The organism is Helicobacter bilis (genome assembly GCF_900198365.1).
GTDB lineage: Bacteria > Campylobacterota > Campylobacteria > Campylobacterales > Helicobacteraceae > Helicobacter_A > Helicobacter_A bilis_B.
The window spans coordinates 1-57,671 of sequence record NZ_FZMS01000038.1 but is presented as its reverse complement, the minus strand read 5'-3'; the positions used below and the strand labels follow the sequence as shown (position 1 = coordinate 57,671).

At 35.1% G+C, this 57,671-nt stretch carries 55 protein-coding genes and 1 other RNA gene (1 of these 56 running past the window's edge); 25 read left to right on the top strand and 31 right to left on the bottom strand.

Going from position 1 to position 57,671, the window contains the following annotated elements; genetic code table 11:
- From C6H08_RS05890 to C6H08_RS05875, 5 genes are all read right to left on the bottom strand, one after another.
- Positions 1 to 40 carry the 5' end (the start) of an HAD family hydrolase gene (locus C6H08_RS05890; RefSeq protein ID WP_034564228.1) on the bottom strand. Its footprint begins 599 nt before the window's first position, so only the first 40 of its 639 coding nucleotides appear in the window; its start codon is at positions 38 to 40; its stop codon lies off the left edge, out of view.
- On the bottom strand, positions 33 to 797 hold the full coding sequence (locus tag C6H08_RS05885) for a PI-PLC domain-containing protein (RefSeq protein WP_034564226.1): 765 nt from the start codon (positions 795 to 797) through the stop codon (positions 33 to 35). The genes C6H08_RS05890 and C6H08_RS05885 overlap by 8 nt, the downstream gene beginning before the upstream one ends.
- Positions 798 to 1,315: 518 nt before the next feature.
- Complete coding sequence (locus tag C6H08_RS05880) at positions 1,316 to 3,067, bottom strand: AAA family ATPase (RefSeq protein ID WP_104686135.1); 1,752 nt, start codon at positions 3,065 to 3,067, stop codon at positions 1,316 to 1,318.
- Between the two features lie 42 nt (positions 3,068 to 3,109).
- Positions 3,110 to 3,280: a hypothetical protein gene (locus C6H08_RS11275; RefSeq protein ID WP_158656818.1), complete on the bottom strand. Its 171-nt coding sequence runs from the start codon at positions 3,278 to 3,280 to the stop codon at positions 3,110 to 3,112.
- A gap of 113 nt (positions 3,281 to 3,393) precedes the next feature.
- Positions 3,394 to 4,803, bottom strand: coding sequence for a sodium-dependent transporter (locus tag C6H08_RS05875; RefSeq protein WP_034579085.1), 1,410 nt, complete (start codon positions 4,801 to 4,803; stop codon positions 3,394 to 3,396).
- A 252-nt stretch (positions 4,804 to 5,055) separates the two neighbouring features.
- On the opposite strand from C6H08_RS05875, the gene C6H08_RS05870 reads away from it, so the two are divergent.
- The 8 genes from C6H08_RS05870 (at position 5,056) to C6H08_RS05835 (ending at position 11,497) form a co-directional block, all read left to right on the top strand.
- Positions 5,056 to 5,427: a flagellar protein FlaG gene (locus C6H08_RS05870; protein ID WP_104686134.1), complete on the top strand. Its 372-nt coding sequence runs from the start codon at positions 5,056 to 5,058 to the stop codon at positions 5,425 to 5,427.
- 433 nt (positions 5,428 to 5,860) lie between these two features.
- The gene (locus C6H08_RS11940) at positions 5,861 to 6,100 is read left to right on the top strand and encodes a toxin-antitoxin system YwqK family antitoxin (protein WP_233708500.1); all 240 of its coding nucleotides are present in this window, start codon (positions 5,861 to 5,863) and stop codon (positions 6,098 to 6,100) included.
- Positions 6,101 to 6,105: 5 nt separating this feature from the next.
- Positions 6,106 to 6,462 (top strand): toxin-antitoxin system YwqK family antitoxin, encoded by a 357-nt coding sequence (locus tag C6H08_RS11935; RefSeq protein WP_368494322.1) that lies wholly within the window; start codon positions 6,106 to 6,108, stop codon positions 6,460 to 6,462.
- Positions 6,463 to 7,008: 546 nt separating this feature from the next.
- Positions 7,009 to 8,934, top strand: coding sequence for an HsdM family class I SAM-dependent methyltransferase (locus tag C6H08_RS05855; protein WP_034579083.1), 1,926 nt, complete (start codon positions 7,009 to 7,011; stop codon positions 8,932 to 8,934).
- Positions 8,921 to 9,580: a hypothetical protein gene (locus C6H08_RS05850; protein WP_080745649.1), complete on the top strand. Its 660-nt coding sequence runs from the start codon at positions 8,921 to 8,923 to the stop codon at positions 9,578 to 9,580. Before C6H08_RS05855 ends, C6H08_RS05850 begins: the two co-directional genes overlap by 14 nt.
- Before the next feature lie 9 nt (positions 9,581 to 9,589).
- Positions 9,590 to 10,129, top strand: a complete 540-nt coding sequence (locus tag C6H08_RS05845) for a restriction endonuclease subunit S (protein WP_104686133.1) — start codon at positions 9,590 to 9,592, stop codon at positions 10,127 to 10,129.
- Positions 10,113 to 10,886 carry a restriction endonuclease subunit S gene (locus C6H08_RS05840; RefSeq protein WP_138196170.1) on the top strand — a complete coding sequence of 258 codons (774 nt, stop codon included), beginning with the start codon at positions 10,113 to 10,115 and terminating at the stop codon, positions 10,884 to 10,886. Before C6H08_RS05845 ends, C6H08_RS05840 begins: the two co-directional genes overlap by 17 nt.
- 86 nt (positions 10,887 to 10,972) lie before the next feature.
- On the top strand, positions 10,973 to 11,497 hold the full coding sequence (locus tag C6H08_RS05835; RefSeq protein WP_052099961.1) for a restriction endonuclease subunit S: 525 nt from the start codon (positions 10,973 to 10,975) through the stop codon (positions 11,495 to 11,497).
- Between the two features lie 54 nt (positions 11,498 to 11,551).
- Here C6H08_RS05835 and C6H08_RS05830 read toward each other — a convergent pair whose 3' ends face one another.
- The 3 genes from C6H08_RS05830 to C6H08_RS05820 form a co-directional block, all read right to left on the bottom strand.
- Positions 11,552 to 12,133, bottom strand: coding sequence for an NAD(P)H-dependent oxidoreductase (locus C6H08_RS05830; RefSeq protein WP_034563621.1), 582 nt, complete (start codon positions 12,131 to 12,133; stop codon positions 11,552 to 11,554).
- 88 nt (positions 12,134 to 12,221) lie between these two features.
- Complete coding sequence (locus C6H08_RS05825; protein WP_034579147.1) at positions 12,222 to 13,379, bottom strand: MFS transporter; 1,158 nt, start codon at positions 13,377 to 13,379, stop codon at positions 12,222 to 12,224.
- 246 nt (positions 13,380 to 13,625) lie between these two features.
- On the bottom strand, positions 13,626 to 13,967 hold the full coding sequence (locus C6H08_RS05820; RefSeq protein WP_034579144.1) for a TIGR04076 family protein: 342 nt from the start codon (positions 13,965 to 13,967) through the stop codon (positions 13,626 to 13,628).
- Between the two features lie 155 nt (positions 13,968 to 14,122).
- Between C6H08_RS05820 and C6H08_RS05815 the strand changes: the two genes are divergently transcribed.
- On the top strand, positions 14,123 to 14,521 hold the full coding sequence (locus C6H08_RS05815) for a winged helix-turn-helix transcriptional regulator (protein ID WP_052099959.1): 399 nt from the start codon (positions 14,123 to 14,125) through the stop codon (positions 14,519 to 14,521).
- Between the two features lie 68 nt (positions 14,522 to 14,589).
- On the opposite strand, the gene rrpB is transcribed toward C6H08_RS05815, so the two are convergent.
- On the bottom strand, positions 14,590 to 14,919 hold the full coding sequence (gene rrpB / locus C6H08_RS05810; protein ID WP_034579142.1) for a MarR family transcription factor RrpB: 330 nt from the start codon (positions 14,917 to 14,919) through the stop codon (positions 14,590 to 14,592).
- Between the two features lie 202 nt (positions 14,920 to 15,121).
- On the opposite strand from rrpB, the gene C6H08_RS05805 reads away from it, so the two are divergent.
- Positions 15,122 to 15,811, top strand: coding sequence for an NAD(P)H-binding protein (locus tag C6H08_RS05805; RefSeq protein WP_034579140.1), 690 nt, complete (start codon positions 15,122 to 15,124; stop codon positions 15,809 to 15,811).
- Positions 15,812 to 15,861: 50 nt separating this feature from the next.
- On the opposite strand, the gene C6H08_RS05800 is transcribed toward C6H08_RS05805, so the two are convergent.
- The 13 genes from C6H08_RS05800 to C6H08_RS05735 all read right to left on the bottom strand — a co-directional run bounded on the left by C6H08_RS05800 (position 15,862) and on the right by C6H08_RS05735 (position 31,244).
- A complete protein-coding gene (locus C6H08_RS05800; RefSeq protein ID WP_034579138.1) occupies positions 15,862 to 16,470 on the bottom strand; it encodes a sugar O-acetyltransferase in 609 nt (202 codons plus the stop codon).
- A 494-nt stretch (positions 16,471 to 16,964) separates the two neighbouring features.
- On the bottom strand, positions 16,965 to 18,023 hold the full coding sequence (locus C6H08_RS05790) for a DNA adenine methylase (RefSeq protein WP_034563634.1): 1,059 nt from the start codon (positions 18,021 to 18,023) through the stop codon (positions 16,965 to 16,967).
- Positions 18,004 to 18,924, bottom strand: coding sequence for a Dam family site-specific DNA-(adenine-N6)-methyltransferase (locus C6H08_RS05785; protein ID WP_034579134.1), 921 nt, complete (start codon positions 18,922 to 18,924; stop codon positions 18,004 to 18,006). Before C6H08_RS05785 ends, C6H08_RS05790 begins: the two co-directional genes overlap by 20 nt.
- Positions 18,921 to 20,312: a hypothetical protein gene (locus C6H08_RS05780; RefSeq protein WP_034563638.1), complete on the bottom strand. Its 1,392-nt coding sequence runs from the start codon at positions 20,310 to 20,312 to the stop codon at positions 18,921 to 18,923. The genes C6H08_RS05785 and C6H08_RS05780 overlap by 4 nt, the downstream gene beginning before the upstream one ends.
- Positions 20,313 to 20,337: 25 nt before the next feature.
- On the bottom strand, positions 20,338 to 20,592 hold the full coding sequence (locus tag C6H08_RS05775) for a DNA adenine methylase (protein ID WP_034563640.1): 255 nt from the start codon (positions 20,590 to 20,592) through the stop codon (positions 20,338 to 20,340).
- 162 nt (positions 20,593 to 20,754) lie between these two features.
- The gene (locus C6H08_RS11930; protein ID WP_233708498.1) at positions 20,755 to 20,979 is read right to left on the bottom strand and encodes a cupin domain-containing protein; all 225 of its coding nucleotides are present in this window, start codon (positions 20,977 to 20,979) and stop codon (positions 20,755 to 20,757) included.
- 21 nt (positions 20,980 to 21,000) lie between these two features.
- Entirely contained in the window at positions 21,001 to 21,237 is a 237-nt protein-coding gene (locus C6H08_RS11925) for a cupin domain-containing protein (protein ID WP_233708497.1), read from the bottom strand.
- Between the two features lie 21 nt (positions 21,238 to 21,258).
- Positions 21,259 to 22,365: an alpha/beta hydrolase gene (locus C6H08_RS05765; protein ID WP_080745650.1), complete on the bottom strand. Its 1,107-nt coding sequence runs from the start codon at positions 22,363 to 22,365 to the stop codon at positions 21,259 to 21,261.
- Positions 22,366 to 22,575: 210 nt separating this feature from the next.
- Positions 22,576 to 22,995 (bottom strand): MerR family transcriptional regulator, encoded by a 420-nt coding sequence (locus C6H08_RS05760; RefSeq protein ID WP_034579132.1) that lies wholly within the window; start codon positions 22,993 to 22,995, stop codon positions 22,576 to 22,578.
- Positions 22,996 to 23,069: 74 nt separating this feature from the next.
- Entirely contained in the window at positions 23,070 to 25,643 is a 2,574-nt protein-coding gene (locus tag C6H08_RS05755) for a DEAD/DEAH box helicase family protein (protein WP_034579130.1), read from the bottom strand.
- Positions 25,636 to 27,888, bottom strand: coding sequence for a DNA methyltransferase (locus C6H08_RS05745; RefSeq protein ID WP_233708496.1), 2,253 nt, complete (start codon positions 27,886 to 27,888; stop codon positions 25,636 to 25,638). Before C6H08_RS05745 ends, C6H08_RS05755 begins: the two co-directional genes overlap by 8 nt.
- A gap of 404 nt (positions 27,889 to 28,292) precedes the next feature.
- Positions 28,293 to 29,267 (bottom strand): aldo/keto reductase, encoded by a 975-nt coding sequence (locus tag C6H08_RS05740; RefSeq protein WP_104686131.1) that lies wholly within the window; start codon positions 29,265 to 29,267, stop codon positions 28,293 to 28,295.
- 195 nt (positions 29,268 to 29,462) lie between these two features.
- A complete protein-coding gene (locus C6H08_RS05735) occupies positions 29,463 to 31,244 on the bottom strand; it encodes a hydrogenase small subunit (protein ID WP_104686130.1) in 1,782 nt (593 codons plus the stop codon).
- 204 nt (positions 31,245 to 31,448) lie between these two features.
- Here C6H08_RS05735 and C6H08_RS05730 point away from each other — a divergent pair, with 204 nt between their 5' ends.
- A complete protein-coding gene (locus tag C6H08_RS05730; protein WP_034580576.1) occupies positions 31,449 to 33,464 on the top strand; it encodes a nitrilase-related carbon-nitrogen hydrolase in 2,016 nt (671 codons plus the stop codon).
- 236 nt (positions 33,465 to 33,700) lie between these two features.
- Here C6H08_RS05730 and lon read toward each other — a convergent pair whose 3' ends face one another.
- Positions 33,701 to 36,220 (bottom strand): endopeptidase La, encoded by a 2,520-nt coding sequence (lon, locus tag C6H08_RS05725; RefSeq protein ID WP_194145882.1) that lies wholly within the window; start codon positions 36,218 to 36,220, stop codon positions 33,701 to 33,703.
- Positions 36,221 to 36,250: 30 nt separating this feature from the next.
- Positions 36,251 to 36,883 (bottom strand): outer membrane protein assembly factor BamD, encoded by a 633-nt coding sequence (locus C6H08_RS05720; protein WP_052092887.1) that lies wholly within the window; start codon positions 36,881 to 36,883, stop codon positions 36,251 to 36,253.
- A gap of 222 nt (positions 36,884 to 37,105) precedes the next feature.
- Here C6H08_RS05720 and fliW point away from each other — a divergent pair, with 222 nt between their 5' ends.
- Positions 37,106 to 37,519, top strand: a complete 414-nt coding sequence (fliW, locus tag C6H08_RS05715) for a flagellar assembly protein FliW (protein ID WP_004086083.1) — start codon at positions 37,106 to 37,108, stop codon at positions 37,517 to 37,519.
- A gap of 475 nt (positions 37,520 to 37,994) precedes the next feature.
- Here the strand turns inward: fliW and C6H08_RS05710 are convergent, their stop codons facing one another.
- Positions 37,995 to 38,624, bottom strand: coding sequence for an NUDIX domain-containing protein (locus tag C6H08_RS05710; RefSeq protein WP_080745713.1), 630 nt, complete (start codon positions 38,622 to 38,624; stop codon positions 37,995 to 37,997).
- Positions 38,625 to 38,633: 9 nt separating this feature from the next.
- Positions 38,634 to 39,998 (bottom strand): peptidoglycan DD-metalloendopeptidase family protein, encoded by a 1,365-nt coding sequence (locus C6H08_RS05705; RefSeq protein WP_034563081.1) that lies wholly within the window; start codon positions 39,996 to 39,998, stop codon positions 38,634 to 38,636.
- Between the two features lie 187 nt (positions 39,999 to 40,185).
- Between C6H08_RS05705 and C6H08_RS11270 the strand changes: the two genes are divergently transcribed.
- The 6 genes from C6H08_RS11270 to C6H08_RS05680 all read left to right on the top strand — a co-directional run bounded on the left by C6H08_RS11270 (position 40,186) and on the right by C6H08_RS05680 (position 45,747).
- Positions 40,186 to 40,356 (top strand): hypothetical protein, encoded by a 171-nt coding sequence (locus tag C6H08_RS11270; RefSeq protein ID WP_155116633.1) that lies wholly within the window; start codon positions 40,186 to 40,188, stop codon positions 40,354 to 40,356.
- Between the two features lie 86 nt (positions 40,357 to 40,442).
- Positions 40,443 to 40,691, top strand: coding sequence for a flagellar biosynthesis anti-sigma factor FlgM (locus tag C6H08_RS05700; protein ID WP_005216841.1), 249 nt, complete (start codon positions 40,443 to 40,445; stop codon positions 40,689 to 40,691).
- 242 nt (positions 40,692 to 40,933) lie between these two features.
- Complete coding sequence (locus tag C6H08_RS05695; protein WP_052092684.1) at positions 40,934 to 41,374, top strand: hypothetical protein; 441 nt, start codon at positions 40,934 to 40,936, stop codon at positions 41,372 to 41,374.
- Positions 41,375 to 41,384: 10 nt separating this feature from the next.
- Positions 41,385 to 43,205 carry a flagellar hook-associated protein FlgK gene (gene flgK, locus C6H08_RS05690; protein ID WP_034580580.1) on the top strand — a complete coding sequence of 607 codons (1,821 nt, stop codon included), beginning with the start codon at positions 41,385 to 41,387 and terminating at the stop codon, positions 43,203 to 43,205.
- Between the two features lie 34 nt (positions 43,206 to 43,239).
- On the top strand, positions 43,240 to 44,505 hold the full coding sequence (locus tag C6H08_RS05685; RefSeq protein ID WP_034563078.1) for a glycosyltransferase: 1,266 nt from the start codon (positions 43,240 to 43,242) through the stop codon (positions 44,503 to 44,505).
- 9 nt (positions 44,506 to 44,514) lie between these two features.
- Positions 44,515 to 45,747 (top strand): glycosyltransferase, encoded by a 1,233-nt coding sequence (locus C6H08_RS05680; RefSeq protein ID WP_034580583.1) that lies wholly within the window; start codon positions 44,515 to 44,517, stop codon positions 45,745 to 45,747.
- 103 nt (positions 45,748 to 45,850) lie between these two features.
- Here the strand turns inward: C6H08_RS05680 and ssrA are convergent.
- Both ssrA and C6H08_RS05670 read right to left on the bottom strand, forming a co-directional pair.
- Positions 45,851 to 46,217, bottom strand: a transfer-messenger RNA (tmRNA) gene (gene ssrA / locus C6H08_RS05675).
- A 201-nt stretch (positions 46,218 to 46,418) separates the two neighbouring features.
- Positions 46,419 to 47,426 carry a radical SAM/SPASM domain-containing protein gene (locus tag C6H08_RS05670; RefSeq protein ID WP_034563074.1) on the bottom strand — a complete coding sequence of 336 codons (1,008 nt, stop codon included), beginning with the start codon at positions 47,424 to 47,426 and terminating at the stop codon, positions 46,419 to 46,421.
- Between the two features lie 250 nt (positions 47,427 to 47,676).
- On the opposite strand from C6H08_RS05670, the gene C6H08_RS05665 reads away from it, so the two are divergent.
- Positions 47,677 to 49,044, top strand: a complete 1,368-nt coding sequence (locus C6H08_RS05665; RefSeq protein WP_034563072.1) for a TolC family protein — start codon at positions 47,677 to 47,679, stop codon at positions 49,042 to 49,044.
- 302 nt (positions 49,045 to 49,346) lie between these two features.
- On the opposite strand, the gene C6H08_RS05660 is transcribed toward C6H08_RS05665, so the two are convergent.
- Together C6H08_RS05660 and thiC are read right to left on the bottom strand one after the other, a co-directional pair.
- On the bottom strand, positions 49,347 to 49,934 hold the full coding sequence (locus tag C6H08_RS05660) for a toxin-antitoxin system YwqK family antitoxin (protein WP_034563070.1): 588 nt from the start codon (positions 49,932 to 49,934) through the stop codon (positions 49,347 to 49,349).
- Between the two features lie 131 nt (positions 49,935 to 50,065).
- Positions 50,066 to 51,427, bottom strand: a complete 1,362-nt coding sequence (gene thiC, locus C6H08_RS05655) for a phosphomethylpyrimidine synthase ThiC (protein ID WP_034563068.1) — start codon at positions 51,425 to 51,427, stop codon at positions 50,066 to 50,068.
- A 264-nt stretch (positions 51,428 to 51,691) separates the two neighbouring features.
- On the opposite strand from thiC, the gene ispF reads away from it, so the two are divergent.
- The 6 genes from ispF to C6H08_RS05630 all read left to right on the top strand — a co-directional run bounded on the left by ispF (position 51,692) and on the right by C6H08_RS05630 (position 56,949).
- A complete protein-coding gene (gene ispF, locus C6H08_RS05650; RefSeq protein WP_034580585.1) occupies positions 51,692 to 53,146 on the top strand; it encodes a 2-C-methyl-D-erythritol 2,4-cyclodiphosphate synthase in 1,455 nt (484 codons plus the stop codon).
- 4 nt (positions 53,147 to 53,150) lie between these two features.
- Positions 53,151 to 53,279, top strand: coding sequence for a hypothetical protein (locus tag C6H08_RS12290; RefSeq protein ID WP_267892884.1), 129 nt, complete (start codon positions 53,151 to 53,153; stop codon positions 53,277 to 53,279).
- Entirely contained in the window at positions 53,276 to 54,151 is an 876-nt protein-coding gene (locus C6H08_RS05645) for a DNA-binding transcriptional response regulator (RefSeq protein ID WP_034563063.1), read from the top strand. The genes C6H08_RS12290 and C6H08_RS05645 overlap by 4 nt, the downstream gene beginning before the upstream one ends.
- Positions 54,129 to 55,316, top strand: a complete 1,188-nt coding sequence (locus C6H08_RS05640; protein WP_034580586.1) for a sulfate adenylyltransferase — start codon at positions 54,129 to 54,131, stop codon at positions 55,314 to 55,316. The genes C6H08_RS05645 and C6H08_RS05640 overlap by 23 nt, the downstream gene beginning before the upstream one ends.
- Positions 55,317 to 55,338: 22 nt before the next feature.
- Positions 55,339 to 56,022, top strand: a complete 684-nt coding sequence (locus C6H08_RS05635) for a hypothetical protein (RefSeq protein ID WP_034563059.1) — start codon at positions 55,339 to 55,341, stop codon at positions 56,020 to 56,022.
- Positions 56,023 to 56,244: 222 nt separating this feature from the next.
- Positions 56,245 to 56,949, top strand: coding sequence for an outer membrane beta-barrel protein (locus C6H08_RS05630; RefSeq protein ID WP_034580588.1), 705 nt, complete (start codon positions 56,245 to 56,247; stop codon positions 56,947 to 56,949).
- A gap of 280 nt (positions 56,950 to 57,229) precedes the next feature.
- Here the strand turns inward: C6H08_RS05630 and C6H08_RS05625 are convergent, their stop codons facing one another.
- The gene (locus tag C6H08_RS05625) at positions 57,230 to 57,526 is read right to left on the bottom strand and encodes a hypothetical protein (protein WP_138196166.1); all 297 of its coding nucleotides are present in this window, start codon (positions 57,524 to 57,526) and stop codon (positions 57,230 to 57,232) included.
- Positions 57,527 to 57,671: the final 145 nt, after the last annotated feature.

Genomic DNA, 57,671 nt, shown 5'->3' with positions numbered 1-57,671 from the left:
CTCCGTCCATATCAAAAATAACCGCTTTTATCTTAGCCATGAAAAAACTCCCTTGCTGCTTGTGTATAATCCGTGCAAAGCATGATTTTATTATGCAATTTATGCTTATTTATAATGTATCTATACTCTTCCCATTCACGCCAAAAATCTCGCTTATGTAAATCTGGTGATACAATGCAAATTTGCTTATTTTTATCCAAATGTTTAAGAATTATTTCTTCACTAATCCAATGATTACAAAACTCATCAAGCCATACACCCTTTGCTTTATCATACAATGCAGGTATTTTTTCATATTCACTCTGCCTTGTAAAGACATTCATATCATGTTTTACATAGTGAAGCATATCTGGCAAGGACATATCAAAGACAAAGTAATTATTAATGCAATATTGTTGCAATAGCTTTTTTAGTGGCACACAAAGTCCATCTGCTTTGATATTTAGGGCAAGTGTGAGATTATTACCATGTTTTTGATATGTTTGCAAAAAAGTCTCAAAAGATTCTGCATTAGAATCTGCCATATCATGCGAAATCACTAAATCCAAACAATAATCTCTAATATCTGTCTCAACACCATAACCCAAACCAAAACTCTCACAAAAATTTTGCAAACTATTTCCAGATTTATGTGCCTTTGTGTTGGATTCTATGTTTCTTTTTATTGCGTTATTTTCATTATGAGAAAATGCGTTTTTTCTTTCTATGTCTGTTTTTATGTTAGATTTCACATTAGATTCTATAACTGCATTTGCCTTTATATAATGGTTCAAACCCCTATGTGCTAAGATAATCATCGCCTCTATTCTCTCTTTATAAACTCATGTCGCAATTTACAAAAAAAAAAAAAACGATTTGCAAATATTTTGATTTTTTTATGTGATTATCATCTTTTGTAAGATTAGAAAAACAATCTATTTTGTTTTCTCTGACAATTTTTTACTCCATAAAATTGATGGGGTGTTAATTTTATTTTTCTTATTTACTTTGCAATAACCTGATGAAAATTTAGCAAATGATACACATAATGTTTCATTAAATAGTGCCCTCAGGTGCCTGGACATACTTGCATCATTAGACATAATCCAGTTATCACTTTGAAACCTAGTGCCACAAACATTATAATCCCAATCGTCCCAACCAAACTTTACCTTGTTTGTCCTCTACAATGAAATACCGCTTACCATTATTCTTAAAATAGTCTTTAATGTATTGCTTTTGCAAACCCACATCATTGTAGTTGGATTGAATTCATATTTTAGACTACAGCACAATTTTATGATAAATGCCATACTTGTTATGCTAAATACAATATCTAAGAATCTAGAATCTTCTGTATATCTTCTTTTGTGATTTTTTCGTGTTCTATAAGCGTAGTGGCAATGCGTTCGATATAATGTTTATTTGCAATGATAAATTCTTTATGCTCTTGCTTTGTAGATTCTAGGATCTCTAAAATATCTTCATAGTCAGTAAGCAACCTTTCACCCATGCCATAATCTTCACACATTTTTTTTGCAATGAGTTTTGCCCTCTCAATATCATGTTGTGCGATTGTGGCAATACCTATGTTATGGACTTCAAGGGCTAGATTACCACTCAAGGCGATTTTTATTTCTGCGATGAGATTGTCCCTTGTGTAGTAATCATAGTTAGTATTTTGCGGTTGAGATTCTATCGCGGTATCAATCAGCATGATTTTTTGAAAATCTGGTAAAAGCCAATATTGCGATAAACCTTTTGCGGCATTATAGATAGCAAGCATTTGCTTTTCTTGTTTGCTTAGGGCATTTTGTCGCCTTTTGCCAAATAGGACTTTATGACTTGTGTCTGTTATGTCTTGCATAGTGATTGTATTGCGATTATGACGCAGGGCATTGATAGCAGCTTCATTTACAAGTGATGCAATATTTGCCCCGCTAAAGCCCACACAAAGCTTTGCTACTTCATGCAAATCAAGCGTATAAGCACGATTGCGTAAATGCACTTTTAGAATCTCTGTGCGTTCATTTAAGTCTGGCAAATCAACATAAATGCGTCTATCAAATCGCCCACTACGCAAAAGTGCGTGGTCCATAACATCAACTTGATTAGTCGCACCGATGACAATAACACCGCTTTGATCGCTAAAGCCATCAAGCTCGATTAATAGCTCATTTAGTGTGCTTTCCCACTCTTGATGATTATCCACACCCCTTGCTTTACCGATGGCATCTATCTCATCAATAAAAATTATGGCAGGCGCACAAGCCCTAGCCCTAGCAAATAGCTCTCTTACTCTCTGTGCGCCAACTCCTACATACACTTGCACAAAAGATGAGCCGCTATGATAGAAAAAAGGCACACCACTCTCCCCTGCAATCGCCTTTGCAATCATAGTTTTACCCACACCGGGCGGTCCCACAAGTAAAACCCCTTTTGGCAAATATATCCCTAAATCTTGATATTTTTTTGGATTCTTTAGATAATCAATGATTTCTAATAAATCATCTTTTGCTTCTTTAATCCCGGCGACATCGCGGAATCTTACCGAGCTTTTCATAGGCTCTAGTGTAAGCGACATTTCAGTTGTATCATCACTATATGAGTTTGTATCTGTATTTGTAGAATCTTTATGCCATATTTTTGGCTCAATCTCTTCATAGAGTATATAGAGTATAACCCAGCCTATTAAAAACACAACTATTGCATAACATATCTTCATTATAAGCGAAGTTTTAGGGGCAATAACAGGCAGTCCATTGTCTATAAAAGAGAGATAAAGACCACAAGTTTTTTTAATATTTGTCATCTTCTCTCTATCTGTTTTAGAAACAATTCTTGCATTTAAGCAGCCATATAGCTTTGTTGTTAGAATCTTATAAATCTTTTCATCTGCCATATAGAAATATGTGTTTTTCTCACTGACTAGTATTTGCTCGACTTCTTCTTGTTGTAATGTCTTAACTAGTGTGTTAAAATCAATTGAAGTTGCATTCTCTTTTATAAGAATATAACTAGTGATACTAACGCATAACGCCCAGATACACAAAATAATTGTAAAAAGCCACTCTTTTAACCACGCCATTTTATCCCCATGATATAGTGTGTCGTATAAATTGTATTTTCCTTACGAATCTAGATTCTTGTCATATTTGCAAGTGTAGGCAAGAGTTTCGCTTGTGCGAACATGACGAAAAAGGCGAAATATCTTTGCTTGAATCTTCTTTACATTTTCCATACCAGATGTTTCGCTCCGCTCAACATGACAATATAGAATCAAAAAGAATCTAATTTCCATTCACTTGCACCCTAAACCCTGCACCACCTATAAAAGTATAGATTCTAAAATTGCACCTTAAAAACCAAGTAGCTAAATCTAAAGCATTAAAGATTCTAAATTATAGAATCTAGCTACTCTTTAGCTTCAGAATCTATGCTTTGTTCTATTTGCTGTGGTTCTGGCATAGGTTCGGCTAACTTTGGATTCAGTAAATGATAAATATTATAAATAAAAATAGCACTTACCATAAGTGGTGCTAAGATTCTAATCGCAAAAAGCCAAAAGTAAAACATAAAGGGTGTAAAGTAATGGCTAGTCCATTCTCTTAAATGCTCTGTTTTAATCGCATAGCCCACAAAGATTGTCGCTAAAAGCCCACCAAGTGTCATAATGATATTCGCACTAAGCCAATCCATCCAGTCAAATAAGCTTTTTCCAGCAATAGTCAATTCCTTATGCCCTTCATTAAGCGAGAGAATAAGCACAGAGCCGATTAAAAACACTACAAGGCTAACAACCCATGATAGCATAACTTTATTTTTCCCTGTTTTATCTTCAAGCCATTTTACTGCTGGTTCAAGCAATGAAATCGTGCTTGAAAGCCCTGCAAAGCCTAATCCAATCATAAATAACACACAAATCACGCTACCTACTGATCCCATCTTCCCAAATAAAACAGGAAGCGTGATAAACACGAGTCCAGCCCCTGCACCAACATCATCTTTAGTCCCATACTCAAACACAAAAGTAAATATCATAAGCCCTGCAACAATGGAGATAATAATCCCGGGGATAAGCACCCACATAGCCGCACTGAAAAGATTCTGCTTTTTCTCTGTGAAAGCTGCGTAAGTAACTATGATACCAATACCTAGAGAGAGTGAGAAAAAGAGCTGTCCCATAGCTTCTATCAATACTTTTGGTGTGATTTTGCTAAAATCTGGGGCAAACATAAAAGCTACACTCTCACCAAATGAATCTAGCGTCATAGCATAGATAAGCAAACCAAAGAAAATCACAAATAATAAAGGCATAAGTGTGAAATTCAGCTTTTCAATCCCGCTTTTTACACCCTTTGCGACAAAATATGCGGTTAGAATCATAACGATTGCAAAACTCATAATTTGTGCTTCAAAGTTTTGAGTGAGATTCCCAAATAATGTTTTAGAATCATCTATATTTGTAGGTAAATGAAAGCTTACCATACCAAAATAATACACCACCCAGCCAAGCACGATACAATAAAAGGTGAGAATAACGGGACCGCCAATAATAGTAAATCCAACCCAATGCCATTTTTTATGATTACTCTCATCAAGCTCATAAAAGGCATCTTGTGCGTTTTTCTGTGTGCGATTCCCAACAAGCATTTCAGCAATCAGCATAGACACACCAACCGCCACAGAGATAATGAGAAATAAGAGGATAAAAGCAGCACCGCCATTTTGCCCAGCCATAGTAGGAAAACGCCAAATATGCCCCAAGCCTATGGAGCTTCCAAGTGTCGCCATGATAAAGCCAATTTTAGAAAAATTTGTCATCTTTAACCTTTATTGAATCTTAAAAATCTAGTGTCCTTGTGTTTTTAACAAATCACAGATTATAGCAAAGTTATGGCAATATGCAATAATGCGATGCAAAAATAATGTTTTTGTGGAAATAATGTTATAAAATCAGTAGAAAATCTTTAGAATCTTTGTTTAGAAAATGTTGTAGTTTGTCGATAGTTTGCTATAATTACCGCTAGTTTTCTATAGAAATAGAGGTAAGTATTTTGTTTCAAGGAGGCTATGATGGAGACACAAGGAAGTTCATTATCATCATTGCAACACCAAATTATGGCTTTTATAAGCAGCGGAGGATTCGAGCAAGGAAGATCAAATACTCCAGCAAAAGCACATGAAGAAAAACAGGTAGCTAACACCTATGATGATTCTCAATTGCGAGAGCAAATGACGGAGTTATCGCGTAAATTGCAAGAAGAAATGAGTAAAGCAAATACAAATATTGACTTTTCTTACAACGATGAGATTAAAGCGCTTGTAGTAACCGTGCGTGAAGCGACAGGACGGCGAGTTATACGAGAGATTCCATCGCCAGAAGCCATTGAGCTTATGATGAAAATGCGTGATATGGTCGGCAATATCTTTGATGAAAGAGTTTAGATTCTACGCCTTTATGGGTTGGTGCAGGGTCTAGGGTGCAAAAATGGAATTTAGATTCTATAACAAATTGTCATATTGAGCGTAACGAAATATCCAATATAAAAGAGATATTTCGTGCTTACGCACTCAATATGACAAGGATTAGAATCTAACATGATAGTTTATTATGTTGATAGTAAAGCTACTTATTTTTTTGATTCTAGATTCTAAGATTGTTGTATTCTAAGTAATTATCATATACTAATGCTTGTCATGTTGAGTGTAGCAAAACATCTAACACTAGAGAATCTAAATTTAAGCGACTTGGAATCTAAGTTGCGTAAAATCTAAAAATCTAATAAAATTTAGATTCTAAACTTTTAATTTCTATATGCTTTGCTTGATATTTGTTTTTTTTTTTTTGTAGAATTTAATTTTAGCTTAAAGGATAGTTATGGGATTTAAAAAGTTTAATGGTAAAAATGTGTTTTTATCAATGATTTTATGTAGCGTTGCTTCTTTTTCACTCTTACATGCGGATAATTTAAAGGAATGCGAGAGTGAAGAAGATAAAAAAGCTGGGTGTGTTGAAAAAGTTTTCTATGAAAATGGGAATCTTTTCATTGAAACGCCATATAAGAATGGGGTAATACATGGTGTGAAAAAAGTTATTTTGAAAGCGGGAATCTTTTGAATGAAATGCCAATTAAAAATGGAAAAATAGAAGGTATAACAAAAGCTTACTACGAAGATGGGAATCTTTTGAGTGAAATGCCGCGTAAAAACGGTAAAAGCGAAGGCATGGCAAAACGCTATTATCCAAATGGAAATCTAGCGATAGAAATCCCATATACAAATGACAAGATAAATGGCATTATAAAAGTGTATAATGAAGGAAAAAAGCTTATCTGGCAGGCAAACGCCCAAAATGGCAAACTTGTTAGTGGGAAATGCTCTAGTGGTAAAGCCTTTACAAGCGCTCATCTTACAAGATTAACAAATGAAATAAATGAGGGTAAATGGGGTCGTTACTGGTATGATATATGTGAAAAATAAATGAAATGCAGATTCTATACCACTTAGGGTGGCTGCAGTGTTTGGGGTGCATTTACAAGATTTTAGGAATTTTAGAATCTTGTGCTAAAAGCGTGTTTGCTCCTATATCAAAAAAATGCTAATCTACCTGCTAAATGCAGTGAATTTTTAAGAAAATTCGCCCATTGTTGTTGGATTTATCGTTAGATTCTGTTTGATTTGTCATTGTAAATTCCTTGTGTTAAAATGAGAAGGGAATCTTATATTTTTTTGTTTGTCAAGTAAAAAATTTCTGTAAAATTTCCGCCAATTTTCCACCGCATTTTCACTACATTTTTTTGCTAAACTTCTTGCGTTAAATGCTAACAAGATTCTAGCCTTTCACATACTTTTGCAAATGTGCTTTATATTCGCTTATGTATCGCTCTATTTGCGGATTTTTCACCACATAAGCCTAACATCTAGTGTAGCTCAAGGGGAAATGTGAGATTCTTATCACTGACAAGATATGATAAGTGGCTGAAAAATTTGTTATACTTCTGCTTTTTGTAATCACAAAGGAATGCAATGGCAAGAAATGAGGTAAAAACAGATTCTTGGGTGAGGGATTTATTAAAGGTTGCAAACATACCTTTTGCAGAGCAGGGAGGAGGAACTAAAGAGCTAGATGAAGCGTTTAAAACTGCTTCCAAAGCCCTTAGCGGTAAAGCAGGCTATCCAGACTTTTGTGCGGTGGTAAAAGACTTTGTATTTGTGTTTGAAAACAAAGCAAATATAGATAAGCATTGCAAACTAGATTCAAAAAATTGCATTGATTTAGAAAATGCAGATTCTGTAAAAAATTATGCCGTTAATGGTGCGATTCATTATGGCAAACACTTAGCCAAACACACAAATTATAAAAAGATTATTGCCATAGCTGTAAGTGGCAATGAAAAACGCCATAAAATCACGCCTTATTTCATCAATGAAAATGGCTTTGTAACTAAGGATTTAAAAGATTTAGAAGACTTTATTGTTTTCAGTGAAGATAATATTGAAGAATACTATACTAAAGAGATTCTAAAAGAACAAACTAGCCAAGAGAAAACAACAGAGCAACTTCTAAAAGATGCGAAAGAATTACATGAAGATTTACGCAACTATGGCAATTTACGCGATACTGAAAAGCCTATCGTAGTTTCTGGTATTTTACTTGCCCTAGAAGAGATAAAGCATAAAAACTTTGATTTAGAACGCTTAAATGGAGATGACAAAACAAGCGATGGGAGAAAAATCTATGAAGCCATAGCAGGTAATTTAAACCGCGCAAAAGTCAGCCCTGAAGTGAAAAAAGATAAATTATTAAGTCAATTCTCTATCATAAAAGATACACCAAAAATCAATGAAACTAACAGCACCTTAGGCAAAACACCGCTAAAACATTACACAGAATTTCTCTATAAACGCATTTATCAAAATATTAAATACACGCAAACAAGCGAGGATATTTTAGGATTATTTTATAGCGAATTTATGAAATATGGCGGTGGCGATGGACAGACTTTAGGCATTATACTAACCCCTAAGCATATTTGTGAGCTTTTTTGTGATTTAGTGGAGTTAAAACCTAATGATGTTGTATTTGATCCTTGTTGTGGAACGGCTGGATTTTTGATCGCTGCTATGCATAATATGCTTTCACAAGTTACAGATGAGACACAAAGGCAACATATCAAAGAAAATCAACTTTTTGGCATAGAAGAAAAGCCTGATATGTTTTGCATTGCCACGACTAATATGATTGTGCGTGGTGATGGTAAAAGTAATTTAGAAAATAAAGACTTTTTAAAGCAAAATCCCTTTGAGCTTCAAAAAGACATAGCCGCAAGCATTGGTATGATGAATCCGCCCTATTCTCAAGGCAGCAAGGCAAATTCAAATCTTTATGAAATCGCCTTTAGCGAACAGCTTTTAGATTCTCTCACTAAAGGTGCAAAAGCGATTGTGATAATCCCGCAAAGTGCCGTTACAGGAAAAAGCAAAGAAGAAAAGGCGATTAAAGTAAATATTTTAAAAAAGCATACCTTAGAAGGTGTCATCACTTGTAATAAAAATACCTTCTATGGTGTAGGCACAAACCCTTGTATAGCCATATTTACTGCGTGGATTCCACACCATAAAGACAAGATTTGCAAATTTATAAATTACGAAGATGATGGCTTTGAGGTGCAAAAGCATAAAGGCTTAGTAGAAACTATACACGCTAAAGATAAAAAGGCACATTTGCTAAAAGTCTGGCGTGATGAAATGGAAGCAGAATCTAAATTTTGCGTGAAAACTACCATAGAAGCCCAAGATGAGTGGCTACACAGCTTTTATTATTTTAATGATGAGATTCCAAAATACGAAGATTTTGATAAAACAATGGCGGATTATCTCACATTTGAATTTAATATGATAACGCACGGACGGGGATATTTATTTGGTTTAGAGGGAGATGATGATAGATAAAGAAATATATCAACGACTTTTTTCACAAAAAAGACTAGATATCTATGCGGATTTGAAAGAACATTTAGATAATTTTAAGTTAATAAACTCTATCGCAGCAAAAATGGGGCTTATAGAAATTGTGCTAAGAAATAGCATTGATTATATGGTAAGCATAAATGATAATGAGTGGATTTTAAAATCTCTTTTAAATACCAAGTTAGCCCATCATCAAGCATTATCGCAACAGAGTTTGGGCTTTTGGCTAAGAGTAGTGGATTTTTACAAGATTCACAATCAGCTTTTTACAAATAAGTTTTTAAAAAGCTTAGATTTTAAGCGGTATTTTATGGGGAATAGGAATAAGGGCTTAAGAGATTATCAAAAAGTAAGTTTATTGCTACTACTTTTTAAAAATTTACGCAATAGGGCATTTCATTTTGAAAATCTCTACAAGCTAAATAATGATAACAAGCCGCGATTAAGTGCGTCTATACAAAATAAAAACAATCAAAAAATGATTATAAACCTAGCAACAGAAAATATTGAAATCTTTTTAGATGATATATTGATGGGTTTAGTAGAAAAATCTTTAGAAAGAATAGGGGAAAAGGATCCCCTCGAAACAAAAAGAATTGTAGCAGAATTAAATCAAGGAATCAAGTAAGGAGACAATATGAATGTAGATTCTATGAAATGGGGCGAGTTTAAAATTTGTGATTTGTTTGAAATAGTAGGCACTTATACTACGCACCCAAGAGAGCTTATGCCAAATGGTAGAACACCTAGAATAACTTGTGCAGCAACCAACAATGGATTAGACAACACTTATCAAAATGTAGCCACAGAAAAAGGTGGAGTTTTAAGTGTGGATAGTGCAACTATAGGCTATATAGCTTACCAAGAAAATGACTTTATAGCGACCGACCATATAGAAAAAATAATGCTTAAAAATGGCAAGACCATGAATCGTTATGTTGGATTATTTATTAAGCAATGTATTGATAGTGCTGTTTTGCAAAAATATGGATATGGATATAAATTTTCACAAACTAGAATTAAAAAACAAATTATTAAACTCCCCATAGATTCTAAAGGTAATCCACACTATGAATTTATGGAATCTTATATGCGTAAGCTAGAACAAAAGCACTTAACAAAAATCATAAAATACTATAAAAATAAGCTTTTAGATTCTAATGGGGGGGGGGGGTAATATTTGCCACCCACCTTATCTTACTGAATCTTCACTTTGCTATACCGATTCTATATCCTGCTATACTGATTTTTTATCGTGTCATACCGATCTTTTGCCTTGTCATACTGAGCAAAGCGAAGTGTCCCAAAGACATAACGAACAATCCCGCACTTTTACAACAAAGCAAAACCTTGCAACTTTCCTTGAGGGTAGCCTAATGGAAATTGCAAAGAATGAATTAAGTTTAGAATCTGTGCAGTGGGGCGAGTTTATTGTTGGCGAGATTTTCAAAATAACAAATTCAAAGCCCTATCATAAAAATAATTTACAAGTAGGCAAAGGAAAAACGCCCTATATTACTAGAACTTCTTTTAATAATGGTTTGGAAGACATTGTAGAAAATGAAAACTTCTCTTTAAACCCAAAAGATACGATTAGTTTGGGTGCTGAAAATGCTGACTTTTTCTATCAAGGCATAGAATACATTACAGGCAATAAAATGTATTATCTTAGCAATGAAAGGATTAATAGATATACAGGGTTATTTATCGCACAAGTTTTGCAAAAAAGCATTGAAAGTTGTGGTTTTGGATATGGAAAAGGCTTGACAGGCACAAGATTACACAATAGAAAAATAATGCTTCCCTTAGATTCTAATAATCAACCCAACTATGAATTTATGGAATCTTTTATGAAAAACTTAGAGCAAAAGCATTTGCAAAAAATCTTAGCTTATTATACACATAAACTAGATTCTAGCGGGGGGGGGGGGTAATACCCTTTGATTATAATGATTATTGCGCTTTTATAGAATCTAGTAAGCAAGATTCTACCTTTTCTTATACTTGTAACCTTGATAAATTGCAATGGAGAGAGTTTGTCGTAGGTGAAATATTTGAAGTAAAAGCTACAAAAAATGGAATTGATAAAAATAAGCTTAGTGGCAAAAAAGGTAAAATCCCCTATATCACACGCACAGAAAATCAAAATGGCGTTGATGACTTTATCGCAGAGCAAGAAAATTATCTTAAAAATGAACGCAATGTAATCATTATAGGGCTTGATACGCAAACTGCTTTTTATCACAATAGTGAGTTCTACACAGGACAAAATATCCAAATTTTAAAAAATGCAAACCTTAATCAATACAATGCTCTTTTTATGATACAAGCCTTAAGAAACCTGATGACTAAATTTAATTGGGGAGGCAATGGGGCAACGCTAACAAGACTAAAAAGAGGTAAAATTCTTTTACCCATAGATTCTAAAGGCAATCCAAACTATGCTTTTATGGAATCTTTTATGAAAAACTTAGAGCAAAAACATTTGCAAAAAATCTTAGCTTATTATACACATAAACTAGATTCTAGCGGGGGAGGGGGGTAATACCCTTTGATTATAATGATTATTGCGCTTTTATAGAATCTAGTAAGCAAGATTCTAGCCTTTCACATACTTTTGCAAATGTGCTTTATACTCGCTTATGTATCGCTCTATTTGCGGATTTTTCACCACATCATTACACATAAAAATCGGCAACCACGCAAAAGCACAAAACTCGTGTGCCTTGCGTAAATGCAAATACACACCTTCCACGCCCACGCCTTCAAAAAAGCCATTAGATTCTGTAAAAGCTTCTTTTGGAGCATTCCAAGTTACACTAAGCATTACTTTTTTATCCCGTGCTAGTCCGCCACTGCCATATTTTAAGCTCTCATTCGCACGACTTCGCCCATCATTTGCAAACAAAATAGAAGCACCATTAAGATACACTTCATCAATATATTTTTTCACAATCCAAGGCTCACCCATCCACCACGCAGGCATTTGATAAATAATAAGGCTAGATTCTTTAATTTTTGTTATTTCCTCTTGTGGTGTGTAGCCTTTATCGATGATAGTCTCTAGCACCTTATAGCCCTTAGATTCTAAAAACTCCTTTGCCACGCTTTGCAAAGTGCTATTAAGCCTTGTGCCATCATTGCCAAACTTTTTACTACCATTTATAAGTAATGCTTGCATATTGAATCCTTTTGCATAATTTTGAATGATAGTATAACCTGACACCTAGCGTCTGTCAAGGGGGAATCTAGCAAAAGTTAAATCCCCCTTAATCCTTATCCCTTTCCAATCGCATTCTAAATAGCATTGTAGCTACACCCATAGATAAAAGCACAATGGCACAAAGGGCGGTGTATTGCGTATTAAGCAGTGAAATGCAAAGTCCGCATAGAGCCACGCCTGTGCTTATGCCGATATTTGCGATTGAGAGAAATAAACCATTGGTAAAATCAGGGGCTTGTGGATAGGGGTGCGTTATCACATAATGTGTGGCATTATTGACAACACCCGCTAAGATTCCAAGCAGCACCGCAAATATAAGCAGCACAACCCCTTGCTTTGCAAACACAAATATCAACGCATACAAACATATCATTCCAAGCAAAGTCGCAAGAATGGTAGCGTTTGCATTTTTAGCTAGAGCCTTTCCAGCGATGATATTACCCACGATATTCATACTGCCATACACCGCAAGCACAACGCTAATAAAATCAAACGACACTTGTGTAATGCTATGTAAAAAGTCCGAAAAATAAGAATAAAATCCAAGAACCCCAGCATTCACGCACACAACTGCAAAGATAGACACCCATAAAAATGGGAATTTGAGAATCTCTAATTGTGTAGTGATTTTGGGGGCTTCATTGTTTGTCATATTTTTTGGCACGAAAAGTAGGGTAGCAATAAATGCAAGGCTTGTGCAAAGGGCGAAAAACCCCATAGCAAAAGCAAAGGAATAATTCCCTCCTAAAAAACTTGCAATAGGCACACCCAAAACCATACCTGCAGAAAATCCCGCAAATACTTTAGCAGCGTTTTTAAGAGATTCTTCTTTGGTTGCAGCAAGTGAAGCAGCCATACTTAAGGCAAGGGCAATATAAATAGGCTGAAAAAATGCAGGGATAGCACGAAAAATAAGCAACGCCAAAAAGCTATCCACAAACGCCGCCGCTAAGGAAGTCAGGCTAAAGATAGCGAGACAAAAAAGCATAAGTTTTTTTGGGGCAAATTTTGAGCCAAGCAAAGGGGCAATAGGCGCACAAAACACAATCATTAATGCAAATACACTCACACTCCAGCCCGCATCATCAATCGATACGCTAAATTTCTGTGCTACAATGGGGACAATCCCCATCATTCCAAGCTCTGTGCTTAAAATCCCAAATACACCAAAACATAAAATCCACAATAAAAAATTATGATTCATCTTTTTCCTTTTCGTATAAAAATAAATGTGAAGTGAAAGTATAAACCTGACACCTAGTGTAGCTCAAGGGGGAAAATAAAAATCTATATAGTTTTAGAATCTTCCCATATCAAAATACTCTACCTCTATAATCCCTGCATTAGATTCTAAAGTGTTTTTAGAATCTTTGAAAAATGTTGTAGCCAATTGCTATCATCTTTGTCTATAAATTGTAATTGCCAAATTTCTTACTGCCATTTCTAATTTTCACTCATTATAAAAGTCATCTGCCTGTGCTTTAGAATCTAGCCTTGTGAGTTTAAAAATCACTGGGCGGATTCCATCATTGCACGAGTTTATCGCTACACCGGGCTTTTTAATCCAATCTTTAAAATAAAATACGCTGTCTTTATCGCTATGTGCGAGTGCAAACACATATTGATAAATCGCCTTCCACGCCTCATCGCAGAATCCTTGCGGTTTATCAAAGCCAAGTGAGATAAAACTCTCTCCAACCTTGTGTATAGGACACACGCATTCCACGCCATATTCTTTAGCTAATTCTTCATCAAAATGCGTTTTTATCACTTCAATTTTGACTTTATTCATCACTATTCCTTTTCTAAATCCTAAAATTTACAAAATTATAAATCAAAGCTCACAAAAATACAATACGCAAAATAAAGTAATATACTTACTAAAAGTAGAGTAAAATACGCATTCGCATTTAAGCTATCTAGCTACAAATAAAAAAAGGTGAAAATATGCAGAAAAATCCAAAAAATACAGAATCTATCCATAATTGTTTGCTTTGTGAGAGTCCATTTGCCTACACTTTAAGTCTTATTAGCGGCAAATATAAGATGACTATTCTATATGCACTTCATCGTTTTGAAGTTGTCCGCTATAACGAGCTAAAACGCTACATTGATGGCGTGTCGTTTAAATCGCTTACAAATGCGTTGCGAGAGCTTGAGAGTGATGACTTAATCAAACGCAAAGAATATCCGCAAATCCCGCCTAAAGTTGAATACAGCCTATCATCTCGTGGGAAATCACTTATACCGGTTCTAGATTCTATGTGTGAGTGGGGACAAGCACATAAAAAAGAAAAAAACAATACACAGCATCGCTTTCTTGCAGTTAAAAATAAAAAGGACTAAAAACCAAACCCACTCTCTTATCATCTCTATATCACGCAAGATTCTAAAGCATTCTTAGAATCTTAACTTTATAAATTTTGATAGCTTCTGCCCCAAGATTCTAGACTTGTCAAAACAGATTGCAGACTTAATCCAAGTGGGGTTAGGCTATACTCTACACGCGGTGGGACTTCAGCATAGACCTTGCGTGTGATGAGCTTTGCCTCTTCTAATTCACGCAGATTCTGTGTAAGCACATTTTGAGAAATGCTTTGATTTTTACTCGCACCGATACTTTTTTTCAGCTCGCCAAAACGCTTTGTGCCTTGAAGCAAATCGCGGACAATGAGAAACTTCCACTTATTGCCTATAAGATTGAGTGTCGTCTCAACAGCACACACAGAGCAAAATTCATTCATAAACTCTCCTTAGCAATGATGGATAAACAAGAAATGATAGAAAAATTATAGCGTATTTTTTCCTATTTTACACAATACTACTAAATTTATACCTATATTATAAAATTATCCCTACTTGATTTTTATATATTACTACTTTATCATTTCAAAGTCCTTTTAGATTCCAAAAACTAAAAGGGTAAATTTATAAAAAGGATACATAATGTTACAAGTAGCAGTTTTAGCAGCAAATGGCAAAGTTGGGAGACTTTTGGTAAAAGAAGCATTGCTTCAAGGGGCAAGTGTGTGTGCCTTTGTGCGTGGAGCATTTGATATGAAGCGGCTAGAGAAGTGTTTGCAGAGTGAATCTACACAAAATGGCGATGTAAAAAGGCTTTTAGAAAATCTAGCCGTGGTGAAAAAGGATATTTTCGCACTAGATTCTAGTGATTTAGCACATTTTGATGTGGTATTTGATGCCTTTGGCGAGTGGCAGAATCTCAAGCTTCACACCGAGCATATCACGCATTTAGCACAGATTTTGCAAGGGAGTAAAGCTGTGCTTTTTGTCGTGGGTGGGGCAGGAAGTCTTTATGTAGATTCTCATACACAGCTTGTAAATACACCTAGCTTCCCCGAAGAATACAAGCCTGTGGCAAACGCACAAGCGGCAGTGCTTGAATACCTAAAGGATACTCAAGCACTCAAATGGTGCTTTGTTAGCCCAGCGGCGGAGTTTGTGCCTGATTTGCCAAAGGGGGCAAATGTGCAAATCTCTTACGAGCTTTTTCAAACAAATAAGCAAGGTAAATCCATCATAGGCTATGGCGACTATGCCTACAAGCTCTGTCAAATTGCCCTAGATTCTGCTAGTAATTATGGGAGAAAACACATAGGTTTATATGCGGAGTAAGCTTAAGGGCTTTGTGAAAGCCCTTTGCTACTTGCAATTTATGGGGATTTTCAAAGCGTTTTTAGAATCTTAGCAGGATTCCCGCCGACAATGACATTTGGCGGGACATCTTTAGTTACCACGCTTCCTGCGGCAATGATTGAGTTTTCCCCAATGGTAACTCCCGGGCAAATCGTGGCATTTATCCCTATCCATACCCTATCTTTTATCACAATGGGCTTACAAAAAGTCGCCTTGCGATTGTGGGGGTTAAAGTCGTGATTGATTGTAGTGAGACATACCTTTGGAGCGATAAACACATCATCACCAATTCTTATCCCGCCCCTATCCATAAAAGTGCAAGAGCTATTCATAAAGAAGTTTTTGCCTACCTTGATATTGCGTCCAAAATCTGTATAAAATGGTGGGAATATCCAAGTGCTAGAATCCACTTCATAGCCTACAATTTCGCTAAAAATAGCCCTTGCAGAATCTTTATCTAGCATTTGTGTATTTAGCTTATGGACGAGCTTTTGCGTGTTTTCTATAACGGCTAAAATCTGTGAGAAATCCTTATCATCTGGGCTTATTAACTCTCCATTTATATCACGCGTAAAAATGTCTCTATCTGTGCTTGGCGTAGCGTTTGTTGTAGCTTTTGCTTTGTTAATGTTTTGCATAGTTGTGTCCTTGTAGGTTTTTGTAGAATCTAGTAGCAATCTTGCGATTAAGATTCTAAGAAATGTCCTTTTGCCCTGCACACATTTGACTAAAATCTAGAATCTTGTCATATTGAGTGCATAGCACAAAATATCTTGTTTAGATTCTATGCTAGATACTTCAGCTTATAGCTTCAGTATGACAACCTAGAATCTACAATGCCAATATAAAATAAAATGAAAGTATAAAGCCTAACACCTAGTGTTTGTCAAGGGGAAAATGCGAGATTTGCAGAATAATTATAAATTTTCAAGCATTGTTTGAATTTGGGTTTGATACCACTTACTACCCCAAGTTTCATTACTGCTAAGGGCTTGTTTAAACTTTGGCATAAGGGCGTTATGCTTAGACAAGATTCTAAGATTTTAATTAAATCATCTGTGCTTAGGGGCAGAATCTGCATTCCTTTGATATGTGTTTTGTTTAATTGTAAAAATTTCTTCACAAATTGCAATTAAAATTTTTCAAGCACCCATAAGTATTCAAATACATCATTTTTTCGCACTTTAGCGTTGCTTTTAAATCGTCTATAAGGAATTTCATAAAAACTTACTTTACCAAAGGATTCTAAAAGCTTGAAAATAGAATCTTTTTGCATAATTCCATCGCTATTGTAGCTTAATGCTAAGGTTTTATAGCAAGGTAATTTTACAATCTTTTCTAGCTGTATTAAAGCAGTTTTTGCGTTGCAAAATAGGCTTTTTTGCTTCCCCCACTCACGCATTCCAGCCACACCTTTAATGCTAGGATTATCATATCTTGCAAGGGTTTCTAGTAAATGATAATTTGGGGCGTATTGTCTTTGATTATAAGGTGGATCAAGATAAAGTATATCAATGGACTCTTTAAAACTTTGCAAAAGCTTTACACTATCGCCACAAAAGCACTTCCCACTTATGCCCTGCAAAAACACAATAGGTTTTAACGCAAAAGGCTTTAAAGCTCTTTTGTCCCAACTTTTACAAAATGCCGCATACACACCTGCCACATTTGCAAATAAAGACACAGATTCTAAAAGTGTGGCAAGGAGGATAAAATACTCACTCTCGTTGATATGATTTTCATTTTTCCATTGCTCTATTTGCAAACGCATCGCATCTATTTTTTGTGCGTTTTCTTGTGTGAAATACATTCTTGCATTTATGGGACTGGGTGCGTAATGTGTGCTGATAAATCCTTCTAAGCCTTGCAAGGAATTTAAAACATTTAGCACCTTTTCATAAGGAGTGCTAAAAAATGCGTTATTTTGTGAAGATTGTTTTTCTATAAGTGGCAAAAGCTTTTTAAAGCTTGGACTTTTATACTCTAAATAGGCTTTTTGCAAAACATAAGAAAAATAAAGTATATCACTACTATATACTTTAAAACCTTTTTGTCTAAAGAATTTCCCCATACTCACACTACCACTAAAAACATCAAAAAAGCTTTGTTTTTGTGTTTTAATAAGCTCAAGTTTTTGTAAAAAGTCATAAATGATAGGGGCTAGTTTTTCTTTATTGCCAATAAAACGCATTGTCCGCCTTGTAATTTGTAATGAATACTTCTTGCGTATGTTGTTTATCCCTATATTTTGCTTGATAATTTGCATTTGTATAGTGTGTTTGTATGGTGTGGATATAAAAATTATGCTTTTCTAACCACTCTTTTAAAAGCTTATTTTCCCTTCCTTTATGGGTAAGGACATTTGAAAGTCCAAAGAGAATACCTTTAGAATCTAGTTTGCTAAGATAATTTAAAAGATCTTTTTCTAGGCTTTCATTCCAGCCACTAAAGCCCCTTTTGCCATCATTATAAGTGCCTTGCGTAATAAGATAGGGTGGGTCGCAATACACAAATATTTCTTTATCTTGCATAGAATCTAAAGTGCTAAAAACTTCACTAAAATCAAGGCTAGAAAGTGTGATATTTATTTGTTGTAAGGATTGTATAAAAGCGATGAGATTGATTTGCATTTGTGGGTTAAAACTTGAGCGATTTCTGCCAAAAGGGGTGTTAAAATGGTGGGCATTATTAAAGCGTATTTGATGATTGAAGCTAAAGGCAATAAGAGCAAGTAATTTTAAAGGAAGCTTACGGGTATTATAATCATCTCTTAAAAGTTTATAACCCTCTGCATTTTCTTTGCTTAAAGCATAAAAATGTATGATTTGCTCTATTTCTTGCAGTGTTTTTTCTAAAGGATTTTGTTGTAAAAATTTTAAAAGAGCGATAAGATAACTTAAATTATCATTTGCCAAAATTCGCTTGGCATTGACATTAACTGCTACATTACAACCCCCACAAAATACATCTATAAAAGTATCAATTCTTTTAGGAAATAAAGGTAGGATTTGGGATAAGACTTTGTATTTTCCGCCAATGTAATTGAGCGGAGATTTGATATAGCTTGGTTTTGATTGTATTATTTTTGTCATTGTGGTTTCCAAAATGCGAGTAAATTTTCTAAGCTTTGTATAAAAATTTTTGGTGCTTTAATCCCCAAAATCATTTTACCTTTTTCATTAAGTAAAAAGCCTACTTCAATATCTATAATTTCTTCACGCAAAGAGCCATAAAGCACAAGAGTGCGGATAATTTTATAATTTTTATAATATTTTGAGATATATTCTGTCTCTATGCAATCATAATTGTCTAATTCTTTGATTCCTTGTTGCTTGTTGATATATTTTTTACCCTCAATATTGATAATTTCAAGGTTTTTAGGGTCAAGCAAAATCAAATCAGGAATAAAAAGCCTTGCCTTTTTGTTACCTTGCTTATAAGATTGCTTATCCTCATATTTTTGTAACGCTATGTAATTGCCATCTGCTGTTAAAAAATAGCTTTTTTCACATCCTGCGTGATTTTCAAAAATCCCATAAGCATTGCTAAAATGCTCCACAACAAGATGGATAAAAATTGTCGCAAGTTTCTCGCCTTGTGTTTCATAATGCCAATATGTTTGTGGCAATTTTGCTTTTGGAATTGTAAGTCCATCTAAGTCAATATGTAGCACATTTGCTATTTGTATAAATTTATTATTTTTACCAAGATGTTTTTGTTCTAAGCCGTGATGTGTGATAGTAAGATTCTCTTTAAACCCCAGCTTTCGTAACGCTGCACAAATACCACTTATCGCCCCAATATTTGGGTCGTGAGATAGGGTATTTGCTTTAAAAAGTCTTGCACTTATAAAGATTATATCTTTAATTTTGTGGATGTTAAGTGGAGTATTATTTTTTGGTGGTTTTCTCATTGAGTTTTTATAAACTATCAATTCTTTTATACTTTCAAAAGGCTTTAAAATCTCATCATTTTCTCTAAAATCCTTTCCTATAATCTCCACGCCCAAAGTGCGTAAAATCCTTGTGCCAAAAATTGAAGTTTGTGTGGGTTTTTTGAGTTCAGTTTTAAGATTGTAAAGCATAATTTTTGTTGTCTGTGGATAAAAATTGTTAAGATAGACAAATTTAGTAATGCGTTGATATACGCCTGTATTTCGGCTTTCACTATCATTTGTCTTTGTCTCTTCAATCGCATAAAGTGGAATATCTTTAGGAGTAGGCTCATTCTCTTGAAAAAACACAAGATAATCCACAAAACTACTCGTCCCACTTACAATTTTGACATAGATTTTTTCAACTACCTTGCACGACACGCCTAGAATCTCATAACTAAAGGTAAAGCAATTCTCTTTAACAATGGGCAAAATCTTAAGCGTATCTATAAAAGCACAAAACTTTTTATCTTGCAAAAATCTCGTAATGACAGTATGCAACACTTCCTGTTTTGGTCGCTCTTCTGTGAGGATATAGAGATTCATTGTTTGCCTTTGTGTTTTGTAGGGATTATACCACAGAATCTTGTGTAAAAAAGCCTTGATAAATGATGAAATTTGAGTGTAAAAAATCATTGATGATAATACTATTAAACTCTTTCTTTTTAGCAAAATACTCACTCATAACCCCTGTGCCACTAAACACATCAAAAAAGCTAAGATTTTTCCTATCTCTATAATCAAAGCTTTTTAAAATGCTTGTATCAATAGAATCTAAAAGCTTTGTTTTAGCTCCTGTGTAGCGGCGAGATGATAAGGAGAACATTCTAGCCTTTCTTTGCGAGTATTAATTTGCAAGTATTAAAAGGCAAAATTATACAATATTTGCGTAAGCATTGCCTGTGTGGGTCTTTTAGATTCTGCATATAGAATCTAAAGCGTGTTTATTTTGTCCTTTTAGAATCTATCTTTTATTATATCCCGCATATCATTTCCTTTTCTCTGCTTGTTTAATCGCTTGTAAATACTCTGTATCGCTTAGCTTATCGCCCCATATCACATTAGAATCCTTATCATATTGCGTTAGGGCGATATGTGTGCCACTAGATTCTAACCCAGCTCCGTGCCAATGCGCTACATTTGGCGGACAAGAAATGCTCTCCCCTACTTCTGCTTTGTGAATAATGCCATCTTTTGTGCCTGCGTAAATCACACCTTGCGTAACAATGAGTGTCTATCCAGCAGGGTGAGTATGCCAAGCCGTCCTAGCCTTTGGGCTAAAATGCACCTTTGCACTGCTAAAGTCTCGCCACGCATTTTTCTCAAAAAGCATTGTAATTCTAACATCACCACTAAAGATTCTAGAATCTCCTTTCATCTCTTTTGCCTCTTTTGTAATCTCTTGCATAGATTCTCCTTGAGCCAAACATATTGCCAACATACTAACAAAAACAATTTTACTTGCTCGCATACTCTCTCCTTAAAAAAATATTTATACTAAATACTGCTTAAAAAACTCCACAATTTTCGCAAAAGGGATAATATCTACTTTATCGTATAAATCCGTGTGTGAAGCGTTTTTGACAATGAAAAGCTCTTTATTTTTACCCTTTAGCTTTTTATACGCATCTTCGCTAAAATATCTGCTATGTGCCTTCTCCCCGTGTATCAAAAGCACTGCACTCTCAATCTCATCACTATAAGCTAAAATCGGCATATTCAAAAATGGCAAAGTTGAAGTGAGATTCCACCCGCCATTAGAGTTTAGCGACCTTTGATGATAGCCCCTTTTTGTTTTGTAATAAGCGTGATAGTCTTTCACAAATTCTGGCACATCACTTGGCAATGGGTCTATCACGCCTCCTGCTTGGGCATACACACCGCTTTTATAGTCTTTTAGCCTTTGGTCTGCCAACTCTTTTCGCTTTTTATTCCTTGCTTCTTTGCTATTTTCTTTATCAAAATAGCCATTTGCATTCACACGACTCATATCATACATCGTAGAAGCAAGGGTAGCCTTAATGCGTGGGTCATTTGCCGCTGCATTAATCGCAAAGCCCCCAAAGCCACAAATCCCCACAACGCCGATTTTACTAGAATCCACACTTGGATAAAGGCTTAGAAAATCTAGTGCCGCACTAAAGTCCTCTGTATTTATATCAGGCGAGGCGACAAAGCGAGGAAGCCCACCACTCTCCCCTGTAAAGCTAGGGTCAAAGGCTAGAGTGATAAAGCCATTTTCTGCTAGAATCTGTGCGTAAAGTCCGCTTGATTGCTCTTTTACCGCACCAAAGGGACCACTTAGTGCAATAGCTGGAAGTTTAGAATCTTTACTTAGATGTTTTGGTAGATACAAATCAGCAGCAAGTGTGATTCCATAGCGATTGTGAAAGGTTACTTTTTGATGAAGCACCTTAGGGCTTTTAGGGAAAGTCTTATCCCACTTTGTGCTAAGATTTAGCTTTTCTTCTCTAAATTTTTGCTCATTTTGACTTTTGGGGCTATTTTCTTTTGCAAAAAGCGTATTGCCTATAAGCAACGCCCCCGCTCCTATGCTAACTTTTTGTAAAAAGTCTCTGCGATTTTGTTTTGTTTTCATTGTGTGTCCTTTAAAATAAATGTGAAATATTTAGAATCTTATTGATTCTATGTGTGAAAGTATAAAACCTGACACTTAGTGTCTGTCAAGGGGGAAATGCAAGATTTTTGAACTTATTTAGACTAGGGCTTGAAAGCGGCTAGAATTTCAAAGTCAAGCTTAAGGCTAAGGAAATATAGCCTATTTGACTAAGGGCGATTTAGCAGTAGCTTAACACTGCTTTTCACACTCTTTATAATCCCTACTTTGTGGATTAAAGGTATCTACGCCCTTTTCTATCATCTCATCATACATTCTAAGTTTTGTCTCTAGCTTTTGTGAAATCTCTTGCAGTGAAGCGATATATGCTTGTAAATTCGCGTAGCTTTTTTGCAATAATGCCCTGCGTTTTGGTGCAGTTTTAATGCCTCCACTTAAAGCCTCCGCATACGCTCTAATCTCATTTAAGCTCATTCCACACTGCCTAAGCCACTCTATCCACTTTAGCCACTCCATATCACTTTTTGCAAAGTAACGCACCCCATTTTCATCGCGTTCTACAAAAGGGAATAGCCCCTTATCAAGCCAGAATCTTATCTTTCTTGAAGGGATATTTGTTGCCCTCTCAACTTCTATGATTGTATATGCCATTTGTTGTCCTTTATAGCATTTTTATCGCATAAAGATTTAAGCTAAATTTATACCCTTATAGATTCTCATTCCTTTTACGCCCCTAGCACCACTTTTGTAAATTCTTTTTTAAAATCTTCTTCTTTTGCTTTACTAAAAAACCCAAGTCCCCTTAGCCTTAGATTCTTAGCATTCTTCTCCTTCTCTCTCACGCTTACAAGCTCGCTCTCTAAATCTAGCAAAAGATTCTCTTTCCACTTATCATTAGATTCTAGTTGCTCCCCCTTAGCCTCTATCACGCATTCAAATAGCACTTCCTTATTATCCCCACTCACACCAAAAAACACAAAATCCGGGTTAAACCCCCGCACTTCCCCCACATTATCCCTGCCAAAAAGCTTAAATTCGCTAAAGCATTCATTGCGTATCACGCACCAGTGCTGATATGTTTCATCTAGCCTGTCTTTATAGCCATTGATAAAGTCTAAAAACGCCCCTTCATAGCTAGAATCCGCTTTTAGTATTTTGTCATACACTAGCCATTGATATTTGCTTTTTTCTAGCTCTTTTTCACTCCATAGATCTCTAGCCCTTAGCGTAAAATACTTTATCCTAAATGGCTCTATCTCCCACTTTGCACCCTTAGCGTTTAGAATCTCTTTTAGCCTTTTTACTATGAAAGTTGCGATATGCAGTTGCGATGCTCTGCTAAATTCCTGCTTTTTGTGAAAGCGCACTTCTAGCGTATATAAATGCTTTTCTATAAACTCTCTCTTGCTTCCCACTTCACGCAGATTTTTTAGCATATTAAAGCCTATACCCTCTTTATTCATCGCCTTTAGAAACACCGCTTTATTGATAGATTTTAAGCTCTTTATAGCAAATTCATCTTCGCTAAATTCCTGCTTTTTATAGGCTTCTACTTGTGATTTTTCCCTGCTTCCTAGTAGCGGTATAGAGAGTGTGCTTATAGTATTTTCTATCTCTTTTGCTTTGTGAAACAAACTCTCATTTTCCTTAAGCTTTCTTATATCATTGCTCATTATGGGTAAGCTTAGATTCTCATCGTGTTTAGCAACATCTTTAGAATCTTGTGTCGCATTTTTAGCAAACTCCCTTGCAAGTGTGAGTGCCTTTTCTTGCGGTTGTAGTTTGTAGAGAGTCCTTGTATCTTGTGCGGGGGTGCCTTGATTTTCTAGCTCTTTTTGTAAAGCAGTGATATAGCTACTCTCATTAAAGGAATGATAGCTTAAAGCCTCTAGCACATCTAAGGCATTTTGCTCATTGTCAAACTTCCTTTTATCCACTTCATAGCCCTCTTTATAGTAAAAGGGATAATACCTTGCCCCTCTCCCTATAAGCTGGGCATTGCTCGTTGTTTTATTATTATCTTTAGCATTATCAAGTCGCACGATGTCATAGAGATTTAGCACATCCCAGCCCTCATTTAGCCTATCTACGGCAAATATCACACGCAAAGCATTATCTCTAGATTCTAGAGTATTGAGCTTTTTTTGATTAGCTTCTAAGTCTTTTTCATCATTCATATTTATGCAGTAGCTTTTATCAAAACTAGCCTTTATATGCTCTGCTACTTTGAACGCGTAGTTTTCAAACGCCTTTTCAAAGTAGCCCTTTGCCCTTTGCAGTAGCTCATCTCCACTAGAATCCACATTTTGCAAAAATCTCTCAATCTCTTTAGAATCTAGCTTTTCTAAAAACTCATAAAAGTCCTTTTCATTCTCTTTTGACTTAGCGATACTCCCACTTTTAAAGAGTATCACAGGCTTGACATACACGCTAGAATCTCTGCCTACAAACTGCCGAAAAAGGCTCAAAATACACGCTCCTAAAAATAGCTCCTTTAGCTCCCTGCTCTCATATTTGACTAAAAAGATTTTCTTACTATATCTATCGTTATAAAACTGCTTCAATGCGTATTCATACACGATTTTATCTCTATATTTGTTTAGGACGCTTTCATCATTTGGGATTGTCGCGCTAAATTCTAGCAAGAGATTTTCGCTATTTTGCCCTAAAGCACTTTTTATCGTCCCCTCCCAGCTTTGCTTTTCTATTTCTTGTTCTTTAGTTAGCTTACTTTTGGTATCTGTGTTTAGATGATGTGCTTCATCAGCGATAAGCACGATTTTACGCCCTTTTAAATCCGCTAAAGTTAGGCTATTTTCTCTCTCTTGGGTAAAAAGTGAATGTAGTCCTTGAATGGTATTAAAGCTTATATTTATGCTTTCACTATCACATGCACTAAAGCTATCCACACTCCTTACTTCCACGCGTTTAGAATCTATGATAATACTCTCACTAAAGAGATATTTGCTACTTGTTTTATTACAAAAATTATCCCTAGTCTTTTCCACAATCGCATTAGAATTCACAAAAAACACAAACTCCCTATATCCCCTTTTATACAAGTCCAGCATTAACGCCGCCATTATGAGCGTTTTCCCACTGCCTGTTGCCATATTAAACATTAAGTGGTTTGTTTGCGGGTTTTTTCTTTGCAAATAAAAATGCTTTAAGGCAGTTATTTGATACTCTCTTAAATCTTTGTTTAAATTTTGCGTGATATAGCTTGGAATTTCTACATCACTACCAAATTCCAACGCATTTGCTATTTTTTGGCTTAAATTTTGGTTATTTTCACTCATCATTTTCTCCATAAAAGATTCTATTTAATTCCCTTAGCTCATCACTTACCCCATACTCACTATCATCTATATCATCATACAAAACATAATCCATATTAGAATCTAAAATCGCATATAAAACCTTTCGTTTCTCATCAAGGCTTAATGTGTAAAATTCTTTATCCTTTAGCATTGCTTGTATATCCACTCTATAATCTACAAAGGCTTTAGATTCTAAATCGTTGTAGATTTTTTCTAGCTCTTTTTCTATACTTGTCATATTGAGCGATAGCGAAATATCTTTATGCAAATCTCTTGTAGATTCTGTATTTTGAGATACTTCGCTACGCTCAGTATGACAAGGGGCAAACTCAGCATAACAATGGATAGGTTCAGTATGACAAGCTAAATTTTTTATTCTCTCTTTATATATTGCATTTAAAGGCATAAGCTCTGCATAGATAAAGCTTCCGCCTCCTTGCCAATCTACCGCTTTGCTAATCCCCCCTTGCTCCCCATTTATCACTTTTTTAAGTCGCTCTTTTGTGATAGATTCTATATAGTCCATTTGTTCAATCCCTATAAATTGCCTTTTCATTTTCATAGCTACGGCTAAAGTCGTGCCACTACCTGCAAAAAAGTCCATTACTAAATCAGGCGTTGGCTTTTGCGTGCTTTTGCGGGAGTCTGCGTTGTCGGCTTGGTCATTACCCTCTAGGTAACTCCCTTCGCCTCCACCTTGACAACCCACAAAATCATCACAAAATCCTTCCGCCACCGCCCTTGTAGATATTTCAATAATATATTTCATAAGTGCTTCGGGTTTTGGATTATTAAACACTTTTGTATCAAAAAGGGCTTTATTTTCCTTGCTTCCTACGCCACTTCCCACAAAGTCAGCAAAGCTTTTGGGCGGATTTTCCTTTTCTATTATCGCATAGTAGTTGCCATTTTCATCTTGTTTGACTTGTTTAGAATCTAGCCACTCTTTGCGTAAAACAGAATAGCCATTTTTACCAGCTTTAATAAGAATCCTATCAAGCTCATTAAGCGTTTTTTCCAACGCCCATTTCCAACGCCCATTTCCAACACCCATTTTTGGGGGGCGTATCGGCACATAGCCTTGCTTTATCAACTCTTCATTATCGTTATATAACTCATCGTGATTTGTAATGGTTTTTACAGAATCTTTATCATAATCTAAAAGTGGTTTTATATCTTTTGTTTGCGGATTGTAGTAAAAGGTATAGCCTAGATTTGGTCTATTCTCTAAGCTTCCGCCATCGCCGCCACCCATAGTAAGCCCCGCTCCCTCGTAGTAGAATCTACCTGTTTTTTCATCTTTAAAGGCTTTTACTTTTACCTTTTGCTTGATTTTATAAATGGGTTTAGATTCTATATTTTTTGCATAACATAGGATATATTCTTGGTTTCTTTGCATTGTATCGGCATCATTTTGTGCGTTACCTTTAAGCCATACAATACAACCGACAAAATTCTCTCTCCCAAATATCTCATCGCATAGCACTTTCAAATAAGCCTGTTCGTTGTCATCGCATTGTATAAATATCACGCCATCATCTCTTAAAAATTCCCTTGCGATTTCAAGGCGGTTTTTCATAAAAGTAAGCCAAGTGGAGTGATTGAAGTTGTCATTATAATTAAAGCTATCATTGCCTGTATTATAAGGTGGGTCAATATAAATAAGTTTTACTTGATTTGCAAACTTCTTTTTTAAAGAGTGCAGAGCTAAAAGGTTATTGCCTTTGATTAAGAGATTGGCATTGTTAAGATTTTCTTTTAAATCCCCTTGCCCTATAAGCTCAAAATTTTGCAAAGCTTTTGGAGAAAATAAAATATCAATCTCACTTCTAGCCAACACTTCATTAAAAAATATTTCCTTGCTCTTTTGCTCATCTCTGCTTTGTGCGCCCTTTAAAACGCAGTCTTTAAAGGGGAAGTTTAGCACGACTTTTGAAGTGTTTTCAAAGCTAGATTCTAACTGCAAGCCGATTTTATTACTAAAAGCAGTGTAGGATTTATTAAGCATTCTAAGCTTTAAAAAGTCTAAAAACTTATCCTTTTCAAAGACTGCTACGCTATCAACTCTAGTGAAAAACCGCTCTCTAAACTCGCTAGATTCTAGCAAAAAGCTTAAAAGCTCTCTATTAGAATCTATGGCTAGAGTGCGAAGATTCTCTATGCTTTGAAACTTCTCTTGTAAGATTTGCAGTAGTGTATGCTCTTTGTGTGTTGCTTTTTGCATTGTGTATCCTTTAAAAGCTTGGTAATTACTGCATAAAATTGTAGCCAAAGATTGATAATTGCAGGATTTTCTCAAAGAAACTAGGCTTTGTGTGTCTAAAAAACTTACGCTTTGTTCTCTCAAAGAAACTTTGCTTTGCTTGTTTTCTAACAAACCGCACTTTGCTTGTCATATTGAGCGTTAGCGAAATATCCCTTGTCATTTTCTAAAGAAGCTTCGTTTTGAGTTTGCGTAGCAAACGAAAAATCTCTTTTAGATGCTGTGTTTTTAGATACTTCGCAAGGCTTGGTATCACAAGGGGCGACATATAAATTTGTGTCATTGCGAGATTTTGCATTAGCAAAATCGTGGCAATCTATACTAAAATCTAGCGTTTTGTGGGCGGTTTGTGTATAGAGACAGCCTTAGCAGTCCCAGCCAAAAAGGCTTTTATTCCTATCAAGTTGCGTGATAGAATCTCTCTCTTTTTGCGTTAAGCTAAAGTCAAAAAGTGTGAGATTTTCTTGCAATTTTTCAAAGCTTGAAGCCTTTGGGATAATACTCATTCCTTTATCTAGTAGAAATTTCAAAGCAATTTGTGCAGTGCTTTTATGATGGGCTTTTGCCATGCTTTGCAGAGTCTCATTTGTAAAAATATCATTTTTCCCACAAGCTAAAGGACTCCACGCTTGTAAGTGAATGCCTTCAGATTCTAAAAATTTTTGCAATGTGTGCTGTTGAAAGAAAATATGTGCTTGGACTTGATTTAGCACCGGCTTAACACGCACAGAATCTAAAAAATCCTCCAAAAATCTGCCATAAAAATTTGAGATTCCAATCGCGTGGATAAGCCCTTTGTGATACGCCTCTTCACAGGCTTTATACATCTCTTTAGCATTTGCGTAAGGCTCGTGGATTAGCAGTAAATCTACATATTCTAGCCCTAGATTTTGTAGGCTTTGCTCTATGCTTTGCCACGCCTTTTTATAGGGCATACTAGATGAAAGCTTTGTAGTGATAAAAAGCTCATTTCTTTGCAATGGGCAGCTTAAATCATTTGAGCTAACTTCGCTAGATTCTCTATGGGCTGATTGCTTGTGTGGGTTTGAGATTGGCGTGGTGCTAGAATCTACAATGCTATTAGAATCTAAATGTGTCGTGGAATGAATGCTAAAAACTCCAAATTCTTTTGTTTGTGAGTTAGAATCTTTTAGGCTTTGCGTAGCTAGAGCTATGCCTACTTCCTTTTCATTCTCATACATTTGTGCAGTGTCAAAGAGTCTGTATCCAATATGCAGGGCATTTTGCATTATTTTCACACCCTTTTGCCCTTTAAGCCCATAAGTCCCAAGCCCAATACTAGGCATTTTTATGCCATTATTTAGAGTGATATATTGCATTGATGTCCTTTAATATTTTTTGAATCTTAGATTTAAGCTTGGCATTATAAAGCCTGACACTTAGTGTTTGTCAAGGGGGGGGGGGGAATATATTAAGTTGTTATAAGATTTTTAGAATCTCAATGACTTATCCTAGAAAAGGATAAGTCATTTGGGACTTTATATAAACATCGACTCCAAAACATACCTCGCAAGCTAACAAGTAAGCACAATAATCATTTTATCCTTTAGTTTTTGAGTGAAGATTTGCTGGATAAAAGGTAGCTGGAAAATCTTACCTTGCAATACGATAGTATCATGTGTTGTGTCTATAATCTCAACAAAGGCATTTGCTAAATCACACGCCATGCTATATGCTAATCCATACATATCTAACCCACCTATGCGATATGCCATAGCAATGGATAATGCCTTTGTATAATCAAGCGTGTAGCCCCCGTCATCTTTTTTAAACTTAAAGCCTAGCTCACTTACATGTGGGAATTTAAAATCTTTTGCAAGTTGCAGTATATGTGTGGCTTGAAACTTTTCACTTAAAGCATTAAAGCTAGATTCTAACCACGCATTAATCATGTTTAATTCACTCTCAAGCAATTCAGCATCATCTAAAATCAGCCCAAAAAGGCTAAATATATCATTGATATTCTTGCTTACTCTTTCAGTATCACTAAGCTTCATTAAACTTTCAAAGCGATTTTTCATTGTATTTTGATAGTTTGCATATAGCTTTTTTCCTTGCTTATTTTTGCTTTCATAGCTTTGCAGTGTTAGCTTTGGATTGAGTGAGATAGCACAAGTTAATAGCGATTGGCATTCGCTATTTTCATAGGATAGCATACTGCTTTCATCTGTATTTAGGTTTATAAAAAGACTTTTTGTGCTTTTTAGTGTGTTTGCAAAATCAATATATTCTTGCGTATTTTTTATGGGAGATTCTAACTTTTTAAGGATTAGGGGGATAATTTTTGGCATGAACTTTTCATTGAGAGTAAAAAAGCTTTTATTGCTTAAGGGCTTTTCAATATTGCCAAAATTATCCCAAAAGTTTGGCTCACTGCAACCAATACAGCCATGTCCGCCTTGCACAGGCCAGCTTGTCTTTGCGTTAAATTTCACTTTCGGGCAGTTATTATAGGTATATGGACCTTTACAGCCGACTTTATAAAGGCAATAGCCCTCTTTCATATTTGGGTCATCAAAAGATTCTACAAAATCACCAGCCATAAAAGAGCTTTTTCTCTCGCATAAATCATGCACACTTTTACTATACGCCCATAATGGTCGTTTCAGTGAATCAAGGCTAGGAGATTCTGCAAATAAATAATAATAAAGCAGTGTTGCTACAATGTTTTTATCACTTGGCGGACAACCCGGGACATTAATAATCTCTCTTTCAAAAATCTCACTTAAAGCATGTCCATTTGTAGGATTTGGATACGCACTCTGAATCCCACCAAAGCTAGAGCATGTGCCGATAGCAAATACCGCTTCTGCATTATGTATTAAATGTGAGATTTCATCATAGCCATTTCTATTTCCAAGCGTGATATAATCTTTTGCAAAGCCCATAGGAATGCTGCCCTCAACAAGCAATACATACTTTTCATGTGAGTTTGCATGCTCTAATGCAGCAACCGCTCCATGTCCGCTTGATACCATCACTAAGTCATGATACACAATCTTAAATATATCAAAAAGTAAGACTTCAAAGCTAGGTGTCTCTGTCCTTAATAAACTCTCACTACACCCCGTGCATTCTTGTAAATGTAGCCATACTACCTTTAAATCGCCCATGTATTCTAGAATCTCTACGCAAGTATCAAGCATGATTTTTGGCACACTGATGAGTGAGAGTTGCTCTTTTAGCCATGCTTTTGTAGAGTCATCTTGTAACATTGTGCTTTTTGTCGTGTGTGATAGAGCTTTTAAGCGATTTTGCAACTTTGCTTCAATCTCTTCTTTTTGTAATGCTGCCATTGTCTCTCCCTATATCATAGTATAGAATCTGTAATATTGTATCACACTTTCATGTATTACAGATATAAATTACTATAAGCTTGTATGTGGTTTTCATGCGTTATAAAAGATTCTAAAAGTCGGTTTGCCATAATTACTTCATCTAAAGTCCTGCATTTATGATAAAATATCGCATTTATAGTACTAAATAATAAAAGGCTTGTTTTGACACAAAACTCACAACAACATATAAACAACAAAATATATAACTTTTTAAAGACATTCTTTATAACATGTAAAACAAAGCATTTTCTTGTATTGCGACATGCGACTATATATTTACATACTGCTTCTTTATTACAAGTTGTATTTTGCTATCCATTTTATATTTTTTCCCCATCATTACTTTCTAGGATTATGCAAGGCAGGGTTACCCAAGCAATACCTACACAAACATTAAAAAAGCAAACAAGATTCAAAAAAATATTACATAAAGCAATGGTGGGTATGTGTTTTGGCTTTTTATTTTGGTTGCCATTTTGGTGCTTTATATTAGAATCTATTCTGCCACCTATTTTGTATGGAATCTTTTGTGTTTTTTTAGTGGCTTTTATGCTGTATATCTGTGCTATATTGATACGCTTAAAAGTAGAATCTCACAATAACACACTAAGTAAAAAGCCCCTAATTCACGCTAAAAAATATGTCGTTGAGACTGCATTGCCCCTTTTTCTCGTGTTTATACTATTTTGTGTTGGAATCTTTTCTTTACTACATAAAAATACTTATATAGGTGTTAGCTTGTGTTATCCATTAAGCATTGCTATATTTTTATTCATGCCGCGAATGTATCGCTTTTGGTTTGGGTTTTTTGTGGGGATTTTTGGATTCTATTGGATGACACTTAGCTTTCGCTTTGAGGGTTTGAGTCTGCTTATACCTTTTATTATTGTGTGTGTGGGGATTATTTATGGTTTGTTTTTTTGGATTCTATTATATTTTCAGAATCTAGTATGGCGTATCATCGCTATGGCATCACTTTTTATTCTGCACCCGCTTGATTTTAATTGGTTGAATATTGCGTATTTAAGCTCATATAGTGTGTTTGAAGCATCACTTTTAAGTCTCTTATGCGTTGCTTTTGCGTGTTATTTTATCATCACAAAAAGTGCCCTACAACTCCTTGCCCCATTATTATTACTCATGTCTTTAGACTATGATATGACAAGACAAGACCCAAAACTACAAGCAAAAATCATAGAAACACAATACAAACAGGATATGCGTTGGGAAGAAGAGAATAGAGAGAGTATAATCGCTAATAATTTACAAGCTATACAACAAGCAATAGATGAGGGCTATCCGCTTGTAATCTTACCTGAAACAAGCTTTCCTATGATTCTAAATACACAAACAGAGCTATATAATAAACTGCTTGATTTAAGTAGGCATATCACCATTGTAACTGGGGCTATGCGTGTGCAAAATATAGAACTTGGTAAGTTTTTAGATTCTAGTCATTGCGATACAAACAACACAGACTTGACACAGAATCTAGATTCTAATGCTTGTCATGTTGAGCGAAGCGAAATATCCAAAAGCTTGAAATCTAGCAAAGATTTTTCAGCTACAGCGCAAAATGACAATAAACAGAATCTAGATTCTAAAACAAACTCAAAGACTACATATAATAAAATAGATTCTACAAACACACACAAAAAGCATTCATCTCTTTTCACACTCGATACATTAAAGCAGAGAGAAAAACAGCTAGATTCTGATTCCATAGAATCTAGCTATATCAATACGCCGACTAAAGATTTTGGCTATTACAATAGTGTCTATATTTTCTCAAAAGGTTATAGTCTCATCGCTGATAAAAACGCCCTTGTGCCTTTTGGAGAGACACTGCCATTTAATGCTATCTTATCGCCACTTTTTGAAGAGATTTTTGGCGATAGCTTTGGTTTCAATAAAGGTGATGAAATTATATCCTTTATCACTCAGGGCTTACATGTGGCTATTGCAAACTGCTATGAGGGGACTATGGAGCTACCCTATAACACGGGGGCAAAATACATTCTTATGTTAAGCAATAATGCGTGGTTTTACCCATCAACACAACATTTTATGCAGCAAATGATTATGAAATACTATGCACGAAGCTTTCAAACCTTTATCTATCACTCTACAAACCACACACCAAAGGCTATTATTACAGCAAATAATGGCAGGGATTAGATTCTAAAGATTTTGAAAAAGGCGAAACATCTTTTTGGATTCTGGGCTTTAAGATATCTCCCTTTTTTCGCTTCACTCAAGCTCAATACGGCAAACAAAGATTCTGTGTTTATCTAAAAATCAATCTGCGAAGAAAAGATTTCAAAATTATTATGGAATCTTGTATTTTGTGTAGTATGTTGTGAAATAGATTCCAATAAGAAAGATTCTAACTCATCTTTAAAGTAGCTTAGAATCTACAAAAGCACATGCTTAAAGACCTCATCAATGTTTTGGACGGCAATTATTTCTAGGTTTTGCTGCACTTCTTTTGGTATATCTTCTAAATCTCTTTTATAGTTTTTAAGCGGGATTAGAGCTTTTTTAATATCTGCTTTATAGGCTGCTATAAGCTTTTCTTTAAGCCCTCCAATAGGCAAAACTTCACCGCTAAGGTTAAGCTCGCCCGTCATTGCCACATCTTGCCTTACATTTCTATCAAATAGGATTGAAGCGATAGCACATGCCATAGTAATGCCAGCACTAGGACCATCTTTTGGCGTAGCACCTTCTGGGACATGTAAGTGAATATCAAGTGTTTCTGTTGGGCTTTTATAGGTGCTAGATTCTGTATCTTTTATGGTTTCTGTGTTGTCTTTAGATTCTGTATTACTCGATTTAGCATTCAACTTTTTAAAGTCTTTTTGCAGGGTATTATCAAGCCTATTTTTCACAACAGAGTAAGCGATATAGGCAGATTCTTTCATCACATCGCCTAATTGCCCTGTGAGTTTTAGATTACCCTTACCAAGCAGGGATAATGCCTCAATCTTTAATACATCGCCACCAACCGCTGTCCATGCTAGTCCATTGACAACACCAAGCCTTGGCTTTCTCTCTGCTTTGTCAATCTCAAATACACTTTTTTTCAATAGTCTTGTTAAGTCTTTCACGCCTACTTGTATAGTCTGTGCCTTATTGCTTAGAATCTCGACTGCAGCTTTACGCATGATTTGTGCTATTTTCCTGCGGAGATTCCTTACCCCTGCTTCCCTTGTGTAGTTATGGATAATGGTCTCTATCGCATCTTTAGAGATTTTTATCTCATCTGGTCGTAAGCCGTGATTTTTAATCTCTTGTGGAATGAGATATTTTTTTGCTATTTCGTATTTTTCCTGCGGTGTGTAGCTGCTGATTTCTATAAACTCCATTCTATCTCTAAGCGGTGCGGGAATGAGTGAAATATCATTTGCCGTTGCGATAAATACGACTTGCGATAAATCTATGCTAAAGTTTGCGTAATAGTCTCTAAAACTCACATTCTGCTCTGGGTCTAGAATCTCTAAAAGCACACTTGTAGGATCGCCCCTTACTCCCCTTACAATCTTATCGATTTCATCAAGCACAACGACTGGATTCATCTTTTTAGAATCTATTAAGCCTTGCAGGATTCTACCCGGCATTGAGCCTAGATAGGTGCGTCTATGCCCCCTTAATTCATTCACATCTTCTAATCCACCTAATGCAATCCTTACAAGCGGTCTATTAAGGGCAGTTGCTATTGAGTTTGCAAGGCTAGTTTTACCAACACCGGGCGCTCCATAAAAGCAAAGGATAGTGCCTTTATGCTTTTCGTTTGTATTGATAGTCTCATCGTTTTTAGAATCTTCTTTTAAGTCATCTTTTTTAGATTCTATCTTTTTTGTATTTTCTTTAGATTCACTTGCTTTATCTTTTGCTCTTTGTTCTAAAAGCTGTTTGACTGCAAAATATTCTACTATCCTTTGCTTCGCATCAACAAGGGAGTAATGATCGCTACTTAATTGCTTTTCTACATTTTTAATGCTTAATTTTTTGCTACTTATGCTTGTAAATGGAATCTCTAACATCCATTCTACATAGTTTTGCACCATATTCGCATCAGAGCTATCAGGATGAGCGCGGGATAGTCTATCAATTTGCTTTTTAATCTCTTTATACGCATCTTCGTGCATACCGCTTTTTAACTCTTCTAGTTTGCTATAATATTGGCCTATCTCTTCATCTCGTTGTTTATCAATGCCTAGCTCTTTTTGAATCTGTTTTAATTGCTCTTTTAGGAAAAATTCGCGATTAATTTGATCCATTTTTGTATGCACTTTTGATTTTATATCTTTTTGTAATTTTTGCGTTTCAATCTCTTCTAATACCATTTGAGTGGCAAGCATAAGCCTATCTTCTGTATCATTACTAGAGAATAGAACATAGCTTTGCTCCTTTTTTAATCGCAAAGTAGAAGTTACTAAATCTACAACTTTATTTGGGTCATCTGTGCTTTCAATATTGCGTAATAAATCAGGCGAAATGTTTTGACTTAAATGTGCTAAGGCATTAATCTTTTCCATAAACACTGCTAGAAGTGCGTCTATTGTCTGCTTATTGCTTGGCTTATAAGTGATGACTTCAATCTGTGCTTCTAATGGCTCTACATTGATAATCTCTGTGATTTTGCCTTTTGAGATTCCTTGAAATAGAATCTTTATACGCCCATCAGGCAAACTCACCTTACGCATGATTTTACCCACAACGCCTACATCATAGAAAGGCACATCATTATCTTTTGGATTATTTTTCGCACATACTACAAATATATTTTCATTACCTTTTTGGGCTTTCTGCACGGCTGCTATATTTGCTTTATCCGAGATAAAAATGGGGGCAATGATAAAAGGAAATACAAACATTTCTTCTTCTACAACGACAGGCAATGTAACTAATGCTTCATTTTCTTTATCCATAATAATCCTTTCTTTGTATTTATATATTTTCTACCAGTTGAGTAGCACCATATACCATGGCACCTTTGATGGTGTTGGCTTTGTGGCTTCCTGCAAGTCAGAATCTATTCTTTCCTTATATATCTGTTCCGCTTCTTTTTGATCATTTTTTTCATACACTCTTGCAATAGCTTTATTCAGCTCATTTTGCCCTAGCACAAATTTTACTTCCATCTCATGCACAAAAGGCATGTATCTACTATTTGGATATTTCTCCATAAATTCTTGTATTAAGATTATAGAATCTGTCATAAATTGTTGATCTTTTGAAGCATTTTTAAATGCGTATAAATGCGATTTTAACCGCAAAAAGCTAATATAATCGGCATTATTTGTATTCCCATATCGCTTTAAATACTCTTTAAAATAAAAGTCCGATAAAATATATTCTTCATTACTTAAATGAGCTTGTCCTAAGGCTAACATTGCCTCTGGTATAAGTGGCGAGTTTAAATGCTCACTCTGCAAGGAAGAAAAATAGCTATCAGCTGTCTCTAGATTCCCAAGTCGTATGTTTTTAAAGATTCCCTCATACCAAAAACTTGCTGGTTGATTATAGACAACTTCTTTATCCTTATTACTACATGCCATAAACAAACATGATAAAAATAGGCATAATAACATGGTAGAATAGGAAGAAAATGTATTGTAAAGTGTTTTATTTTGCAAAATAAACTCCGCTTAAAAAATAAACGATATTATATAAAAAATTCGTGTTATGTTTGCATATTTATAAACTTTTTGGTAAAATATTCATTTTGCTATATAGCTTTAAGGGCTTAAGAAATACTAAAAGCATTGTGTATGTAGCATTCGCAACTTATAATGTTAATCTCGGAGAGTGTTATGATTTTTGAAGTCAAGTCGCCAATTTTAGGTTTTGAGCATGTTAATAAGATGAAGCTAGAAAAGCTTGATGAAGTTTTTCTGCGATTAACAAATGCTGATGATGCGACGCCAATTTTTACTCTAGTTAATCCGTTTGTTTTACGCGAAACTTATGAATTTGAAGTGCCTATGGCATTAAAACTATTGCTTGATTTAGAAAATAGTAAAAATATTCTAACTGCTAATATCATGGTTATGCAAAATCCAATTGAACGCTCAACGATTAATTTCCTTGCACCTTTAGTTTTTAACTTTGACAATCTCACTATGGCTCAAATCGTCCTTGATAGCATTAAATACCCACATTATAAACTCGCAGAACCAATAGCTAACTACTATCCGCAGGATACAGACGCACAACCGCAAGCATAACCCTACACTTTTTCTCTCCACAACGCACCTATGGGCTATTGAAGCATCCGCTACAATTCAAATTATTGTGCATCGTGGTGCATACACTTCTCGACCCAATACACTGCTATCTTTATATAGATATTAGCTGTAAATTGAGATCCAAACAGAAATCAAAACAATATAAACAAAAAAACGCAGCGTATTTTGTATGCTTTACTTACTTACATTTAATAAAATAAACATGTAGTTTTATATGCTCTATTAGCACACAAAACATGCTTTTAATCAGTAAAATCTTAGATTAAACAAAAAAATTATATAGAATTATAAGAAAATCATTACATAGATAAATGCGTACTTGCTATAGTGAGTCAAAAGCTTCATGAATAAAGACTCTGTAAGTGTTGATGTATGGGTTTTGGGTTTGGTAAGTTGGAGTGAAACTACCCATATCGTAGCCCCTTGCCAATACAATAAAAACACGCCCTATGTTTCACACAACAAACTTTTGTCGTTCAAACCATAAAATCGCATACACAAAAGATTGTGTTGTAGGGCATTTAGAATCTTGTAAGAATTCATGTATAAGCTCTCTTGGCACAAAGATAATGTCAATATATTCTTGCTCATTTTTATTACCACCACCCTCACTCACTCTGTCTTGGTCGCTTACTTCTGCATAAAAGAGATATTGACGCGCTCCATTCATACCTACACTACTATAAAATTGATTGATTAAAACTAGCTTGTTTGCTTCTACATGATAACCGCATTCTTCCTGTATCTCTTGGACTGCAATCTCGTTTGGGCTAATATCTTTATCGCATAATCCCGCACATAATTCATACATAAAGCCATGCAAGGGATTTTTCAAAAATACACTTACTCTAAATTGTCGCACAAGGATAAAGCCATCTTTGTCCTTATTATAAAGCAAAATTGCAACACTATCATTGGCATTTGCAATATCCCACACTTTTATATCATTGTTTTCTTTGAATCTTACTTGTTGTAATTGCAGGTATTTTGAAGTTGTGAGTGGGCTTATATCAATAATTTCTGGCGTATTTGGAAGTGGCAGGGGCATGTCTTGTCCTTTATAGCAAAGCATGTTTGTTGGCATAGCATTCCTTTATTGTGGAGTATTATCGCTCGTGGTGTCGCTATACTCAATCTCATCAGAATCTTCATCTAATGAGTCATCATGGATAAGGGTTTTTTGTATCACAAAGGTATTGTTATTAAATGCCGCATTTTTCACAAATGTATCAAGTATTTCTTTTGCTTCCTTTGCAAACTCGCTAAAGGCTTTTTTATCCTTTCCGCTTAACTCACTGCGAGCGGTTTTAATCTGTCCCAATGGATTAATAGGCTTATTATTTTTATACACGCCAAAATGTAAATGCGGTCCTGTGCTAAGTCCTGTGCTGCCGACATTGCCGATATATGTGCCTTGTCTTACATAAGTGCCAACACGACTGCTTTTTGCAATTTTACTCATGTGGGCATATAGGGTTTTAATCCCACCAGAGTGATTAATCTCTACAACCTTACCATACCCACCTTTTACCCCAGAAAAAGTAATCCTTCCCTCACCTGCTGCATAGATCGGCGTGCCTGTAATTGCGGCATAATCCACGCCATAATGCGGACGCACATAGCCTAAAACGGGGTGTCTTCGCCCTGATGAGAATCTAGAGCTTATTCTGCGATATTTTACCGGCGTGATTAAAAAGAAGTTTGCCATCTCTTTTCCATCTAAATCATAATAGCGGTTTTTATATCCAAATAGATATTGAAATTTTTTATTAGATTCCACAGCAATGGACTTTATATCGGGAGCACCGATTGGCTTTCCTAGTCTGTATTGTCTTAGATATACTGCTGCGATTCTATCGCCTTTTTGCACAACTTGACGCATTTTATATGCGGCGATGAACTCTTGATTTAGCTTTGGGTCTTGCGTTGCTCCATATAATGCGCTTGATGGTCCGCCACCATCTTGGATTTGTGCTACAACTTTTTGTTCTAATTGTATTGAAATAATAGGGATAATCTCAAGGCTGTATTGCTCTTTTGCAAAATCATAGAAAATATGCACTTGTGTGTCTGCATTTAATGACAAAAAAGCTTGCACTAGATTCCCTAAAGAATCACGCACAACAAACATATCGCTATCTGTTTTTACATCAGCAACGAGTTCTTTATCTTCCGGGCTAAGGTTATAATATGTCTTTTCAGAGATATTATTTTTTGCTAAAAAGCCCAAGAAAGTTGAGCCATACTCCCATTTATACTGCTCTGTGTAGGTTGCGTAGAATCCATTTGTTTTTGTGGGCTTTGAGACTTTAGATTCTATCTCTTTTGTATTGTTATCTGTATTTTGAGAATCTCTACTTGATGAATCTTTACTTGATAAATCTTGGCTTTCTGTGCCAAATACTGCTATATTCATCGCAACGCAGTATAGAAGTATGATTTTGCAAAAAATATTCATTATTCTTTTACTTTCCTTTTTTAAAATACTTCACAAAAAAATTAAAATATGTTAGAATTTTGGTATTATATTTGCTAACATTATGTTTGAGATACTCTTATTTAAGAGTGTCATAAGTGAAATAAAGGTTAGATTATATCTTTTTTTTGTATATAAATCTTAATTTCACAAGTTTAAAGGCTAGAATGTGCGAAATTGGATTTATCCTACCATAGTTTTTGTGTGTTTTCTTTACGCAATGGCATTTATTCTCTTTTATACATATAAGGGGGCAAATTCATATAGCGGTGGAAAATCACAAGGTGGCACAACAACGGTGGAGAATTTTCAATCAGAAATGAATAAAAAGATTCAATAAAATTTCAGCACAAAAATCCAGTAGGACACTTGAATTTTTTATATTTTAGCCGATTTAGTAAGAAAATCTTTTGTAAGGAGACAAATATGAGAATTGCTAGCAGTATAGCGGCTTCCGTTCAGCAAACTCAAGCAAGAGAACGAAATGATATAAACCGCAATTATGAAAAAAGCGTTGAAAATAAGCAGCAAGAAAATAATCTATTCTCAAATGTTGGCGATAGAAAGCATAGCGATAGAATCGCCCAACTTAAAGAAGATATTAAAAATGGTAACTATCAAGTCAATTTAGCTGCAACTTCTGAAAAAATGGCACAAAGTTTGCTTAATCTCTAGTATAAGGACAGATTCTACATTATGCTAGAGTATCTAGGGGATTAGAGTATCTAGCAGATACAGAGAATAAGCTTTTTAGCTTCACTAAGATTTTTAAGTTTCTGTTACTTAGACTTCCGCAGGATTCTATTTTGTAAGGTTATGTCTTGCGATAAGGTTTAAGCAACAAATTTTAATAAATCTTAGATTTCATATATCTCTACAACTTTTAGTTTCTGTCTGTTTATTACTAGGGTTGGACCATGATAAAGACAGAAATACTTCACACATACCTTACTGACGCAATCGCCAAGTTACAATCACTCATTGCTTACACACAAAGTGATATTGAAGATGTAAAAGCGGCAAATCATGAAGTGGTTTTTGAACGCGGTGCTTTAAAGGCTTCAACGATTAGAGAGTTTGAGCTTGCAAAAAGCATGATAGACCAAGAGATGTTACAGCTTACACAAAACAATCCGCATTTAAAATTAACAGAGATTCTAGATGAGAGGGCAAATACACTTCTGGCAGATATGCGTAAAACATTAGAAGAGTTAAAAAGCATTAATACGCATTATGCACGCATGGTTTTTGCAGTGAGTGAGTTTTACACTTCTATTGCTGATAGACTTATCCCGCGTGAAAAAGCAGATTACAAAAGTCGCGTAGAACAAAGCCAACTATTAAGAATCCAAGCGTAAAGGGGACATTATGGGCGGTATTTTATCATCATTACACACAAGCACAACGGGTTTGCATGCACACCAGCTTATGGTTGATGTAACGGGTAACAACATTGCTAATGCAAGTGATGAATTTTACACAAGACAAAGGGTTATAGTCCATCCTGAAGCACCACTTTATTTTCCAGATTATAATCTTGGTCGTGGGGTTAATGTTGATTCTATACAGAGACTACATGATGAGTTTGTATTCTCCCGCTATTCAAGGGCAGCAACAGAACATAACTTTTTTGATACAGAATTTACCACTTTGCGTGAAGCAAGCACATTTTTCCCCGATGTAGAGGGTGTGGGAATCTATAATGATTTAGAAGAGTATTTTAACTCATGGAAAGATATAGCACAAAATCCAAATGACACCGCACAAAAGCAGGTATTAGCAAAAAATGCGATGATTCTCACACGAAATCTTAATGATACAAAAGAAAAGCTTTTAATCTTGCAACGCAAAAAAAGCGAAGAGATGGAAGCACAGATTAATGATGCTAATAAGCTTGGGGCTCAAATCGCTGAAATCAATAAGAAAATGAAAGAAATGGAAGATAGCCTTACTCTAAAACAAGCAAATGAATTGCGTGATAGAAGAGATGAGTTAGAGTTTCGCTTAAAAGAGATACTAGGTGGCAATGTTTTTAAAGGTAAGCTAAAGGCAAATAACCTTGTAGGCTCTCAAGCGGCCGACTTTGATGAAGATTATAACTTTAGCGTAGGGCATGGTTTTAGCTTTATTGATGGGGCAAACTTTCACCCTATTGTGCTAAATAAAAGCAATAATGCAGCAGGGCTAAATAGGCTTTATATACGCGGTTACGACTTTAAAGATGTGGATATTACAGACCGCATGGACGAGGGAAAAGTCGGCGCATTGATTGATTTATATAATAATGGCTATGAAGGGACAAAAGTTGGTAAATTGCAATATTATATGAATTTACTTGATAGCTTTGCTAGAGGACTTATAGAATCTACAAATACAATATACGCACAAAGTGGGACAGATTCTATAAAAAGCGATATTTTAGAAATCGGTAAAAATGAAGCTTTGCGTGATACAAACTATAATATCAAAATGGGTAAATTTACACTCTATGCGTATAACGCAAATGGTGAAGTGTTGGCAAAAAAGGACATTCACATTGATGTGCCAACGACTATGCACGATATAGTCAAGCAAATAAACGCAAACACTGATGATAACAATAACAATAACGCCCTAGATGACTTTGATGACTACTTTCAAGCATATTATGATGATGATGCAAGGCAGTTTAAAATCACTTCAAAGTATCCAACAAAAGGGCTTTATGTCGGCTTAAAAGATGAAGGCACAAACTTCACAGGTGCATTTGGTATCAATCGCTTTTTCTCTGGTAATGATGCCTCTAGCATTAATCTTGAGAGAGAGTATAGAAAAGACCCAACAAAGATTCGCCCATGGCTTGTGCCAGTTAGCGGTAACTTTGATATAGCAAATATGATGCAGCAGCTCCAATATGATGAAGTTGAGTTTTATCAAAATAAACTTGATAAAAAGCACATGAAGCTAAATGAATTTTATCAATACACAACAGGTGCAGTAGCCAATCAAACGCAAGAAGTAAAAATCACACTTGATACAAAGAAAAGCGTATTAGAAGCGATTAAAAAAGAGCATTTAGCAATCTCACAAGTAAGCGTTGATGAAGAGATGGTAAATCTTATAAAATTTCAAGGCGGCTATGCAGCAAATGCAAAGGTAATTACTACCATTGATAGAATGATTGAAACTCTGCTTGGTATTAAACAATAATTTTGGTATTAAGCAGTAATGAAATAGGTTGGATATGCGGATTCTATTCACACTTCATAATGTTGCATGCAAAGGTGGGAGTGAAAGAGTTGTTATTAATCTTTGTAATGCTCTTTGTGAGATTAAAAATTATGAAATAGGCATTGTCTCATACTATACTGATACAAGTGAAAAAGAGCCTTATGCCTATCCTATTAATCCAAAAGTAAGCGTAAGCTACTTGTATAACTTTGATGATATGCATAAAGATTATCGTGGATTAAAGCGGATTTTATGGCGTTGGATAAAGCCTTTAGTGATTAATTGTCGTATGAATAGATACAAAGATTATGATATTATTATAGAATCTGATTTTGCTTTTTTCTATCCACGATTTAGAGTTAAAAACACAAAATATATTAAAATCGTGCATTCTGTGATTAAAAAATGGAAAAAGAAAAATAATCTATTTGACTGCATTGTATTTTTAAACGAACAAGAATTGCTAAAATGGCAAAGAAGTGGCAAACATATCGTAAAAATACCAAATTTTATTCCTATCCTGCCTTTTGAAGATATATTGCCTAAAGTTTTAGAATCTGTTATGAAAAAAGATGATATAGATAGTAACCTGCATGCTTTAATAAAATCACATTATGAAAGTCTATTAAATAAATCTTTCTATAACGACACACAAGGCTTTATTCTAGCAAAGTCTATATTACAAGCATGGAAATTACAGAATCTAGAATCTAACAACCCTCACACCAAACACAAACTCATAGCCGTTGGACGCATGGATGCAATAAATAATCATAAAGGATTCCCACGATTAATTCATGCGTATAGTAAAATCGCACATAAATTCCCCTCATGGCAATTAGAGATTATAGGGCAAGACCAAGGACAAAAAGCTTTATTAGAAAAGCAGATTCTAGACTTACAAATGAAAGATTATATCTTTCTAAAACCTTTTACTAGCGATATGGAATCTGTATATTTAAACGCCGATATTTTTGTGATGAGTAGTCATACAGAATCTATGCCGATGGTTTTAATCGAAGCGGCAAGCTATGGACTGCCTATTGTAGCCTATGATATAGGCACGATTAGAGATTGCTTTCATGATAATGGAATCTTAGTAAAAGATAATGATGAAAAAGCATTTTGCAAAGCCTTAAGCACTCTTATGGAAAATGAAGAAAAACGCATAATCATGGGGCAAAACGGCATAAAACTCGCAAAAGATACTTTTTCAAAAGAGAGGATTTTAAAGCAGTGGTTAGAATTATTTCAAAGCCTTACTCACATAAAAAGCTAAAGGTAAAATATGAAAATTGTTTTAAGTATAAGAAATCTTGCCGCAACAAGTGGAGTTGAACGCGTAGTTGTGAATCTTGCAAGTGCTTTGTGTGATTTAGGACATGAGGTAGAAATTGCATGTTATTATAAAGATGAGTTAGATAGAATATCTACTTTTCCTGTTGATTCTAGAGTAAAAATTAGCTATATTTATCCATACCCAGATAACCACACACAGGATAAAGGTTTAAGAAAAGTGCTATGGAAGTGGTTTCGCCATCTTATTGTAAATCTTGCTATTAATGCAAAATACACTGATGCTGATATTTTTATAGAATCTGATTTCTTCCTTTTATTCCCCTATATCAAACGCAAAAATATGAAATATATTAGAATCATTCATGTAGAAATAGCAAAGTGGAAAAGAAAAAATAATCTATTTGATAAAGTCGTTGTGTTAAGTTCTAGTGAATATGCAAAATGGCAACATAAGTCAAATAAACTTACTAGAATCTTTAACTTCATTCCTATGCCTTTTGATACAAAGCTACCAAAGATTCTTCATACAGATTCTATTGAAACATACAATCCTTACGAGAGCGTAGAAAACTTGCTTAATGCAAAAAAGATTCTACTAGCACATAATATGCAAACACATAAAGACACTCCGCAAAGCACACCAGATTCTAAAGTTTGCAAGATAATCGCGGTAGGGCAAATGCAATCACACCAAAAAGGATTTCCGCGTATGGTGAGTGCGTATAGTAAAATCGCTAGGGACTTTCCCAACTGCATGCTTGAAATTACAGGCAAAGGACATAAAGAAAACCCGATGAATGACACAATAAAAGAGCTTGATTTGCAAGACTTTATCAAACTAAATGCTTTTACAACAAATATAGAATCTGTATATTTGCAAGGCGATATTTATGCGATGACAAGCTATTTTGAAGGCTTACCTATGGCTTTAATAGAGGCAATGAGTTATGGACTACCCATTGTCGCTTATGATATAGGCACGATTAGAGACTGCTTTGCTCCAAATCCAGAGATAAAAAATGGTGTAGCTTATCATAAAAATGGAATCCTTGTGCCAGATGGAGATGAGAATCTTTTATGCGAAGCGATGAGAGAACTTCTAAGTAATGAAGCTATGCGATTAGAAATGGGTAGGCAAAGCCTTATTCTAGCAAAAGAGAGATTTAGTAAAGAAGTCATCATGCAAGAATGGCAAGATTTACTTACTGCGTTGAAGCGATAGAATCTAAAATGATTTATTTTAAAAAAGATGAGATGATATAGACAGATAAATCTAATTATTCTTATTACCCAATGAAAACAAAAACTATGTGATAAAAATATAATGGTGGAGCTGTGGGGAATTGAACCCCAGTCCGAAAATCCTATTCTACAGAGATTTCTACATACTTAGCAATGTTTTGTTATCTTAACACACCCCTTAAAACATGCAAAATAGAATGTATCAAAGCCTATAATCTTTTTGAGTATCACTAGGCAAAAACACTCAAGCAATCGGATTGATGACAGATTCTAAAATCTCCCGATAAAGAAAGAAGAATCTGGCTCCAAAAGGAGATTAAACTCACGCTACTTTTGCGTAAGCTGGAGCGTAATTCGCGTTGTTTGCGTTTATTGTTTGTTGATAGTTACAGGTATCAGCTGGTATGCTTAAACTGCTATAAAACTTCCGTCGAAAGCCAAAACAGCCCCAAATCACATAGTCCGAAATTATAGCAAATTATTTTCAAATTGCATAAAAAACATCCTTAACATCATATATTAAAGCTAAAATTCACAGGAAATACAAAACACGCTGCGACATAGATTCTAAATAAGACACGCATTAGCATATAGAAAAATAGAGATATTGCAACAAAAATGTCCTCATTATAATGCAAGGTTTCATATTATTTATAAATTTATCTTGTAATCACAATATTTACATACCTCATATTGCGGCGTATTGGACATTAATGCCTTGCGTATTTTTATAAATTTTTCATTCATAAATAATTCAAATAAATCAACTTCAGCTATGTCTCCCAAAATAAATTGCTTATGTGTTTCGACATCACTACGCATATTGCAACATGGCATAACAAGCCCATTGTAGTCAATGAAAATTTCACGCAATGGGTAGTAACAAGGAAAATCCCTCTTCACACTAGGAATACGCTCATCATTTATAGAACCAGCCCTATTGCTAGCATTTACGCGTGGATTCCATGCGCGATAAATCATATCCATACCATCATAGATAAATCGAACACCATATTGCCTATCATCATTCACAACCTCTTTATATTGTAAATTAAGTTTATTTGCCATCTTGTTTATAGCAGGTTTAATGACATTTTCCACATCAAATTCTATATTCTTGCCAAAATAATACGACATTGTTATATGTCCTATGCCGACTTCCCTTAAGGAATCTAAATAATCTCTATCTAAATAATCGCCATTTGTAAAGATACCAAGTAAGGCTTTTGGCAGAGACTTTCTTGCTTGTTTCACCCTTTTTAGAATTAATTCTTTATTTGCAAGAGGCTCATTAAACCTGTGGAAGTTTATCATACCGCTATAATCTATTTCTGCCAAATTGTCAATTATTTTTAAATACACATGTTCTGGCAGTTCGATACTACTAGAATACCTATCAACAAAAGAGTTTGGACAAAACCAACATTTTCTATTGCAGAATGAAGCAATTTCTATTTCCACCAGCCTTACATTACGCTTTAGAATTTGTTTTTGCGTTTCTCTATCATTTGTCGGGGTTACAAGCTTAGCATAATCTTGCAATATTGCACCTTTTTGTGTATGCAATGTGTTTATGAGTGTTTCCCTAAAATCATGTCGCCATTTTTTGATAGGTATAAAGCGTGAGTATTTTCTTATTAGTCTGTGCGATTCTTCCATGTTGTCTCTTTGTCTCCATGTTGTCTCTAGGTTATGTTGTGGCGGCATTCTACAAAAAAAAAAAACAAGTCAAGGGCTAATAAAAACGCACAAAAACAAATTGTCAAGTATATTTTTATCTTTGTTGTTTAGTTGCGTAAATCCAATGTAGCATTGCCCACCAAAACACCGCCACATATAAATTTATTTACCTTGAGAGAATAAAATATCAATTTTAATTGCGTATGCAAATAATTTTAAAGGAGTTTGTGTGATTAAAAAAATTGCAATGAGTCTTTGCTGCATGTTTGCATATATGCACGCAGAACCTATGAATAGCACATTTACCGCAACACCACAAAATACAACATTACAAAACAATATGCAAGAAAATGAAATCACCTTGCGTTTAGAGAATGTTTTACGCAATGATTCTGGTGGATTGAGCCTTAAGGAACTACTCAATAGTGCAAATAATAACTATGCCCTGCAAGCCCAAGACTTACTTGCTAGACAAGCCGATAAAGACCATTTAGTGCAAATCATGGCATTAATCCCAACGCTTGATGCAAGATATAATTTCAATCATTCAAGTGCGAGTGTGCCGATGAGCTATACCACGCAAAACGCACAACTTGCATTTAATATGAAACTTGATTATGCTGATTATAATGCCATTAGAGAAAAGGGTGCAACTGCAACAACGGTAAGCTATGATAGCAAATACACAAAACAGAGCATTTATCTGCAAGTTGTGCAACAATACTATACTTATTTTAGCAATGAATCAAAACTTTTAACGCTAGAACAAAAGCTAGAGCAAATAAACTCTGATGTAGATAGAGTGCAAAAGCTTTATAATCAAGGTTTAAAAACCATTGCCGATTTAGAATCACTCAAATCACAAGCAGCATTAACACAATATCAAATCGATGATGCAAAGCTTGCCTTAGAGCAAAGCAAACTCATGTTAGAGTATCTCACAAACACAAAGATAGAATCTCTAAAACGCGTGCAGATAGAATCTCCTAGCTTCAAACTCCAAGATAGAGACGATATTAAATCGCTTGAATATCAAGTGCAAGCACAAAAATATTTAAATAAGCAATTACATTATTTTCCTGTGCTAAATATCCAAGATAGCTATACTTACAATATTCAGATTCCAGACTTTGCAAAAGGGCTAATAAGCGGCAATACTTTACCGCCAAGCTTTCTTATGTCGTATGCTGATCATCAAAATACATTTAGCGTTGTGGTGAGTTATGGCTTATTTGCAAAGATCGGGCAGAGTATGCAAAAACAATCATTTCGCCTAGCCCAACTTGCAACAGAAAAGAAACTTGCCTACAAAAAAAATGAGCAAAAAAAAGATGAAGAGCTATACAGAAAAGCCATTGAAGTCGCACAAAATCAAATAAAAAGTGCAAAAGCAAGTCTCATATCCGCAAATCTCTCTTATGACAACATGAAAAAGCGATATGATGCAAACCTAGTTACTTTTACAGAATACTTACAGGCTTTAAGCACAAAGTATGATGCAGAATCTACTTTCATTCAAGCTTTGAATAACTATGAGATTCAAAAAGCAAACTATATCTTTTATAGTGGACAAGAGCTAGAGCAGTATATTCAATAGGTAATGCTATGCAAACTTCGCTTTGGACTAGAAGTTAAATTCTAGTATTCATGCCCTGCAGCACAATTTAAACTCACATAAATGAAGTAGAATCTAAAGTTTGTTTTGTTGCCATATTGAGTCTTTGAAAAAGGTGAAATATTTTTTCTGGAATCCCTGTTAGATATTTGTGCTAACACTCAATACAACAAAATTGCTTTTAGAATCTCTAGTCCCACACTAACCCACATGGGATAGATTCCAAAAATCAAAACTAAAAATAGAAGCTAGCAAATATGTTGTGAATAGCTATAAATCATACACTACCTAAAATCACTCTCTTTAAAGCATATTTCTTGTAAAGATTTAATTGCTTTTTCAGCACTTTTGAGTATATCATACTCGCTTAATTCTTCGTTTGTTAGGACTTTGTCATTAAAGCACTTACTACTTATAATCTTACCATTTTTGGCTTTGATTAAGATAAACAGCTTCCCATCTTCTGTGTAGAGTTTTGTATCTCCATGCAATATAAGATTTAAAGCTGATACTTCTGCTTGCAAGTTTCCACCTTCATCATACATTTTTATAACGCCTTCTTGCTTACCATTTTTATATATTGCTTCTCCCCCTATATTGCCATTCCGATAATACCACCTTCTTATTCCTTCTGGCTTGTCGTTTTTAAATGGCATTTCGACAAAAATATTCATATCGCCATGATACAGCCTCTCCACACCCTCTTTTTTACCATTTTTATATGGCTTTTCCATCCAAAGACGCCCATTTGAATGATAAATTCTCTCTACACAACCGCTTATTTTATCTGCTTCACTTTTGCATTCTTTTAGCATAGTTGTATCGACATTATAAAGTGAAAACAAAGCTATAAACGCACTTTTTAGTAACATATCTGCCCTTTTAAATTGAGATAATAAAGCCTACATTTTAAGAAACAAACACAAAAAAGCAATGCTAAATTAAAGCTAGAATCTAGCTTTAAAAATGGATAATGTGAGTAACATAAAGATTCTAAAAGCCATTATTGTGGCAATTTCTCTTCTTTATAGTTTTTGAAAATATCTTGTGTGATTTTATAGCTACAAAATTTTGGACCGCACATTGAGCAAAATTCAGCATCTTTAAAGACTTCTTGTGGCAGGGCTTCATCATGGTATTCTTGCGCTCTCTCACCATCTAGGGCGAGCTCAAACTGCTTATTCCAATCAAAGCTATATCTTGCATCACTCATCGCATCATCCCTGTCTCTTGCACCAACTCTCCCTCTTGCAATATCTGCTGCGTGTGCAGCGATTTTATAAGCGATAATGCCCTCTCTCACATCATTTGCATTAGGCAGACCTAAATGCTCTTTTGGCGTTACATAGCATAGCATTGCTACACCTTTCCATGCTGCCACACACGCACCAATGGCACTTGCGATATGATCATATCCTGCGGCAATATCTGTAACAAGCGGTCCTAGCACATAAAATGGTGCTTCATTGCAATATTCTTTTTGCAATTCTACATTTCGTTCTATTTGATTAAGCGGGACATGCCCGGGACCCTCGATCATGACTTGCACATCGGCTTCATACGCCCTTTTTGCTAGTTCGCCTAATACCTTTAACTCGGCAAATTGTGCTTCATCACTCGCATCAGCCAAACAGCCCGGGCGTAAAGAGTCGCCTAGAGATAAAGACACATCATATTCTTGACAGATTTTTAGAATCTCATCAAAATATTCATAAAAAGGATTCTCTTTGTGATAATGTAGCATCCAACTTGCCATAAGGCTACCACCACGAGAGACTATACCCATTTTTCGCTTTGAGACTGCTGGCATGTGTGCGAGTAAAAAGCCACAATGTATAGTAAAGTAGCTTACCCCTTGCTTTGCCTGTTTCCTTAATACACTAAGCATAGTTTCAATATCTAGTTTCAACACATCATTTTTCACATCATGTAGAATCTGATACATAGGCACAGTACCAATAGGCACACTTGATGCCTGTATAATAGCCTCTCTAATCTTGTCTAAATCGCCACCTGTGGATAGATCCATAACAGTATCTGCACCATATTTGATTGAAGTCTTAAGCTTTGTTACCTCTTCATCAATATCTTCTACGATTTGAGATGATCCAATATTTGAGTTAATCTTTGTCTTTAAAGCTACACCTATACCCATAGGCTCTAGATTCTTATGATTGATATTTGCAGGGATTATAAGCCTACCTCTTGCGACTTCTTTTCTAATGAGTTCTGGGCTAAGATTCTCAACATTTGCGACATATCGCATTTCTTCTGTGATAATGCCCCTTTTTGCGTAATAAAGCTGTGTCCTAATTTTATCGTTTGCCCTTTTTTCTATCCATGTATTTCGTAAATTCTCACTCATGCAAATCCTTTGTAAATAGAGTAATTTCAGTCTAAGTGTAATGCAAACTTGTGTGATTTTATCTATATCCCAATATAATTTTGAATCTAGTAACGATAAAATAGAGTTTTTGTATAAAATGGTAACAAACTTTACAGATTTATTATATAATGATAAATATTTTTTGTATCATATCGCACTGAAAAATGAGATATGGTAACATTAAGTAAAGTTATTAGCATGTGTGTGAAGTTTTATAAAGTGTTTATTTTTTAAGGAAAAATGATGAAGGATATAACGCTTATTATCATGGCAGCTGGAGATTCTGTGCGATTTTGCAGTGGCAGGGCAAAAAGCACATTACATGCAAATAATACATGCTTTAATAATACATTTCATAATGAAAATATAGAATCTAGCAATAAACCATCTACAAAGAAACAATGGCTAAGGCTTGGGACTACGCCTTTGTGGTATTTTGTAACACATAATCTTGCTTCACAGATACTAGACATACTTAATACATTACAACAAGCAGAAAATGCAACACATACAAATACCCATCAAGGCAAAAATGACATAAAATGTAACAATAAAAATAGCGAATCTATTCCAAGCAAATCCATAGATACACAGAATCTAACCCAAGATTCTCAAACACATTACACAAAAACACCTTTACAAAAGATAATCATCACAGCTTCTAAAAAAGATATATTTTATATGAAAAAACTCATATCAAATGCTTTGTATTTTCATATCAATGATAAAGAGTATAAAATCCCGCTTGAAATTGTCTGCGGTGGTAACACCCGCTTTCAGTCTCTAAAAAATGCCCTGCAACATGTAGAAAGCACACATATAATTGTCAATGATTGTGCGAGATTTGATACAAAAAGGCATGTATTGCACGATATGCTATCTTTGTTTATGAATGAATATTTTGACTGCATTGTGCCATATTTGCAAGTGAGTGATACAACACTCATGTATGATTCTACTAACAACACACATAAAGCAATAGAGAGAGAGAATCTAAAGCTTATCCAAACGCCTCAAATCACAAAGACAAAAAAGATTCTAGAATCTTTTACAAAAGAGATTGACTTTAGCGATGAAAGCACTGCAATACTCTCACTTAAAGATTCTAATCTTGGCTTTGTTATCGGCAGTAAAGATATGACAAAGCTTACATACCATGATGACTTGCATTTATTAAAAAAGCTATATCACGCAAACGCACATAATAAAAGCGACACTCTCATAGGCTATGGTAGCGATATACATGGCTTTATAGATTCTAAAGATATGTATCTTTGCGGGGTAAAGATAGAATCTAACTTTGGTTTCAAAGCCCATAGTGATGGCGATGTGGCTATACATGCGATTATAGATTCTATACTTGGGGCTATGAACTATGGTGATATAGGTGAGCTTTTCCCTGATAGTAAGCAAGAGTTTAAAAATATAGATTCTAAGATACTTTTAAAAGAAGTTTATGATTATTGCTTAAGCGTTGGCTTAGAGATTATACACCTTGATATTACAATCATAGCCCAAACCCCTAGAATCTCGCCTTATAAAGCACAAATGCAAGAAGTCTTAGCAAATATTCTTTACTTACCAAAAATGTGTGTCAGCATAAAGGCTAGCACGGCGGAAGGCTTAGGCTTTGTGGGAAGAAAAGAAGGGGTGCTAGTAAATAGCATAGCACAACTTCGTGCAAGGAAGTTCTGTTAAATCCATGAAATTAAATAAGGAAGTTTTAATGCAGGGAAGATTCTATGTGAGAAAGATTCTATCAAAAGAGAAGCTACAAGAGAATCTTAGCCCAAGAAGATACCTTAAAACTTTGAAAAAAGGATATGTATGAATGTTTTGATTATTGAGAGTGAAACCTATTTAGCCCAAAGTATAGCAAGTAAATTAGCAGATGGTGGGTATGTATCATTTATCACTTCTTCACTTGAAGAGGCAATAAATCGCACGGGATTTGACATTGTGCTACTCTCTACAAGCACCGCAGATTATAGAGACATTATTGAAACACATAAAGACGCCATAATCATTCTTATGGTATCCTATGTCAGCGATGATACCGTGTCAAAGCCTCTTAAAATGGGAGCAAAAGACTATATTATTAAGCCTTTTATAATGGACGAGTTAGTGAGAAAAATCGAGCATTACAAAGGCTTTAAGGAACTTGCTGAAGACATTAGATTCTTTAAAAATTATTTCACTTTCATACAAAATGAATTACAAACGCCAACCCTGCCCCAATATAATCCACCGATTCTAATCAAAGCGAGTTCCCAAAGAAGTGCTGACATTTATGCGATGAAATATGCGATTGAGAGAAAGCTAAGGTTTGAGTTTATAAGCCTTAAGAGTATCTCATGGAGTGATTATGAGTTTCAAAAAAATAAAGTCTATTACATTACAAATTGTGAGAATCTAAAGAAGCAAGAAAAAAAGGATTTCTTAGACAAAATGGCAAACTATCGTCTTATTATCTCAATGATTTCTGATGATTTAGTATCCTTTCCGCATATTGTAGATATTACAAATATGGCTAATAATCTTGAAATTGGCAGTGAGATTCTATCCATTAAAGAATATGAAAGGATTGTAATTACAAAATTTGAGGGGCGATACCCAGATGTAGAATTAGCAAAAAAACTTGGCATGAGCCGCAAAAGCTTATGGGAAAAAAGGAAGAAATATGGCATCTCAAGAAAAAAATAAACAACTCTATATCGATAAAGAAGCGATTTCAGTCCTAAATCTCGCACAAGAGGGCTTACTCTATCCTGTAACAGAGCTTATGAATGAAGCACAGATGAAAGCAGTCAATACAAGCGGTGTCTATAAAGACCAGAGCTATCCTTGCCCATTTCTCTTAAGTCCTAGTGGAAGACGCAATAGTGAAGTCTTGCAAAAGGCAAAAAAGGGTGATAAAATCGAGCTTATTACAGATGGTGAGACTTCAGGTAGCATTATTGTAGATTCTGTGTTTAGCATTAATAAACAAGAGCGGATCAATAAGATAATGGGCGGTGATTTTGCCTCCAAACGCATACAAGATATAGAATCTAGAATAGGCGAAATATGTGTAAGCGGTAAATACACACTCACAAATAACGAGATCATTAAGCATAAAAAACGACTAGCCCAACGCATAGCCACACTTAGTGCGAAAAATATCGCAGGTATTGTTATGAGTGCATCTCCCTTGCATAGAATCCATGAAAAAATTATGCGAGACGCTCTAGAAGAGTGTGATCTATTAGTCGTATTCTTACTCAAACCACATAAAAGCGACTTAATAGAATATAACTTGCGACTAAAATGTATGGAATTTTTGATAGATAATTATCTTATGAAAGAGCGAGTTATCATTATCCCGCATGATGATACCTATCTGTATGCAGGGCAGAATCGCATGATTATGAATGCCATTGTAGCAAGGAATTTTGGTTGCAATAAACTGCTTGTTGGCGAGAATAATCGCGGTTTATCTGTGTATTATTTAGATAATGAAGTGCATTCTATCTTTGATTCTCTCACAGGTATGAATATAGAAGTTGAGATTTTACCAGAATATGTATATTGTGATGTGTGTAAAACGCTTGTATCAATCCATACTTGTCCGCATGGACATCATCATCATATTAACTATAATGCAGGATCTTTTGTCGAGTTTTTTAGACTAGGGCTTTTACCACCTGCTATGCTTGTGAGAAGGCAGATTTCAGCCATTCTGCTTTCATCTTTATTCCCACATAGATTCAAGGATTTAGATAGATTGTATTATGATATTTTACCATCAAGCGGGATTATACAAAATAGCGGTGAAGAGGAGTTTTATCTAAAGCTTATGCAACTTTATCAAACAACTTCGCTAAACTAATGTTGTTTAATTAAGGCATACAATGAGATTATTTCATCTTTATATTTTTGATAAGATAAAGCCTTTAGTATTGCAAAAAATCATTGCAAATATTTTGGGCTTTATTATTATTTATCCCATTGCTTTGCATAATAAAGAGACTGCATTATTACTTAGTCTCTTTTTAGCAGTATATCTTTATAAGAATATGCAAAACCTAGATTCTATGTCTTATAGGCAAGGTGCAGGGTTTGAGATGCAAGATAATGGGGATCTAGATTCTAAAACAGCTTGTCATGTTGAGCGTAGCGAAACATCTAAAAACTTAGAATCTAACCCAAATGGGTGGGTGCAGGGCGTAGGGATGCAAAATTGTAAGATTCTGGAATCTAACCCCACAAACAAATCTAGCAATACACAAGATTCCATAAACACAAACCAAGCTAAACCACTCATACCACACGATTTTGCTATAATCCAGCTTATGATAAGCCTTTTTTGTGCGTGTTTATTTGTCTTTGCAACATGGCAAATGTATATCTTAGAAGCCTTTATTGGCTGCATTTTTATACGAATTTATGATTATTACAAGCCAAGTTTAATAGGCAGATTCTATAACCTAAAGCCAAACAAAATACTAGGCAGCATTCTAGGGGCGATTTTGCATGGCGTATTAAGCGGTGCAAGTGTGATGATACTCTATTACATTTCAGTAAAATTTTCTTAATTTGCAAATGTGCTAACCAAGCTTTATTTTAAGCGTAATTAAAAGACTAATAGATATTTATACACAAGATTCCATGATTTGAGTAATTTTGTAAAAATATCATAGTTTTTACAAAAAATAGTTATAAATATTACATAAATCGTTTTTTTTGAAGTATGTTACAATAATTCACGCATTTTACAACAAAATGCAAATATTTTAAGTGATTAAAAGGGGTTTATCATGTATAAACGATTTGGAAAAGTAGCAATAACACTAGCACTAATCTCTCCACCAAGCTTCATGTTGGCTGATGAGGGCGATGGTAGCGGCTTTTTTGCTGGGATTAATACGGGCTATTCAGTAAGTTTTGTAAAAACAACAACCACAGGGCAAGGCACAACAAATGATGAAACCACTGCACAAAGATATCTTAATATAGGCGTGCAGTTAGGTTATAACTATATGCTGACTGACTTCTTTGGTTTGCGTGGCTATTTGGATTATAACTATGGTTTTCATCATACACACACAAAAACTACAGAAACACAAAATCAAACAACCGATGCTACTACTTCTAACTCGTCTCATGCGATTAGTGTAAATGTCGATGTTTTGCTTAATATCCTAAGCTCTGATACCTTTGCATTTGGAGCGTATGCAGGTATTGGGCTTGGCTATGCGACAATGAGTGGTGCTGAAAAAACAAATGAGCAAGGACAGATCACAACCCTCATAACACAAGGGGGAGATGGCTTTATCCTACCTATAAATCTCGGGCTAAGTCTCACTGCAAATAATCATCATCGCTTTGAGTTGGGCTTTAAGATACCAACTCTAGGTGTTAAATACACACCACCTGCAAATCAAAATCAAGGCAACAATAATAACGAAACAACCACGACACGAAATCTCATCACAACAATAGGATATAGCTACATTTTCTAGCATGTAGCCTTGTGTGTGATAATCTTTGCAACCCACCGCATTCAAACATACTACTATCTTTATGATAGTAGTTATATCTCTCACTCAAATCTATAGCAAATTCAATCAAACTTAGTATATGCTTTGCTAATAAAGAGACCACATTATTACCTAATCTTTTTTGGTGATACATATTTATGGGAATATACAAAATCTGAATTCTAATGAGTGGGCTGCAAGGCTAAAGCTATAGTTATTGGAAATTAGAGCAACTTGTCGCACTAAGTCTTTAGGCGAAATTCTAGTATCGAATCCAAACAAGATATTTCGTGCCTACGCACTCAATATGACAAGATTCTAGATTATCTTTAGTATTAAAGACTTCAAAAGGTTTTTTAAGTTCTTTATGAAATCTTTTCATACTGCTTAGTGTTGTGCCATGATAAAAGACTTTAGGCAGTCCATTTTCATCTTTTGTTAAAGGACTAGAATCTTTATGCCATTCTAGTAAGTCTTTTGCTTTTTTCTCATCGTAATTAAACTTTTGCATGGTAGATTCTAGTGTTTGTTGTGGTATAATGGCATTTGGGGTAGGCAAGTCAGGCTTGTAACCCTTTTTAGTCAAAGCAAAAGAATTAGCGGTGGGCTCGTAACCTTCAGTAGCGTTTGAGCTTTGGCTTGTTTTCTTATAGCTTTCAGAATCTTTATAATTTCCTTCTTGTTTAACATAGTCTTAAAGTTTA

Excerpts from the sequence above, each read along its gene's own strand:
- C6H08_RS05885 (WP_034564226.1), bottom strand. The coding sequence starts at position 797 with ATGATTATCTTAGCACATAGGGGTTTGAACCATTATATAAAGGCAAAT.
- C6H08_RS05880 (WP_104686135.1), bottom strand. The coding sequence starts at position 3,067 with ATGGCGTGGTTAAAAGAGTGGCTTTTTACAATTATTTTGTGTATCTGG.
- C6H08_RS11275 (WP_158656818.1), bottom strand. The coding sequence starts at position 3,280 with ATGGAAATTAGATTCTTTTTGATTCTATATTGTCATGTTGAGCGGAGC.
- C6H08_RS05875 (WP_034579085.1), bottom strand. The coding sequence starts at position 4,803 with ATGACAAATTTTTCTAAAATTGGCTTTATCATGGCGACACTTGGAAGC.
- C6H08_RS05870 (WP_104686134.1), top strand. The coding sequence starts at position 5,056 with ATGGAGACACAAGGAAGTTCATTATCATCATTGCAACACCAAATTATG.
- C6H08_RS11940 (WP_233708500.1), top strand. The coding sequence starts at position 5,861 with ATGGGATTTAAAAAGTTTAATGGTAAAAATGTGTTTTTATCAATGATT.
- C6H08_RS11935 (WP_368494322.1), top strand. The coding sequence starts at position 6,106 with ATGCCAATTAAAAATGGAAAAATAGAAGGTATAACAAAAGCTTACTAC.
- C6H08_RS05855 (WP_034579083.1), top strand. The coding sequence starts at position 7,009 with ATGGCAAGAAATGAGGTAAAAACAGATTCTTGGGTGAGGGATTTATTA.
- C6H08_RS05850 (WP_080745649.1), top strand. The coding sequence starts at position 8,921 with ATGATGATAGATAAAGAAATATATCAACGACTTTTTTCACAAAAAAGA.
- C6H08_RS05845 (WP_104686133.1), top strand. The coding sequence starts at position 9,590 with ATGAATGTAGATTCTATGAAATGGGGCGAGTTTAAAATTTGTGATTTG.
- C6H08_RS05840 (WP_138196170.1), top strand. The coding sequence starts at position 10,113 with ATGGGGGGGGGGGGTAATATTTGCCACCCACCTTATCTTACTGAATCT.
- C6H08_RS05830 (WP_034563621.1), bottom strand. The coding sequence starts at position 12,133 with ATGCAAGCATTACTTATAAATGGTAGTAAAAAGTTTGGCAATGATGGC.
- C6H08_RS05825 (WP_034579147.1), bottom strand. The coding sequence starts at position 13,379 with ATGAATCATAATTTTTTATTGTGGATTTTATGTTTTGGTGTATTTGGG.
- C6H08_RS05820 (WP_034579144.1), bottom strand. The coding sequence starts at position 13,967 with ATGAATAAAGTCAAAATTGAAGTGATAAAAACGCATTTTGATGAAGAA.
- C6H08_RS05815 (WP_052099959.1), top strand. The coding sequence starts at position 14,123 with ATGCAGAAAAATCCAAAAAATACAGAATCTATCCATAATTGTTTGCTT.
- rrpB (WP_034579142.1), bottom strand. The coding sequence starts at position 14,919 with ATGAATGAATTTTGCTCTGTGTGTGCTGTTGAGACGACACTCAATCTT.
- C6H08_RS05805 (WP_034579140.1), top strand. The coding sequence starts at position 15,122 with ATGTTACAAGTAGCAGTTTTAGCAGCAAATGGCAAAGTTGGGAGACTT.
- C6H08_RS05800 (WP_034579138.1), bottom strand. The coding sequence starts at position 16,470 with ATGCAAAACATTAACAAAGCAAAAGCTACAACAAACGCTACGCCAAGC.
- C6H08_RS05790 (WP_034563634.1), bottom strand. The coding sequence starts at position 18,023 with ATGCGTTTTATTGGCAATAAAGAAAAACTAGCCCCTATCATTTATGAC.
- C6H08_RS05785 (WP_034579134.1), bottom strand. The coding sequence starts at position 18,924 with ATGACAAAAATAATACAATCAAAACCAAGCTATATCAAATCTCCGCTC.
- C6H08_RS05780 (WP_034563638.1), bottom strand. The coding sequence starts at position 20,312 with ATGAATCTCTATATCCTCACAGAAGAGCGACCAAAACAGGAAGTGTTG.
- C6H08_RS05775 (WP_034563640.1), bottom strand. The coding sequence starts at position 20,592 with ATGTTCTCCTTATCATCTCGCCGCTACACAGGAGCTAAAACAAAGCTT.
- C6H08_RS11925 (WP_233708497.1), bottom strand. The coding sequence starts at position 21,237 with ATGCGAGCAAGTAAAATTGTTTTTGTTAGTATGTTGGCAATATGTTTG.
- C6H08_RS05765 (WP_080745650.1), bottom strand. The coding sequence starts at position 22,365 with ATGAAAACAAAACAAAATCGCAGAGACTTTTTACAAAAAGTTAGCATA.
- C6H08_RS05760 (WP_034579132.1), bottom strand. The coding sequence starts at position 22,995 with ATGGCATATACAATCATAGAAGTTGAGAGGGCAACAAATATCCCTTCA.
- C6H08_RS05755 (WP_034579130.1), bottom strand. The coding sequence starts at position 25,643 with ATGAGTGAAAATAACCAAAATTTAAGCCAAAAAATAGCAAATGCGTTG.
- C6H08_RS05745 (WP_233708496.1), bottom strand. The coding sequence starts at position 27,888 with ATGCAAAAAGCAACACACAAAGAGCATACACTACTGCAAATCTTACAA.
- C6H08_RS05740 (WP_104686131.1), bottom strand. The coding sequence starts at position 29,267 with ATGCAATATATCACTCTAAATAATGGCATAAAAATGCCTAGTATTGGG.
- C6H08_RS05735 (WP_104686130.1), bottom strand. The coding sequence starts at position 31,244 with ATGGCAGCATTACAAAAAGAAGAGATTGAAGCAAAGTTGCAAAATCGC.
- lon (WP_194145882.1), bottom strand. The coding sequence starts at position 36,220 with ATGGATAAAGAAAATGAAGCATTAGTTACATTGCCTGTCGTTGTAGAA.
- C6H08_RS05720 (WP_052092887.1), bottom strand. The coding sequence starts at position 36,883 with ATGTTATTATGCCTATTTTTATCATGTTTGTTTATGGCATGTAGTAAT.
- fliW (WP_004086083.1), top strand. The coding sequence starts at position 37,106 with ATGATTTTTGAAGTCAAGTCGCCAATTTTAGGTTTTGAGCATGTTAAT.
- C6H08_RS05710 (WP_080745713.1), bottom strand. The coding sequence starts at position 38,624 with ATGCCAACAAACATGCTTTGCTATAAAGGACAAGACATGCCCCTGCCA.
- C6H08_RS05705 (WP_034563081.1), bottom strand. The coding sequence starts at position 39,998 with ATGAATATTTTTTGCAAAATCATACTTCTATACTGCGTTGCGATGAAT.
- C6H08_RS05700 (WP_005216841.1), top strand. The coding sequence starts at position 40,443 with ATGAGAATTGCTAGCAGTATAGCGGCTTCCGTTCAGCAAACTCAAGCA.
- C6H08_RS05695 (WP_052092684.1), top strand. The coding sequence starts at position 40,934 with ATGATAAAGACAGAAATACTTCACACATACCTTACTGACGCAATCGCC.
- flgK (WP_034580580.1), top strand. The coding sequence starts at position 41,385 with ATGGGCGGTATTTTATCATCATTACACACAAGCACAACGGGTTTGCAT.
- C6H08_RS05685 (WP_034563078.1), top strand. The coding sequence starts at position 43,240 with ATGCGGATTCTATTCACACTTCATAATGTTGCATGCAAAGGTGGGAGT.
- C6H08_RS05680 (WP_034580583.1), top strand. The coding sequence starts at position 44,515 with ATGAAAATTGTTTTAAGTATAAGAAATCTTGCCGCAACAAGTGGAGTT.
- C6H08_RS05670 (WP_034563074.1), bottom strand. The coding sequence starts at position 47,426 with ATGGAAGAATCGCACAGACTAATAAGAAAATACTCACGCTTTATACCT.
- C6H08_RS05660 (WP_034563070.1), bottom strand. The coding sequence starts at position 49,934 with ATGTTACTAAAAAGTGCGTTTATAGCTTTGTTTTCACTTTATAATGTC.
- thiC (WP_034563068.1), bottom strand. The coding sequence starts at position 51,427 with ATGAGTGAGAATTTACGAAATACATGGATAGAAAAAAGGGCAAACGAT.
- ispF (WP_034580585.1), top strand. The coding sequence starts at position 51,692 with ATGAAGGATATAACGCTTATTATCATGGCAGCTGGAGATTCTGTGCGA.
- C6H08_RS12290 (WP_267892884.1), top strand. The coding sequence starts at position 53,151 with ATGAAATTAAATAAGGAAGTTTTAATGCAGGGAAGATTCTATGTGAGA.
- C6H08_RS05645 (WP_034563063.1), top strand. The coding sequence starts at position 53,276 with ATGAATGTTTTGATTATTGAGAGTGAAACCTATTTAGCCCAAAGTATA.
- C6H08_RS05640 (WP_034580586.1), top strand. The coding sequence starts at position 54,129 with ATGGCATCTCAAGAAAAAAATAAACAACTCTATATCGATAAAGAAGCG.
- C6H08_RS05635 (WP_034563059.1), top strand. The coding sequence starts at position 55,339 with ATGAGATTATTTCATCTTTATATTTTTGATAAGATAAAGCCTTTAGTA.
- C6H08_RS05630 (WP_034580588.1), top strand. The coding sequence starts at position 56,245 with ATGTATAAACGATTTGGAAAAGTAGCAATAACACTAGCACTAATCTCT.